The following is a 57,671-nucleotide window of genomic DNA, read 5'->3' on the forward strand; positions in this document are numbered from 1 at the left end:
CTCAAAAGAAATACAACGATGAACCCAATGAGATAGGTAATCCATACAGGCAATTGCTTATAGCTTTGTTTGCCCAACCGCTTCTCCTTATTCTCTAAATGTTCCAGTCTGTCTCTTATCTCTTGAAGGTCTTGGTTATTATCCATCCTCATTACCTCCCCTAATCAATCGCTATTAAATCAACTAACTCCAACAAGTTTCTGATTACCCCATCATGCTCAAATTCCAAATGATAATGAAGGCTTTCCTTCCAAATCCCCCTCATTCCTACAGCTCTGCTTGCGGCAATATCATGATCGGGATGATCCCCAACATACACAGCTTCTATCGGATCTATCCCTAATCGTTCCAATGCCCGAAGAAAAATTGCTGGATCAGGCTTTTTGATCCCTTCAACCTCAGAGATCAATATCGCATCGAATAGATGGTCGATCTTCAATGCTTTTATATGATTCATTTGGAGCTGGCCAGGTCCATTCGTAATTAGAGCCAGCTTATACCCCTTATTTCTCAACAGCTCAAGCAATGGTTGCATGCCTTCAAAAGCGATACAGTGATATTGGAATCTCTCCAAATAATCAGCAAGCAATGCCTCCATCAGGATCGAAAGCTTATATACATCAATGAACTGCTGATACACCTTATCCTTCCATACGTAGCCTCGCTGATCCCATTCAACGAATTGACGTATGTACTCATCCTTTGGAATAACATGCAGCTCTTGTATACGATCATGCTGCGCCGCTATGAAGGCTCGCAAAGAAGCATCCCGATTCAGCAGCGTGCCATCTAGATCAAACAGAATTCCCTTTAGCATCCTTTGGTTGCCTTCCTTGTCCGATTCTTCTTCCGATTACAGCTGCTATATATCCTAGAACGATTGCCATTATAATACCCAGACTATACGTAAATCCGTTCACGTAGGCTGTATTCGAATATTGATTCCAATGGCCCCATATTGAAGCATGCGGATCAGGTGCGAATGGCGTGTTGCTTAAAGTAAACAATACAAGATCTTTGTACAAGGCCGCCGCACCGACTTGTATCAATCCTAATACAGTAAGGAACCCTATCAATCCATAATGATAAGAACCCTTTTCCATTCGCTGTGCAAATATAGATCTTGCTGTTATCCCTATTAAACCCAAAAACACAGCATACACAGGAAGCAGGAGAAAAACAAAGAGCATGGCAGGGTTACCATTGCCGGACCAATGCCCCTCATATTTGATTCGGAAAGTGAATAAATCGACGACCACAACAAGAAACAAAGTAAGGAAGAATAGTGCAATTAAGCTTGTAATGACGATTGCCCGCTTCGCAAACACTGGCCTATTAATTACCGCTTCTGCCATAATGGGACGCTCCCCTCTGCTTATTCTACAGATGCAATAGCTTTCTCATATAGATTGGCGCGCCAATTATCCCATTCCTTCGTCTTGACATATTGATAGCCGCAGCTTCGATAATAATCGTTCAAGCGCTCGTTATCTGCCATACAGTCGAGGCGCATATAGCGCTTCCCATTATCCTTGGCATATTGTTCAGCCCACTGCAGCAGCTGCGTGCCAACTCCCCTTCCTTTGTGATCTCTGCTGACTGCAAAACGATGAATATAACTTGATTCCTTGTTATCGAGCTCCTCCCACATAAAAGGATCTGATGAGCACAGAAGGAGAGTTCCAACGATAGCCTTATTCCATCTCGCCAAATAGATTTCCGAGGTGTTAAACCATTCATAGACTTGCTCGATATTAAAAAACTCAGGCTGCCATTGATTGATCCCTTTGGCTTGCAGCCATCTCGCAGAGCCTTGCCACAGCTCCAATACAGCAGGTCCTTCCTCTAAACTCGCCAATCTTATATCCAATTCCACTCGTTCCTCTGCCTTGTTCATTGTAGTCACCTCATGGTCAATTATTTTGCAATCGTATGTTATGCCGACTTCCATACCCTCTCGATCCTGTCCAGCTGATGATCAGTGAAGACCATACGATAAATATCAGGCTTTGTAGTGCTTTTCCAGAACTCATAGCCATAGCTCGCATCATAATAGTTCATGATAGTTGTCATAATAATTCCATGGGTACCCACCACAATATTCTTGCCTGCATGTTCGTTCAACCACCGCTCGAATAAAGGGATAGCCCGGCTTTGTGCTTGGCGAAGGGATTCGCCGTCCTGCAGTGCATAATCAGCATCTTGGAAAGAATGTTCGATTGCTTTCTCCATTTCCTCCCATGACGCTTGATGGGCTAGCCCTTTAATTGGTCGTTCAATTAATTCCTCATACCCGATAATCGGCAGACCTTCGTTCGCCGCTATATATTTCAAGGTTTGTGTAGCTCTTGTATATGAACTTGAAGCAATGTAATGAATGTCCACAAATTCGAACAGCTCAGCAGCCCTCTTCGCGGCTGCATCTCCCTCTGCCGAAAGTCCACGTGTCGATTCTTCACCGAACACATAGGGAGACTCTGCATGCCTAACCATGTAAAACGTCGTTATCAATGAAGCTCCCCCTTCCTATCATTAGATTCTAGCAAACAATAAAGTTATAAGAGATTATAGCATAAAGTAAACAATTCCGCTTCCTTATATTGGATTAGTTTAGGAGACATCTCCCACATCACTTTTAACCAAATAAAACAGCAGGAACCCAAGAGCTTCTTGGGTTCCTGCTGTTTATAAATCTTTCGATCTTGAAGCCAAATCGATGATCATTACGATAAGCACGAGTAATTGAATGAGCAGTTCTGCACTCATTGCCATACCTCCTTGCTGCCTGTAATGCTCCAATCGTTCCGGCCTCACCCCATGAATGAAGGGACTTACGTTTCCCACTATTATGCTTATGAGCAGAATGCTTGCGTTATGAATATACAGATCAAAATCCTATACATTTAAAATGTTCAGTTATTCAGCAAATATATGATTGCCGATCTGAACGATTTGCTTGCGTGTCCAAATCCATTTGGAGGTTGCAGTCTTAGGATTAAAGTAATACAGCGCACCCTGTGAAGGATCGAATCCGCGAATAGCTTCTATTGCCGCCTCATAAGCCTGTGAGTTCGGCTGCATATAGTATTGGCCGTCATCTACTGCGGTGAATGCACCAGATTGCTCGATAACACCTTCAATCGTATTCGGAAATTCAGGAGAAGCTACGCGATTCAGGACAACTGCAGCAATCGCTATCTGCCCTGTCTTGGATTCGCCTCTCGCTTCTGCATATATAATGCGAGCAAGCAGATTAAGCTCACGTTCATTCGCAGATACCTTCTTCAATGTTGACCACGTTTGCTTTCCACTCACGCCATCTGCAGCGAGACCATAATCACGTTGGAATTTCTCCACAGCGTCCCTCGTCAGTTTGCCATAGAAGGTTGTAACCGCATCATTGGTGAAGTAGCCTAATGTATTAAGCCTGAACTGTAAGTCCGGCACATCAACGCCATTGCTGCCATACTGCAAGGTAGAAGGTGCAGCAGCTTGTGCCGTTCCAAGCGGCAAACCTATTGCCATTATAATAGCAAATAAAAATATCAAAACTTTATGATATAAACGATTATTTATCATTAATATGTTCCTCCTTCGTTATTGATAATTAGAAATTATCATATATTAACATTAATTCGATTGTGGTCTGCGATTTTATGATGGTAACATACTATATTCAATTAAGTAACCCTAATACATAAATTGCATTTATTTGCTAGAAAGTATTTCGCATAGCTCGGTGGATGATATTGGATTGTCCGCCAACTATGGAATTGGTACAATGTAGGAAGTTAAGGAATGAGGTGACTGCCGTGAATGTAATCAAAGTTAAAGACCGTCAAGAGCTGGATAAACGAGTTCCAACGATGCCTTGGTATGTTGAGAAATTCATTAATTATAAGCTGCCGGACCTATCCCCCTCGTCTTTACTCGAATATATTAGGGACTATGATGCTTTCATGTCCTGGCTAATTGCAGAAGGGCTGTCAGAAGCATCCTCTGTTAAGGATGTTACGCTCATTGAGCTGGAGAAGCTACATATGGACAGCATCGATGGCTTCCGAATGTTTCTCGCTACTCATCCGAGCCATAACAATACACGAACGACCATTTCGCGCAAGCTGTCTTCTCTCCGATCTCTGTTTCATTATTTAAGCCAAATTGCGGAGGACGAGGAATTTTACCCGCTGTTGAAAAGAAATGTGATGGCGAAGGTAGCCATCAAGCGAACGCATAAGCCTAAGGATACCGCAGCCAAGCTAGAAGGAAAGCTGCTGCAGGAGGAAGAAATCGCAGAGTTTCTCGCCTATATTCACCATGACTATGAGAAAGACATCGCTACGAACAAACAAGCACTTTATAGCTACCACTTGAATCGAACACGGGATGCTTCAATTATTAGCTTGATCCTGCATTCCGGCCTTCGTGTGTCCGAGCTCGTGAACTTGAATACAGACGATATTGATGTGAAGAAGAAGCTGGCGTATGTGTATCGTAAAGGTAAGAATGATGATACCTTCAAAACCCCGGTCTACTTCCGGCAGGAAGCCGTTGATGATTTAAGCGATTATCTGAGGGTTCGAGACCAGCACTACAAAGCGCCAAAACGCGAAAAAGCCCTCTTCCTCGCCATAGCCAATGGCAAGAATGAAGGCTCAAGAATGACAAAGCGCGCCATTCAGGAAATGGTAATTAAATATGCCAAACGATTCGGCAAACCTTTTCTATCCGTACATAAACTCCGTCATTCGTTCGCTACGGACTACTATTTGCGCAACGATATTTATATGACGCAAGAGCAACTCGGTCATGCTTCTCCAGAAACTACTCAAATCTATGCTCACTTAACGGACAAAACTATGGCCGAAGCGATTGACCGTATCAAACGTGCAAGCGAGGAGACCTCTTAATAATTAGCCGATATTCATCCATGTCCAGCAGATTGAAACCTCAGTCGCTGGACATCCCCAAGGATATGCCCTCCTCGACCGCAAATTCAAAGTCTTCTATATCATACACCTGAACAGGAACCTCTGCTTCGATTAGCTTATCTTGAAACTCGAATTGATCGGACAGTAATGGAACGCTCAGCTTAGAGCCGGTAAGCAGCAGTTCTGTTTCAATGGGATCAAAAAACTCGCCATAGTTCGCATTATCTACGGCATGAACAACAGTAAATTGAATCGTATCATTCAATAACAGCGGTGAACTTTCCCGCCATGGCACCTGCATCGTTTTTTCGATTTTTTTTCTATTCAGCGGATCTTCAAAAAAACGAATCAGTTCGTTTATTTTGTTCTTCACATGCAAATCATCGTCAGGATCATCCATTACTTTGTCTGACCCGTCACGCATATCATAAAGCTCCAAAATAGATGAATAAGGGATGACATAATCAATCGGACGGCTCGGAACGAGAAGATGTCCATACGTTGCCACCATGACTGCCTCTATTACAAATCGCCGTCGCATGCTACTCCTCCTTCGGTAAAGAACGGTACCCCATTATTATACAATATTCCAATTGGTGTACAAGATAGCCAAACGCCAAATTTGTAATAATCCTCACTCCGCTGTACAATTATCGGTACACTTATCAGGAGGTCCAAATCATGAATAAAGAAGAAGCTATCATAATAGGAGCAGGCCCATGCGGTTTGGCTGCTGCGATTGAGCTGCAGCGGGCAGGGCTTCGTCCACTCCTTATAGAAAAAAGCAATTTGGTGCATTCTATCTCCATGTACCCTACATACATGCATTTTTTCAGTTCGCCAGAGCTGCTTGAGATTGGCGACATACCCTTCACAACCCCTAATGAAAAACCATCGCGCCTTGAAGCCATCAACTATTACCGTACGGCTGCCCTGCGACACAAGCTGCGAATTAATGCCTATGAAACGGTTACCAAAATAACGCAGGAAAACGGTTTGTTCACGCTGTCCAGCACAGATCGTTTCGGAGAGCAGCAACAATATACTGCACGGTATGTGGTAATCGCGACCGGCTATTTTGATCATCCCAACTATCTGGGCATACCAGGCGAGCATATGGACAAGGTCAGTCATTTTTTCCGGGAAGCCCATCCTTATACAGGCATGGAAGTAGCGATTATCGGCGGCTCCAACTCGGCAATTGATGCTGCTCTGGAGCTAGAAAGAGTAGGTGCTCATGTTACTGTCATCTATAGGGGAGAACATTATTCAAAAAGTATCAAGCCATGGGTAAGGCCAGGGTTCGAGAGCAAAGTCGCCAAAGGTCAAATAAAGATGCTCTTTCAATCACAGGTTGTTGCCGTTGATAATCGAAGCATTACAATCGCGGGACCGGAAGGTGAGCATTCTCTAAAAAATGATTTTGTACTTGCCTTGACTGGCTTCCATCCAGATCGTGATTTTCTAACCGATGTCGGCGTAACGATTGAAGAAGAAGGCTTCCCGAGCTTCAATGAAACGACAATGGAGACGAACGTGCCGAACCTATTTCTCGCTGGCGTCGTCGCCTCCAAACATGAAGCGAATGAAATATTTATTGAATCCGGCCGCTTTCACGGCAACAAAATTGCCCAGTATATTGTACAGACACGAGGCAGATCTGACTAATTTTTGTCAAAATAATTTTTAAGAGCAATTACTTCCTTCTCTTCCGGCTGTCTGTCTCCGTAGCGCACCTCTTCATAAGAGTGAATAAGCTGCTGCACTTCGGCAGTCGGATTTCCCTTCTTATTCCACGCAGACAAATCTGCAGCTGTTTCATGAGGCGTCATATGGGATTTAAACACATATCCTTTATTAATGTCATTAATTATTAATGAACTGTATAAATAGCGAATTTTCTCCGCATTAGTGGAAAGCTCGCTCCATTGCTCTCTTTTAAGCCGATTCTTCCGCTTCAGCTTGTCTATTAACTTCGTTAATAAACGATCCGGCATTTTACTTAATGACATTAAACTTTCAACTTCATCCACGTAGCCACCATTATTGTCAAGCTGCTCATTGGAACGATTCAATAATAGATTATAGAGCGTACGAACCAAGCTTGCGCCTTTGCGATAGATCAGATATACCAATACAACTGTAATGGCGACTGCCAGGACAATCCCAATCCCTCTTAGCAACACATCTAACCATGTCCACCACCAGCCTGGTTCCCCCTTCTCCAGTATCAAAGGCCCTTGTTCATCTACTTGCTCCGGCTCGATCAATTTCTCTGTCAAAGGCGTGTTTGACCACTTGAGAAACGCAGACAGCAGTGACAATGCAGTCGCACCTAATATCTTTTGCAAAGAAAGAATAAGAGCTATTACTGCAACAAGCACGATCACAATGCCTGTCATAAAGCGATTCTGGCGTTTGAAGGCGGACACCGTCTTGCTCTTAACGACCTTCCGATTCGAATCCGTCTCCGTATGAATTAATCGTTCATTCACCACAAAAAAGACAATGATAACTCCTGCAATTCCGCAGCCTGACAATAAAGCAATATAATTAGCTTGGAGCGACAACAGCTTCTGGAGGACCAAAACGAGCATATAGCCCCCAAGACCAACGAACATATATGTACTAGAGAAGGAGGCCGCCCACCCTACTGTCCATTGCCGCATTCCTCTTGAAAAAAGAATAGCGCTCAGCAAAAGCAGCAAGCTACCAGACAAATTATCACTTTCTCCCGCCATAATGGTTAATGCATAAATAAGACCGGCATGCACAGCGCCACCAGCAAGTGAAAGCAGCAAGCGCCATATGCTTCTTTTTGCTGCCACTTTGCTGATGGTATATGATCCTGCAGCGTAACAAAGCGGCAGCGTCAACACCCATACGACAAGGGGCAGTGTAGGCATTAACAAATAGATTGGAAGCAGTAGCAGAAGCGGCAAGAAGAACAGCACCTCAATTCCGCCTTTTAATATCGAAGAACGTAAGAAGGAAACATTCATCCTGCCTCACCCTCCTGTCTTTCCTGCCGATTAGAATCAGACAGCTGCCAGAATACGACCGCATTGCCATTCGCGCGTAGCCTTGCTGCTTGCAGCTCCATTTGCTCATTCCAGAAAGTCGATAGAATAAGGACATCACGATTGGAATACCCGCTATCCGCTTCGCGTTCAATCATATGGCTAAAAAGCTCGGACCGTGAAATTTCCATTCTGGCCATTGTCTCCAAAATATCCATCAAATGCGAGCTGCCCCCGCGAGGCTGAATGACGATACTATCCGTTTCGTTACGGCTAAATGTATTAACAGCAAAGCCTGCCTCCAGCCCTTCTAGAATGACGGCCTGAGCTGCACCGGCTGCTACCTCAATTCCATTCTCAATGGGAGCCGTCTCGCTCACCGTTCGCCACATCCCATCCTTGTCCTCTACATTCAAATAAATCATCAGCTTCCTGTCTGCTGTATAATCATTCTGATGGACCTGCAGCCTGCCTGCTCTTGCCGTTGCTTTCCAATTCACTTGTTTATAGGAATCATTCGGCCTATAATCCCTCGTTCCGGTTACAACGAACGGGTCCTCTACAATCCACCGTTGGACCGAGGTATTCCCTTGCCAGCTGTGAGAAGGCAGCGCATGAATAGGGACTTCCGCAGGCAAAGGGTAGACGATCAGCTCTTCATTCATAGCGATCCGGTTTTGTTCCCGACCCAGATTAAATAAGTCTCCGCTTGTAAGCGAGACCGATTGAAGCTTGTAGCAACCTCGGCTCAAACAGACAATCCGATGCTTGCGCGTAACTCTCGTATAAGGCATTAATGTAAAAATGCTTGTATGATTCTGATATAGCTTGCCGCTGCTTACATCCAGGTTATCTTGATGCTGGAATGCTAATTGGGCAGACAATTGCGATTCAATTCGCAGCCACGGCACTGGCAGCCACTTTTCATTAGACAATGTTTCTATCAATTCAATTGTATCTCCGCGAAAGGCAGCGCGTTTTTGGAATCGCCTGTTGTAACTGATTTTACGCAATCCATAGGTGCTGAATATTTTTTTTTGGAAGAATAATAGAATAAAAGCAGACAATACAAACCAGAACAGAATCATCTTCTGCACCTAACGATTCGCGATGCCTGCTTCAGCAGGCACAGTCGTCTGATGGAGAATATCTCCAATGATATCTTCTGCATTTCCCTGTGTTCTCTGCATCCCGCGCAGCGAGAGCCTGTGCGCTAGCACTGGCCTAGCCATCGCCTTTACATCATCTGGGGTAACAAAATCACGGCCTCTTAGAATGGCATGTACCTGTGTGGCTCTTAGCAAGGCCTGGCTTCCACGAGGACTCACCCCGACCAACACCTCTTCACGCTGTCTAGTCCGCTCTACAATCTGAAGCATGTATAGCAATAGCTCGTCCGATACTTTAACGGAGGTATACAGGCGCTGAGCTTCCGCGATCATATCTGCATCCGCTACAGGCAGCAGCTGCTCCAGTGGATCGTTTTCTTTAAATCGTTTTAGAATTTGCACCGATTCTTCGGTCGTCGGATAGCCCATTTTGATTTTAAAAAGAAAGCGGTCCAGCTGCGCTTCAGGCAGCGGAAAGGTTCCCTGATGCTCTACAGGATTTTGCGTAGCGATCACCAGGAATGGCTTGTCTAATCGCTTCGTTTCACCATCCAAGCTGATTTGTCTCTCCTCCATACATTCGAGAAGGCTGGACTGGGTCCGCGGAGTGGCCCGATTAATCTCATCTGCAAGCAACAAATTCGTGAACAGCGGTCCGGGGCGGAATTCGAAATTGCCCTCCTTCTGATTATAGAAGTGAATACCGCTCAGATCAGAGGGCAGCAGATCCGGCGTGAATTGTACACGCCGGAATTCCAACTGGAGTGATCGAGCCAATGATTTCGCCAGCATCGTCTTACCTGTCCCCGGCACATCCTCTAGCAATACGTGACCAGAGGTGACCAGCGCAATGAATAGCTGTTCTACAATCTTTTCCTTGCCGATAATGACCTGGCCAATGTTCGTTTGCAAGCGTTCAGCCAGATGTGTGATAGCTTGATAACTCATTCAAGTTCCGCTCCTTATACTCTTTAGTGTCCTAATCTATCCAACCGCTTTGCTGTCTTTGCAGCTTTTGCAAATCACGCCAATGAATCAGACGAATACCTTCATCTTTAATCGTTTTACGAATGTCCGCGTCACGGAACAATTGAAATTCCATACCGCGTTTCTCCGGCTGCCCATGGAAGGCGAGCAGTTCATCCGTTACTAATGAAGGATGAATAATAAGCTCTGTAACCCCAGGCTCTAATTCCTTCAATAATTGCTTCATCTCTAATTTCAAAGAATCGTAGGTCTCTCCAGCCTGCAGATGGAATGGCAGTCCGACCAAATAATCTAAGACTACAACCCCCTTAGCATCTGCAAGAAGGCCCATCTGCTTCGCATGTTCAGCCAATTCCGGCGGTGCTACTTGCTTGTTAGTCGCAGACAGCGACCGCGGCAGCCTATAGGGCAAACCGTATAACGCGCACACCTCTAACACGACTTGATTGAAATGGCGTCCCGTCTCAAGCCCGAATAAGCTGCCCATGTGATTGTCAGCATGTGTGGGGTTCATTCCCAGTTCCATCGCCATTTCAATCTGAGCAATCATTTCATTCCTTACTTGCTCAGGTTCAGCCTGCAGCTCAAAGGTTTTGCAGTCTTTCGGGAAATAACCGTCGCTGTTAATAAGGGATTGTACCGATTTCCCCTGAGTAATCGGTCCCCAGCGGTAACCCTCCCATTCACTCGTGAACGTGAAATGGATGCCTACATCATATTCTGGATGCTGTGCGCTCCACTTCGCAGCCTCTCGTGAGGCTCTGCATGGCAGCATTAACGTCGTCGAGCTGATAGCCTTCTCCTGAAGCAGCTGCTGAATGCCGGAATTGAAGGATTGGCATAAGCCATAATCATCTGCATTCACAATTAATAATCGTTCGTTGCTTCCATAACCGAGTGCTGTTGCGACATTCATACTTTTTTCCTCCTTCGTTGTGTTAAGATCCTCGCTTGACCGCCTGATCCACCAAGTACAGAAGATGAGAGCATAGGCTTGTATGCTTGCTCGTCTGATGCCGCAGAAGCTCTCCAGTCTATTCTCTGGTAGCTATAGCGCTTTCAACATTCATAACTTTCTGTTGTCTATATTTCTCTATTATAATGGTAATAGGCATAAGTTGGCAAAACTTCATTAGTTCTTAATTATTTACCACCTTAACTATTACGCTAAGCCCTTCCTTTTCGACACCCTTTGTAACATTCGAGCGTTGCTGTCGAAATGATTTTTATCATGTTGGATTATGCGCTTCCCCGGGAAATATACAGCTTCATTTCCTTTATTATTTCCTGAAGATGTTCATGAATTAGTGTAGATGGAATTTTCGCTCAATTCGGATGATTTCACCTTTTGGCCGTTTCAATCTGCCTTGCAGCTTTGCCAAATGGCGTTTCCTATATTTGAAATCAGCTAAGAAGACAAAGAGGAGCAGCAGCCCTGCAGCAGCAGCCACCCCGTAGCCAAATACGATAACCGCCGTTATTCCACTTCCAACAAGCCAGCTAAGTGCTACAGCATTAATGGTCCGGCTCCATCCCCCCATGTGCCATGGGGCATCTTCAAGCAGGTGGTGCTTCCCTTTATGTCTTAATTTTAGAGCAATCGGTATCGCATAGGCGCCATGAAGGCAGAATAACACAAATCCGAATGCGGCAAAAGTAGAGTGGCTGCTGTTAGCAATCTGTACCGCTATGCCAGCAAGAATCGAAAGAGCAGCAACTGACCATAGCGCCCCCTTAGGTATTTGTGCTTGTTCATTGATCCTCGACCATTTATGGCTATAAGGCAAAGCATTGTCTCTTGCCATGCTGAAAACCATTCTGGAGCATACCGTTATAGCACTCGCCCCACTCCCCCACAAAGCAGCAACTACTACAGCGATTACGAGCAGAGAGCCTTCAAATGCGGTGAACACAGCTGTAATAGCCCCAGTTCCCTGTGTCGCTTCCGCTCCCCCAAATGTGGCTAATAGCAAGCCTGCCATTGCAAACAAGACGAAAGCAATGATAAAGCTATATACAGCAGACAGATAAATAGCCCAAGGCACCCTTACACGCGGGTCCTTCGTCTCTTCCGCTCCATGAGCAGCGCCGTCCATGCCGAGGAACAGCTTCTGAATAATGAGCAGCCCTCCGATAAAAGTCCACAACGTCGGATGACCATCCATGAACATATCCTGTAACGCAAATAAACGCATTGGAGAATAGCCTCCCGGCCACAGCCAAGCCGTTATTCCTCCAATCAATACTGCCGCGGCTCCAATCTGCAGCGCTGCTCCTAATTGCATAAACCGTGCTAGTGCGCCGACGCCCCAATGGTGAAAAGCTGCCTGAGAGCAGCTAATCCCTATAGTCAGACCCGTTAGAGTCATTAATGATGCTTCATAGCCTAGCCTAGCAGCCAGCACATCGTCCAGAACAGCCGCGCAGGAGCCATTCACAAGAATAATTAATCCTATGTAGCCGGCGATGTGCAGCCATCCTGCATACCAGCCCCATTTTCTTGCTCCAATAGCCGAGGACCAGTGATATACGCCTCCGGAAGTCGGCACAGCTGAAGACAGCTCAGCAAGTGCTGCGCTCACTGTTAGTCCCAGCAAGGCAATGATCGGCAGCCCAATCCCAATTACAGCCAGCCCCCCCTGCTCTATTGCTGGACCAATACAAAGAACGGCTGCCCCTATTATTCCGATGGTTTGAAAAGAAATCCCGAAGGAAGCCATCGCTCCAAATCGACGTTTCATTTGCTGCGGCAGGCCGAATAGATTGAGATCATGCTTATCCTGCTGCGCTTGAACATAGGCAGCATAATCGGTCATGCTTTGATGTCTCGATGCTCGAATGCTTTGCTGTGCCTTGAGCGCTCCTGCCATCGCAGCCATACACACCAGAGCCAGCAGCATTAGTCCTAGCCATGCAGCGAACATGCAACCACCTCCATACCCCTAATGTATGAAGCACCGCGACTGGTCATGTCAATCGAAAAAAGCCTCGCATCCCTAAGGATACGAAGCTGAAACAGAAACGAAAAATACGATTATTCGGCTTGTACGATCAATTATTTTGACCCATAGCGCCCAACGGACCGTTATCATTGATTATATCTTCAATATCGTAGATGGAGATTGGGAAATAAGGAAATCCGAACGCATAAGGCGTCAGTTCATAAAGAGCAAAATAGATCACAAGCGCACGATCTGCAATATAAAAGTCCTGATCCGGCCTAATTGCCTTGAATGGCTCCAACGTACTAATGTCTCGTTCCTTTATTTGAGCATTAATCAGATCCGATAGCCGTCCTACATAGTTGCTCCCTGTCTTGAAAAGATATGGGAGCGTATAAGCTTCACCAGTAGATACACGGAAGGTCAACGACTTCTGGAGCGTTAAGCCATGTGCCCCTCCCGTATAAGCATAGTTGAACAAAGATAAGCTCAAAATATCCTTCTCGTTCGTCTTGAGCTCGTAGAAGCCCTGCATCTCGGATCGGGGATCATCAAGAGAACCCTGATCAGCAACTAGCTGCTGAACGCTGTGCTGGATAGATTCATTGATTTTTTGTATGGCAGCCTCGCTTGATCCGCCACTTACGTAAGGAATCCACAGCTCAGCCTTCGGGAAAGCAGCTCGGGAGGATTGTACAATTACAGGAGATCGAAACGCCATATGGAAGACACCTGCCTATTCGGTAAGATTCTCCATTGTATGCATAGTACGTCTCATCTCATGCCATTCTATTCCGCCGTGGGTAGAAGAAGCTATGCCAACATAGCCAAAGCCCGCTCTTTCATAAAAGGAAATAAGATGCCTCTCGCACATCAGAATAATCGCCTGATGCTGCTTCTCATCACATTCAGATACTATCCTTCTCAGTAATTTACTGCCGATGCCATAGCGTCTTGCATCCGCATCTACTGCGACTGTCAGAATGCAAAAGTTACTGCCGATGGATAAATCGGAATGATCGCCTTTCAGCTCATCGTCACATGCAATAGATGCTGTTCGGACCCCATTCGCAATACCAAGAAGTCTGTCCCCTGACCACGCAGACCAGAAGTAAGACCGATAATGACGGTAACGATAGCGGAAACCCTCCTCCGTAGCAGCTGCTTCCGCACTGTAGCAGCGCTGCTCCAAGAGAAGAGCCTGCTCCAGCTCATGCTCTTCAATTAGCCTCAGCTTAATTTCACTCACAATAGCATTTTCTCCCGTTCAGTCAATCGTCTGCCTCTTACATCGACGACCAATTCACCATTATTAAGCCCCATAATTCGATCTGCGAAGCGCTCTGCCCAATCTCCTTGATGCAAAACAGCAAAGACAATGATGCCTTGCTCTTGACAGGAGCGCTTCAAATCGGAGAGTACCTTGTCCGCGGTATGCGGATCGAGTCCCGCCACAGGCTCATCGGCAACGATGACCTTAGCGCCGTGAACGAGAGCACGAGCGATCGCAATCCGTTGGCGTTCTCCTCCGCTCATTTTGGAAGCCTCCAAATGTGCTTTATCGAGAAGGCCCATCTTCTCGATCATATCCATTGCGCCCATGTAATCGTCATTTCTAAGCTTGCCTGTCCATCTCCGCCATGCAGGCGTCTGTGACACCGAACCGATGATGACATTTTTGAGACCTGATTTATTAAGGAATAATTGTGGCTTCTCCTCTAGGTAGGCTACTTCACGGCGAATTTTCATCTTCCCTGACAGGCCCTGCTTAAATATATCAACACCATCAAAACGATAGCTGCCTCTTGTCCATTTCTCTTGTAAGGAAAGGCATTTCAGCAGCGTCGATTTGCCGCTTCCGCTAGCCCCTTTTATCGCAATAAAATCGCCTGGATAAGCCTCGAAGCTTATATCATTCAACAGCTTCGGTCCTCCGGGCACCTGTTTGGTCAATTCTTTTATTCTAATCATCATTCGCGCCCCTTTGTCTATCGCATCGCTGTTCTATTAATCTAGTTTACGGGAAACAAAAAACAGTTTCCACACGAACAAATGTTTGATATAATAAAAACAAGAACAAACGTTCTAAATTAAGTTGGACTTCATCCATTAAGGGAGGCTGAATCACCATGAATAATAGCTGCGAGAACTTTCGTTATGAAGAGAAGGGATGGCCATGCAGAGACTTAACTTTTAAGTTTTATGCCGACGGTACATTAACGATCATCGATAACCGCGCAGAGGAGGTGATCTCACCCAATGACCTAAGGGGTGACAGTCTGGACTTCTATATTCGCCGCCGGATTTCATTTATTAAGAATAAGCTGTATGCTTCACAGTTGAAATATGCTTAATCCAGATAGATAGACCGATGAGCTGCTGGCCTTGCAACTGCCAGCAGCTCATCTGTTCTTACTCTGTTATTTATGGCAGGTGCTTATTAATACCGTTCATGCTCGGTGGGCGCTTCGCAAACTTAGACATATTTACAGTTATCGCTTCCTGCTTAAACCTGGAGAAATTCTGTTGGTTTTTTGTTTTATCGCTTTTATTGATCGGCATATTTATCACCTCCATCCTCATTATGAGGAGGATGGGCATAAAATATGTGGATTTGCTTTTTTTATCAATGCCATGGTGTTTGACGAAATGGTTCCGATGCGGTAGATTGGTCATACAACGTACTCTCATCAAAGGAGCCGAGCTTTATATGAAGCAACATTTGTTTTTTGATTTGGACGACACTCTTATTCACTGTAATAAGTACTTCTATTTCGTCATTGAGCAGTTTGTAGACGCAATGACGACTTGGTTCTCTGGGTATGAGGGAGTAACGACTGAGAACATCCGCAGTAAGCAGACCGAGATTGATATTGCTGGCATTGCTGTGCTTGGCTTTAAGAGCGAGCATTTCCCTCAGTCGTTCATAGATACCTATCGCTACTTTAGCGAGCTGACTGGACGCAAGCCCTCCTCCAAAGAACAGGACTTGCTATGGAAGCTTGGTCTAAGTGTATATGAACATGAGACAGAGCCTTATCCAAATATGGAAGAAACGCTTGATGCTCTTGCCTCTAGCGGTCATGAGCTTCATCTGTATACGGGCGGGGAGATTACAATTCAGCGTCGCAAGATTGAACAGCTTCACTTAGAGCGCTACTTCGATTCTCGCATCTACATCCGCAGACATAAGAACAATGAAGCATTGGAAAGCATTTTATTCGAAGGCGGCTTCGACCGCTCCCATACTTGGATGATTGGCAACTCCATTCGTACAGATGTCGTCCCGGCATTAACAGCCGGTATTCACGCCATCCATATGAAGACCCAGACGACGGAATGGCATTATAATGTGATTCAGATCGAAGTGCTGCCCAAAGGCGCCTTCTTCACATTAGATCATTTAGTTGAAGTCCCGACTACTATTCACAATTATTTGAACCGTTAGAATATACTTAGAGAAGGGCTGTACAATTGCGTCTAATGACGGAATTTGTACAGCCCTTCTGCTTATTTACTAGTTCACATCCAGCCTTTGCGCTCCTTTAACGAATCAATCTGGGCAATATGATGCCGACCATGCCAAGCATATCTTTGCATCGCAATGTCAAGAGACATAGCTCCGTGTGTAGGACTAATAAAAGTACGTTGAAATTGCTCTGGTGACAGCGTACGAAGTAAGATGACAAATCGTTGATGCAGGGACTCAAGAAGAGCTAACGAGACTTGTATAGGCGTAATATGATAATCGCTTAATTCAGCCCACAAGTCTTCCCGATAGGAGCCTGAGATTGGTGCCTCTTCTGTTAATGCTCTTTTAAAGCGAATATAAGCATTCATATCATTATCGGCCAAATGATGAACAACCTGCTGTACGCACCAACCACCACTACGATATGGAGTAAGCATCTGCTCTTCATTCAAGTTCCTAACGCTCAATGATAGTGCCCCTGGAATGTCAGCGATCGCCGTTATCCACTTCTCACGTTGCTGTGCTGTCGACTGCTCCACCGGTACAAATTTACCTAATGGGAATGAGTACTTGTCCTCCTCCATCATCTCACCTCCTTAATTCATTGGTCTTCTGCAGTCTTATGCTATTCTGGTCATCTCTTTCATTGCTTTCTCAGCATATAATAGCTTAAATGAATGATTTATATCATTAATTATTAATAGAAGAAACTAAATAAGATATATCCTCTTCTTTTTGCTACTGAACCACCGAGAGCGGATTGTCGACTGGAATCTCCTCACCAAAAAATACGATAGATGCGATTTCTTTATCATTTATTACCTGTTCAAAGGTTTTAATCGTAAGCATTTGATTCCCCTCCGTCAAATGCAAGCCATTAAAAATGCTTGTCGTTTCTGAGGTGCCATCTTTATAATTGATCGTAATGGGATAATCATCCGAATGTTTATTTTCACCGATTTCCTTTAACCCTTCGACCGCTTCATTAATTTCTTTGAATGATTTGCTTTCAAGCTTTAAAGAAATTGAAATGGGCGAGACCGACAGTGTTTTTACTACTGCCTGATAGCCAAACATGGTGATGCTTTGTCCCGGCTGATAGACGGCAGAATAATTTTTGAAATCCAGCTTAAAGGAGGTTTCCCAAGTGCCCGATAAAACGGTTGTGAAAATTCCCGGAAATGGTTCTGCTGCTTCTAGATTGTTGAATTTAATTTGAACCGTGTCACCCGCTAGTGCATGTTTGGTCATAATGTTCATGACCATGCTAATTTTATTGTCCTTAGGGTTCTCGTCGTCCACTAGCATGAACCCTGTACCGTGATAATCTTGACTAGTAGTAATCATTGGATATTGAAAACGATATCGGGCAGAATCTAATACAGTACCCTCAGGAGCTGTAAAATCCATTAAGACATAGGTCAGATTGCTGTCACCAATTACTTGCTTTATGGTAAGTGTCCCCTGCTCGTTGGTCACTTGTTCATTCACGACATAAGCACCGTTGGATAAATATGCGGCCTGCTCCTGATTAGCTGGATTAAGAAATTTTAGAAAGGTATTATCTAATCCCCGATAGGCTGCAAATGCTGTTGTCGTTAAGCAAACGATCAGCACAGCTGCCAACACTACAGCCCTTACGCGTTTTATGGAGGCACGCCTGCTGCGACTTGTATTTACATTCTCTCTTTGCGGTAGAATATTCTGCAGCATTTTTTCTTTCTGTTCAGCTGTAGGAGTAAAGACTTCGAACAGCCGCTTCATATTATCATTACTCATCCAATTCCCCTCCCATATCCAGCTTAAGGCGTTTGCGGCCTCTCGCAAGCTGCGTCTGGATCGTGCTTTCCTTGTGTCCGAGCATCTCTGACAATTCTTTTACCGAATAATCCTCGAAATAATAAAGATATAAGACCGTTTTGTATTTTTCGGGAAGTGACAGCAGTCGGGCTAGCACCTTCCCTGACGGCTCAGCACCATTCCAGGAAGGAATCTCTGGCAAGGTATCGAGAGCCACACGACGAGTTGTCCACCAATTTTTAAGAATGTCTTTACAGTAATTCCGGGTCGTTACGATTAACCATGCTTTTTCATGCTCGTGATTATTGAAGACCATTTGCATCTTAATCAGCTTTAGAAATACAGATTGAACAGCGTCTTCTGCATCAACGGGATGTTTCAAATAGATATAACACAGCCTGTACACATGATCGACATGTCGTTGATAGAGTTCAGCCAACTCTTTATCCGTACGCAATAAAGAATTGTTTTCCATTTATTCGCCTCCTACTTACAACACGATTGATCCTGTGAAAATATCTCATTATTCGGATTTTTTTCTTAACGTACTCTTCTTCCATGCAAAAAAACACCTCTAAGCTGTGCGAGTTTTTATGATACTCGCTTTGTCAACTTAGAGATGCTTATGGTTTCTCACGCTATAGAGCAATCTTGTACATGTTCAAATCGTTCCTCTATGTTGATGAATTACTCCAATCTTAATGATACCGTACCGCGCTCGCGGTCCGTTAAGACCAGCCTGCCCTTCCTGCTGCTGCCATCCTCTTGCTTGAAGGTGAGCTGATTAGTTGCTCCTTTGGCAAGAAGCGATTTCACCATCGGCAATGAAATCTGCTTGCCTTGCTGTTCCTTCCAAATAACAAACGTACAGCCTTCACGGAAGGCACTGCAGCCATATCCACGTTTTCCTTCGATAATTGTTCCGCGACAGCCCGATCTTGGACAACTCGAAATCGGCTCACGCTCCATAACGGACTTATTCGAAGAAGAAGTTGACTGCCCAGTACTCTTAGAAGTGGTTATCTTGTCAGTACGTGTGGTGCTGGCTTTACTGCGTGGACTTGTACTTTTGGCTGAAGCTCCGCCTCGCTTGTTTTCCTCGCGTTCCTCAAAGGTTCCCGGAGCAGCAGGACGTTGCAAACGCACTTTATCCACGATCATAGTCGCAAACTGCTTCACCTTCGCAATGAATTGATCATCGGAGGCTTCGCCCTTGGAGATTTGATGCAGCCGCTGCTCCCAGCGCCCTGTCATCTCAGGAGAAGCCAACAGTTCAACGCCAGCTCCCCGAATAAGCTCAATTGCAGCACAGCCCTTAGAAGAGATTTCAAGTCGCTTCCCCGTCAACTGTACATACCCGACATGCTTGAGCCTCTCAATCGTGGCTGCCCGGGTGGCTGGCGTCCCAAGACCTGTATCCTTCATGGCCTCCCGCAGCTCATCATCTTCCATTGATTTGCCTGCGCTCTCCATCGCTTTGAGGAGCGTACCCTCGGTAAAAGGCTTAGGGGCCTGTGTTGTTTTCTCAAGTGCCTCCGTGCTCACACAATGAACGCCATTATTAGGCTCAAGACGAAATGGCTGATCCATGACCATCTCTTCCTCATCAGCCGCCGAATCGTCATTGCCCTTGCGTTTACTGGTTTTGCGGGAGCTGGATGACGTATCTTGCTGCTGTACAACCTTCCAGCCGGGCTCCAGCTCCTCCTTGGCCTTGGTACGGAAGATCTCACTTTCTACCTCAGTCAGCACCGTATGGTTTTTGTAGACAGCAGGAGGATAGTAGTGAGAGAGGAATCTTCTGACGATCATATCATAAATATTTTGCTCTTCCTGCCCTAGCCCTGACGCTCGCTTAGGTGTTGGCATTATAGCATGGTGATCCTCTACCTTAGATGGATTGCATACCGATTTATTGCCTTTATGCACACGGCTTCTATCCGCTCCTCCAGCCAGCTCTCTGTACGAATCGGTTCCTTGCAGCATCGTCAATACCTTTTGCATGACGGGCAGGTTCTCCTCTGTTACATAGTTGGAATTCGTCCGCGGATACGTAATGACCTTGTGCTTCTCGTATAGGCCTTGCGCGATATCCAATGTTTTTTTGGCGGAGTAACCGTACTTGCCATTCGCTTCCCTTTGCAACAAGGTCAGATCATATAACCGAAAAGGATACTCTTTGCTCTCAGTAACTTGATAATCCTTGATAACGGCAGGCTTGTCGGTTGTCTTAGCCGCCAAAGCATCGGCCTTTTCTTTGTCAGTGATGCGGTCACCCTGCCAAATCCCTGCATACGTGAACCCTTCTTGCTTGAACGCCGCTTTAACGACAAAATAGACATCAGATTCAAATGCCGTTATTTCTTTGTACCGATCATAGAGCAGTGCAAGCACAGGTGTCTGCACTCTTCCGACTGACAGCAGCGCTTTATGCCTGATTGTGAAGGCTCTGGAAGCATTCATGCCTATCAGCCAGTCAGCTTCACTCCGAGCTCTTGCAGCCCGTGTGAGAGGCTCGTAATCATCATCACTGCGCAGCGTATCAAAGCCTTTACGGATTGTTTCCGGCGTTAGATCAGATATCCATAGCCGATCTGTCGGCTGGGCAAGCTTCAAATAACGACGGATCAAGTGAAAAATAAGCTGGCCTTCTCGCCCGGCATCGCAGGCGTTGACCAGTTTGCCGCATCGTTTGGCAAGCTCGCCAATCGTCTTCAGCTGATCCTTCGTCCGTGGATTCGGCCACAGCTTGAAGGAATCCGGAATGATCGGCAAATCTTGCGCATTCCATTTCTTATATCGTGCATCATACTGATCTGGCTCGGCCAATGAGACAAGATGTCCGATTGCCCATGTAATAATGTAGCGGTCACCCTCCAGATAGGTTCGACGGTTGACTGCTTTTGGTTCAACCACTGCAGCTATTGTACGGCCCATATCCGGTTTCTCCGCAATAATTAACGTCTTCAATAAATCGCCTCTTTACTTCTCGCCTGGCGTCTCTAAATAACGCAACATCGCGTTAAATATTGTGCGCACGCCATCCGACCACTTCGGGTCTTCTGCGTATTCTCGGTTGATCCATGTAAAAGGGTCTATATTATCAGGACGCTTCTTACTCAAGCGAACGATCGTCCGTGAAGCAATCTCTGCTGAGTCCTGCAAAGTCGTATTATAATCCTTCCAACTGTGAAACACATTGAACGGATTATTCACAATCTGCTTCCATTGCTTGTTCGTCTTCGGAACAAAAGCTTGTTCTTGCCCCGTTATTGCAAATAGAATGACAGGATGAATGTCGAAGTCCTTTGCTGCCCCGATAATAGCATCCATATTGGGCTGTCCTGCGAGTGCCGATTGCTTGGACGTCAAATACGCAGCAAGCTTCGATCTATCAATCTCAACATATCTCAGCTCAGGTGGCAGCCCATCGAGTGGAGGAGCTTCAGCAAGAGGTCGATCAGGCTTCACTGAGCCCTGCTCTACCACCTTGTTCGAAGAGTCCTGCAGCAAGGACCAGCCATACAGCAATGACGATCCGATTAATAATAAACATAACATACTGTAAACAAATGTTCGCCGCCCAATTCTTCTCTTTATTAATGGGTGTGCTTGTCCGCTTGCGTGTACTGGCAGAGGAATGACTTCGGCTAGAACAGACTCATTCCCCTCCGCTCGGGAGCGGGAGGTTCCCCCTTCTTCTCGTACAATCCTCTTGAACTGCTGCCAGCTTAAGCCCTCTGAAGAATGCCTTGTGAACGTATCAGCTACTTCATGATCAACGGCCAACTTCTCCAGTTTCGCTGCGAACCGCTCATAACTAACGTTCTCATTCAACTGTTCTTCTACCCAACGATGAAAAGGCTCCATAAAACTGGCATCATGTCGATCCAACACCAGACATGCCTCGAAAATATCACCTGCTCTAACAGGTTTCTGGCGGTCCAGGACAGTAGAGCGGATGAGGCTGGCTGTCAATTGGCGCTTCATCAATTCATCGAAATCTGGCAGTTGCTTATGTATAATACGATTGACAGCGTCGGCTACAATCTCCGCTCGTTTATCCTGCGGCAAAGCGGCATATTTATGCTGTACATAGGTTCGAATATTTCGAACATCCGCCTCAGACAAAACGAAAGCTTCCTCTGCTGGCATGCGAATCGCCCCTTTGGGTTATCTCATACCGATTTTACCACAACTTTCCTTACGTTGGGGAGGATAGATTCTGAATTCGCTGTTGGATCTCGTCACCTTCTATGAAAGCTATGATCTGTTCTTTTTCAAAGGCTGTAAATTGATATTCACAATCTGTATCTTCATCCTGCGGTACGATTTGAGCAATGCTCCCGCCTAATGTGCAGATCACAAGGCCGCTGAAATCGATCAAATCATCGGGAATTGGCGTATCGGAATGAAGCTCGAATTGAAGCGTAATATCGACCCATTGATCATCTCTGCGTTCAATGCCTGCGTGGAAAGCAATGAAGTTCAATTCCGTAACTGTATCCAGTCCGTATTTAATCATTTGTGTTATCCTCCCTGAACGTTATGAAGCAATACGCAGCCACGACAAGAAAAGCGCCCTAGGGCGCTTTTCAGTTCAAATCATTGGGAGATTAGCTCTAAGCCTTATGGCAGCAGCGTTGATCCCGTCAAATATTTATCTACTTCGCGTGCCGCTTCACGACCCTCGTTAATCGCCCATACAACCAAGCTTTGTCCCCGGCGCATGTCGCCTGCTGCGAATACTTTATCTACATTCGTCGTGTATTTGCCATAAGCAGCTTTTACATTCGTACGACGGTCTTGTTCCAGTCCCAACTGATTAATTAGCGTATTCTCTGGACCCTCGAAGCCTACCGCAATAAATACGAGATCTGCCGGCCATACTTTCTCAGTGCCTGGCAATTCATTATAAATTTTGCGGCCATTCTCGTCAACTGTCCGTTCAATCTGAACCGTATGAAGCTCTTTCAAATTCCCGTTCTCGTCACCTACGAATTTCTTCGTCAATACCGAGAATGCACGAGGATCTTCGCCGAACAATGCCTTTGCTTCCTCTTGTGCATAATCTAATGTGTAGACGTTAGGAAATTGCGGCCATGGATTGTGAATATTATCTCTCTCCAGCGGCGCCTTCGCATGGGTACCGAATTGAGTAACCGATTTGCAACCATGGCGCAAGGCTGTCGCAACGCAGTCCGTACCTGTATCTCCACCGCCAATGACGATGACATCTTTATCTTTGGCGGACAAGTATTTCCCGTCCTCCAGATTAGAATCCAAATAGCTTTTGATCGTTCCGTTCAAATAATCCATCGCAAGATGTACGCCATTCAATTGACGTCCTTCCATCTCTACATCACGTGCTTTCGTTGAGCCTCCACATAATACAACCGCATCGAAATTCTCAACGAGCTCTTGTGCTGTTATATCTTTCCCAATCTCCGTGTTCACAATGAATTCAATGCCCTCTTCGACCATAATATCTACACGTCGTTGAACGACATGCTTCTCCAGCTTCATCGTCGGAATACCATAAGTCAGAAGGCCGCCGATACGATCCGCACGCTCATACACGGTAACGGTATGACCTGCTTTATTCAGCTGCGCAGCTGTTGCCATTCCGGCAGGACCAGAGCCTACGACAGCAACTCGTTTGCCTGTGCGCACCTTCGGAGGCTGCGGAACAACCCAGCCCTCTTCAAAGCCGCGGTCAATGATCGCCTGCTCGATTGACTTGATCGTTACCGCATCACCGATAAGTCCCACTGTACAAGAGCCTTCACAAGGCGCTGGACATACACGGCCAGTAAACTCGGGGAAGTTATTCGTCTTGTGCAAGCGATCCAGCGCTTCACGCCACATTCCGCGATAAATTAAATTATTCCACTCCGGAATCAGGTTGTTAACCGGGCAGCCCGATACCGATCCTGCAAGCTCTATTCCTGTATGACAATACGGGGTTCCGCAATCCATGCAGCGCGCGCCCTGTGTCTTAAGCTGTTCATTAGACAAATGTTTATGAAACTCTTTCCAATCATGAATCCGCTCAAGCGGATCGCGATCGGCTGGAAGCTCACGTTGAAATTCCATAAATCCAGTAGGTGTAGACATGATCGCATTTCCCCCATCCGATTATTCCCGTTTAGCCATGCTTCTCTTTCAAACTATATCGGGAATCTGACTATTATTCAATATCAAAGATTTCATAGAATAAACACCATTTTAAGAAATCCTATCATGTTCGTCAGCTCTCGTTAATGGACTATCCGTACAATGATTTGCACTATATGACATATTGTTCGTAAATTGATATAAAAATGCGATTTAAGCTCGATTTCTCCGCTCAAATGTCTGGAAAGTAAAGTCATAAATGTTCCGTTCATCCTTCAATACTGGCTGGACATGGGTGCGTTCCCATTGTTCTTCAGCTAGCTCAGGGAAGTAAGCATCACCCTCAGCCACTTCGACATCAACCTCAGTCAATAATAGCTTGTCGGCAAAAGGAAGAAATTGCGCATAAATATCCGCCCCGCCAATAACCATCATTTCATTGTCTCCATAGCGGTCTATTGCTTCTTGAACAGAATGGACAACCTCACAGCCTTCATAAGCCGCATCACTTTGGCGGGTTAGAATAACGTTTCGTCTATCCTTCAACGGTTTAGGGAGCGACTCGAATGTCTTGCGCCCCATTACCACCGTCTTGCCAATCGTTTCGCGTGTAAAATAAGCCATCTCCGCAGGCAGGCGCCAAGGCAGCCTATTGCCTATTCCAATTGTACGGTTGCGATCCATAGCAGCAATCATTGTAATCGACATAAGCTTCTCCTGTCTCTACACCGCTACGGGTGCTTTTATTGTAGGGTGAGGATCATACCCTTCGAGCACTATATCCTCAACATTCACATCAAATATAGAATGCACATCCGGATTGAGCCTAAGTGTCGGAAGCGGCCTTGTATCGCGTTCCAGCTGCGTCTTGATTTGCTCCGTATGATTGGAATAGATATGGGCATCCCCAAGCGTATGCACGAAATCACCGACCTCAAGGCCACACTCATGAGCTACCAGATGGGTCAGCAAGGCATAGCTGGCGATATTGAATGGAATACCGAGGAAAATATCACCGCTGCGTTGATAAAGCTGGCATGATAGCTTCCCTTCCAATACATAGAACTGGAACATCGTATGGCATGGCGGCAGCGCCATATTAGTCGGAACATCCTCAGGATTCCACGCAGACACGATCAGCCTTCTGGAATCCGGATTCTTTTTGATTGTCGCAATAACATCCTGCAATTGATCCATCGTATCACCCTGCGAGGTTTTCCACTCTCTCCATTGCTTGCCATAGACATTGCCTAGTTCGCCATACTGCTTGGCAAATGCGTCATCCTGCAAGATCCGCTCTTTAAAAGAATCCATTTGCTCTTGATATTGCTGCTGGAATGTCTCATCAGTATGAATGCGCAGCCCAAAATCGTTCATATCCGGTCCCGTGTAATCGGAACTCTCAACCCACTTTTTAAAGGCCCATTCATTCCATATATTATTATTATTTTGCAACAAATAACGGATGTTGGTGTCCCCTTTTATGAACCACAGCAACTCACTCACAACTAGGCGGAACGGTACCCGCTTGGTTGTAATCAAAGGAAAGCCTTTGCTCAGATCAAACCGCATTTGATAACCAAAGGTTGAGATCGTGCCTGTTCCTGTGCGATCTTCTTTCTTCGTTCCATGCTCCTGCACATGTCGCAGAAGATCCAAATATTCATTCTCGCTTGTTTGTCTATTCATTTATTTCGATCCTCCCAGTACCATAAGCATAAACGTTATACGGATCTATTTTATCACAGCACGTTCTGTCTGTCCTGCTTTCGCTGCTTACGCAGCAGCCAACGTACTGGAGCTGTCTGATAAAACTGAATTTCTTCTTCAGACTCTGGATGAACAGGAGGAATTGGTATTGGCTTGCCGCTGGAATCAACAGCTACAAAAGTAAAGAACCCCGTCACCGTAATCTTTCGTTCACCTGAGAATAAATTCTCAGACTGAACCTTAACATAGACCTCCATAGATGTTTTTCTCGTCCAGGTTACGTAAGCTTCTACTTCTATCACTTCACCGACCTTGATAGGGGCTAGAAAATCCAGACTGTCTGTAGAGGCGGTTACAACCTGCATGCGGGAATGACGCATTGCCGCAATTGCTGCTACTTTATCCATGTATTCCATTACCTTGCCGCCAAACATCGTGTCGTGATGATTCGTGTCGAGAGGAAAAATGATCTGTGTCATAATGGTTCTTGATTCTTGCGCCGGCTTTCCAATCTGCTCCATTCATCCAGCTCCCCTTCGCTGATTATATAGGATATGCAAAAAGAGGCCCGCTAGCTGTGAAGCAGCTGCGTGACCTCTAATTCTATTTCATTAGCAAATGTTGCTAATTATTTGGACACAGTATGAATCGGGTGACCTAGCGCTACTTCAGCAGCGTCCAGCACGATTTCACCTAGTGTAGGGTGAGCATGAATAGTCAGGGCGATATCTTCAAGCGTAGCGCCCATCTCGATTGCAAGTCCAAGCTCTGCAATCATATTGGAAGCTTCTGTACCGATGATTTGCGCGCCTAGTACAAGACCGGAATCAGCATCAGCAACCACTTTTACGAAGCCATCTGTTGCATTAAGGGACAGCGCACGACCATTGATTCCGAATGGGAATTTGCCAACCTTCGTGTTATGTCCTTTTTCTTTCGCTTCCTTCTCGCTGTATCCAACGCTTGCGCATTCTGGATCGGAGAAGCATACAGCAGGAACACATTTGTAATCAATAACGCTAGGCAAGCCAGAGATAGCTTCTGCAGCAACGCGGCCTTCGTACATTGCTTTGTGAGCAAGTGCTGGACCAGCGATAATGTCGCCTATTGCATATACGTTAGGATTGCTTGTACGACATTGGCTATCTACTTCAACCAGGCCACGGTCGCTTACTTTAACGCCAGCCAGCTCAAGGCCGAGATCACCATCTGTATTTGGACGGCGGCCAACGGTTACAAGCAGATAATCTGCTGTTACTTTCTCTTCTTTGTCGCCTACTTTATAAGTAAGGGTAACATCTTTATCCGTTTGCTCAGCGCTTTGCGCCAGGGCACCTGTTACGATATCAACCTTCGTGCCTTTAAGCTTCTTCGCTACGATCGAAGACATATCTTTATCGAAGCCTGGCAGAATAGTATCTCCGCCCTCGATTACCGTCACCTTCGTGCCGAATTTCGAGTACATTTGACCAAGCTCAATACCGATATAGCCGCCACCAATTACGATTACGCTCTTCGGAATTTCAGGCAGCGACAAAGCGCCTGTGGAAGAAACGATGCGGTTGCCGAATGGGAATGCCTTCAGCTCAATCGGACGGGAGCCTGTTGCGATAATACAGTTTTTGAAACGGTAGCGCGGCGCTTCTTGATCGTTGAAGACGCGTGCTTCGTTCTCATTAATGAACATCACTTCGCCGCTGAAAAATTGCACTTTATTCGCTTTCAGCAACGATGCTACACCGCCAGTTAATTTCTTAACGACGCCGTTCTTGAATTCTTGCACTTTGTTCCAATCAACCTTCACGTCGCTCGCTGTAATACCGAACGCCGACGCATGGTTGATGGACTCATATTGATGAGAAGCCGAGATAAGTGCTTTGGAAGGAATACATCCAACATTCAAGCACACGCCGCCAACATATTCTTTATCTACAACAAGAACGCTGTGTCCAAGCTGGGAAGCACGAATCGCCGCAACATAACCGCCGGGACCCGCACCAATGACTAGAGTATCGATATCTAGTGAAGCATCTCCTACTACCATACCTTACACCTCCATGATAAATAGCTCTGGCTGACCCAGTAGCTTTTTGATGTAGTTCATAAAGTTTTGCGCTGTTGCGCCGTCGATCAGACGGTGGTCGAAGCTTAGGGACAATGCCATTACTGGTGCAACTACGATCTCGCCATTGCGAACAACTGGCTTCTCCGAAATACGGCCCGTACCAAGAATTGCAACCTCTGGGAAGTTGATAACTGGTGTGAAGAACATGCCGCCAGCAGAGCCGATGTTGGAGATTGTTATTGTACTGCCTTTGAGTTCACTTCCGCTTAGCTTGCCATCACGGCCGCGAACCGCAAGGTCACGAATCGAATCAGCGATCATGAACAGATTTTTACGATCTGCATCGTCAATAACTGGAACGATCAAGCCGTTATCCGTATCTGTAGCGATACCGATATTGTAATATTTGCGCAGAACGATTTCTTGGTTAGCTTCATCCAGCGTAGCGTTCATGATAGGGAACTCGCGGCATGCAGCCACCAGGGCCTTCACGATGAACGGCAGGTAAGTAAGCTTGGAGCCTTTTTGCTCAGCATAAGGCTTATATTTTGTACGCAATGCAACGAGCTCAGTAACATCCACTTCATCCATAATTGTAACGTGTGGAGCTGTGTATACCGATTTGGACATTGCGTTAGCAATAACTTTACGGATGCCTTTGAATGGAACCCGCTCTTCTGGACGGTAGACTGATCCGCTTGCTACTGCAGCAGGCTTAGCCTCGCCAGCACCTTGAGCTGCAACCGCAGCTGCATCTTGCTGAGCAGGAGCCGCCTCTGTTGCTGCTGGAGCTGCAGCGCCGCCGCTATTCACATCATCGCGTGTAATACGGCCATTCTTGCCAGTGCCGTTCACTTGAGTCAGATCCACGCCTTGCTCACGCGCATATTTACGCACGCTTGGTGTAGCTAGTACAAGACCACCAGTCGCTTTTGGTGCCTCAGAAGCTTCTGCTGCCGGAGCAGGCGCAGCTTCCGCTTTTGGCGCTGCAGGCGCTTCTGCTTTTGGTGCTTCCGCTTTTGGCGCTTCTGTAGCTGGAGCTGCTTGCTCCGGCACTTCGCCTTCTGCGTCGATTAGAGCAACCACTTCGCCTACATGGCATACTTGACCGTCCTTCACAAGCACTTCAAGTATAGTACCGTTAACTGGACAAGGGACTTCGACAATCGCCTTATCGTTCTGTACTTCCAATATAATGTCATCATCCGTTACTTTATCGCCTGGTTTGATATGCACTTTAATGATCTCGCCTTCGTGCAGACCTTCACCCAGCTCTGGAAACCGATATTCAAATTTTGCCACTTGGGGTACCCTCCTTTACATTTTGCGCTTATATGAATGTCATTGTTAGTTGTTAGGAATGACTAAAATTCCAGTACTTTATTAACAGCCGCAATGATGCGAGCAGGATTAGGCAACCATGCATCTTCGATTTGAGCAAATGGATATACGGTATCCGGGCCTGCCACACGAAGAACAGGTGCTTCCAAATGAAGAATTGCTTTTTCATTAATTTGAGCAATAACTTCTGCTGCTACGCCAGACGTTTTTTGTGCTTCTTGAACGACGATAGCACGGTTAGTTTTCTTAATAGAAGCAACGATCGTGTCGATATCAAGAGGCACCAATGAACGAAGGTCAATAACTTCAGCCTTAACGCCGTTTTTCTCAAGCTCTTCTGCCGCTTTGACAGCTGTATGAACCATCATGCCGTAAGCAATAATCGTTACATCGCTGCCTTCGCGCACAACATTAGCTTTGCCGATCTCAACAGTGTAATCCTCCTCAGGCACTTCTGTACGGAATGCATGATACAGATTAAGATGCTCCATGAAGAATACAGGGTCATTATCGCGAATAGCAGCAATCATCAGACCTTTGGCATCATAAGGATTCGATGGAATAACAACCTTAATACCTGGAGTTTGCACAGCCAATCCTTCCAAGGAGTCTGTATGAAGCTCTGCCGCTTTTACGCCGCCGCCGAATGGCGTACGGAATACGATTGGTGAGTTGTAGCGACCGCCGGAACGATAACGCATACGTGCTGCTTGGATGAACATTTGATCCATCGCTTCAAAAATAAAGCCTACAAATTGAATCTCAGCAATTGGACGGAAGCCTTGAATACCCATCCCTACTGCCAAACCGCCAATAGCGGATTCCGCAAGCGGAGTATCAAATACACGTTCCTCACCGAACTCAGCCTGAAGCCCTTCTGTCGCACGGAACACGCCGCCAACTTTACCGACATCTTCACCGAACAACACTACGCTTGGATCACGTTTAAGCTCCACGCGCATTGCATCACGGATCGCTTCTTTCATATTCATTTGAGCCATGTCTCATTCTCCTCCTTCACTTTATGCTTATTAAAAATCTGCTTTTTGCTCTTCCAGATGCTGTGGGGTCGTTTCAAACATGGAGTCAATCAATCCGGCAACTGTCATTTTCTCAACAGATTCTGCTTTTTTGATTTGCTCGTTAACAGTAGCTTTCGCTTCATCCTTCACGCGCGCTGTTTCTTCATCTGACCATAGGCCTTTGCTCTCCAAATATTTACCGAAACGAACGAGCGGATCTTTCGGAGCCCATTCAGCTTCCTCATCCTTCGTTCTATATTTGGAAGTGTCATCTGCCATGGAGTGAGGGCGGTAACGGTAAGTAATCATCTCGATAAGAGTTGCTCCTTCACCATTACGGCCTCTCTCTGCTGCATCACGTACAGCTTTGATTACAGCAAGTACGTCCATGCCGTCAACCTGAACACCTTTAATTCCAGCTGCAATAGCTTTGTGAGCAACCGACAAGGCAGCCGTTTGCTTCGCATAAGGCGTTGTGATTGCATAGCCGTTGTTCTGAACGACATAAATAACCGGAAGTTTGAATGCACCCGCGAAGTTCATGCCTTCGTAGAAGTCACCCTCAGACGAACCGCCATCACCTGTATATGTAATGGCTACACGTTTCTCATTCTTCTTCTTGAACGCCATTGCAACGCCTGTTGCATGCAGTACTTGCGCACCGATAATGATCTGCGGCATAAGCACGTGAACGTCTTCTGGAATCTGTCCGCCAGTTTGATGACCGCGGGAATATAGGAATGCCTGATACAACGGCAAGCCGTGCCAAACCAGCTGCGGCATATCGCGGTAGCCAGGGCAAATGAAATCATCTTTATTCAAAGCGTATTCGCTACCAACCATCGAAGCTTCTTGACCGGATACCGGCGCATAGAAACCAAGACGACCTTGACGGCCAAGGTTAACAGCACGCTCGTCCCAAGTACGAGTAAATACCATACGGTACATAATTTCTTTTAATTGCTCGTCAGTCAGTTCCGGCATGTATTCCGGGTTAACGACTTCACCATCGAGCGACAACACGGTTAGCGGTTTTACGGGTTCTGTTTGAACTTCATATGGCAGTTTGCTCATTTTGAACGCTCACCTCAATCTTTAATATTTGAAAATCGTAGCTCTCTGTTATAGAATTATTATAAACCTGTTTACCGAAAATGGTCAAAGCAAAAAACAAAAAAACCGTTGCTTTTTCGCTCATTTAACCGATTTACTCACAAAATTGTATATGTAACAGACCTGATTTTACAGTATAACAGCATAGTACAATCTCATGTTCTCCTCAAGATAGGAGCTAAGACCTGTACAATTCCGACTTTTGTCGGAATCCCTTACTATTGTTTACCCACATGCCCCCTATTCCATTCAGACACGGAGGATTATCGAATGACAGATGAACGATATTTAAAACGTACGATATTGAAAGAAAACGTTTCCAGCAAATACTTGCCAGAGGGAGAACGCAGCCTGCGAGTCTACCTCCCCCCCGGCTATAATGAGATCCTTAGCTACCCCGTTGTATATTGCCAGGATGGTGAAGACATATTCAACTTTGGCCGGATTGCAACGATTGCCAATCAAATCATTCTCGATGACGGCGTCGAGCCTTTTATCATTGTAGGAGTCGAAGTAGACAAAAAGGTCCGCACTTCCGAATACACGCCTGATGGAGAGCGTCATCATGATTATGTCCGGTTCTTTGGCGAAGAGCTCATTCCTTATATTGAAGAGAAATATCCTGTTCGAAGAGAAGCTGGCCAAAGGCTTCTGGTTGGAGACTCGCTAGGCGGAACTGTCTCCTTCCATCTTGCATTGACTTATCCGAATCTGTTCCATCGCATCCTTTCCCTCTCCGGTGCTTATTACGATGCGTCCCGCGATATTATGTCTAATCAGCCCGATCTTTCGTGGCTGGACATCTATATGATCGTTGGATTGCAAGAGACTGACTTCGAGACGGATACTGGCATCTACGACTTCGTCGCGATAAATCGGGACGCTAGATCTTTGCTGGAGAACAGGGGAGCAAGAGTTAGCTACAAAGAGAAGGACGGCAAGCATCAATGGGGCTTCTGGCAGCAAGAGCTTCCTGAGGGCCTTAAGTATTTCTTGCTATAAAAACAACAAGAGGCATGCCCGGATGTAATCATCTCGGACATGCCTCTTGTTGTGTTCCATTACTACAGAGATAAATCTGCCTTCACGCGCTCTAGCAGCTTCTTGCAGCCTTCTTGCACTAGATCAAAAACAAAATCGAAGTCACCTGTATAATAAGGATCAGGAACATCTGTAATCCCTTTATCAGGAAGAAGGTCCATAAACTTAAATACACGGCCGTGGTTGTTAACGCCAGATGCTTCGATGATGGCCTGTACATCAGCTTCATTCTTCGTATCCATACAGACGATATAGTCAAAGGAATGGCTGTCATCACCTGTGAATTGTCTAGCTTGCATTCCCTCACAGGAAATCCCCCTGCTGTCCAGTTGCTTGCGGGTTCCTTCATGCGGCGGATGTCCAAGATGCCAATCCCCTGTTCCTGCCGAATCGATCTCTATCACCGAGGTCAAGTCGGCTTGCTCCACAATGCTGCGGAACACAGCTTCTGCCATTGGCGAGCGGCAAATGTTGCCCAGACAAACAAAAATTACACGTGCTTTCATGATAATCCTCCCTGCTTCTCAATTCCCTTATCATCCATTACCTTGAACTTTAACGATCTCCGCGGCAGCTTCCATTTGTAATAGACCGAGAGCATCCGTAAAGTAATAATAATAACAAATAAAATTAATAATTCCATGTTGGATTGAAACTTTTCTTGACCGATCACAAGTCCTGCAAGCATGGCCCAAACGGCATAGATCTCATCTCTGAGCACTAGAGGCTTCCTTCCGGCAAGCACATCTCGTATAATGCCGCCGCCGATTCCAGTCAGCATAGCAGCAACCATTACTGCGCTGACGGGATGGTTCATTGAACTCGCATATAGGGCCCCCTGTATCGCAAAAGCGGATAACCCAATCGCATCGAAGAAAGCCTCGCTTTTACGCCACCTAAATATCCATGAAGCCGGAAGGAAAAAGGCAATGAGCATCGCAATAATAGCAATCTTCAGTAAACTCCCTTGACTCCATATCGTTGTCACAGGGATACCAATCAACACATTCCGCAGTACGCCGCCTCCGAATGCTGTGACCAATCCAAGCACAAAAACGCCTAGAATGTCATATTCCTCTTCCATCGCCACAATGGCTCCGCTTACTGCGAATGCAACTGTACCGATGATACTGAATAGGCCAAAAATGTCCCAATCCAACGTTTATTCCTCCGCTTCATATTTCCCGCTTCTCCATCCGAGTCGGCAATATCCCTCCTCATTTTAGCTTTGCTTATACGGTTTCGCAACGAATAATTTTGCTAATAAACGGCTGGTTTCGACAAAAAGACTGGTTTTGCGAATAGAGTTCGCTATATACTGACATCAATAAGTATGGATATAGAGAGGACAGAATCCCAATGAACGAACGAATTATTATTTGCAGCGGTGGCCATTTGGGCGACTGGGCCCTTACGCATATACACCCTGGGGATGTACTGATTGGTGCAGACAAGGGTGCTTTATTCCTGATTGAACGCGGCTACACTCCTGATCTGGCTATCGGAGACTTTGATTCCGTAACAGCAGAGGAAATGCAGGTGATTGAACGCATAAGCCGTGAGACGGCAGCTTGTGATTCTATTAACAAAAATTACACAGATACAGAAATGGCTTTCCGCAGCGCGCTTGATCGAGAGCCTGCCGAAATCCATCTGCTGGGTGCACTCGGAAGCCGATTCGATCACTCCCTTGCCAATGTCCACCTTCTTGCTCTTGCTATAGAACGAGGAATTACAGCTTCAATAATAGATGAGCATAATGCCATTCGTCTTGCAACTGATCAACTTCAACTCCAGCGAAGCGATTACAGCAACGTCTCATTGCTTCCACTGACAGAGAAGGCCGCAGGCGTAACTCTTCAGGGCTTTCAATATCCACTGCAAGAGGCGACGCTTACGATCGGACAATCCCTTGGGATCAGTAACGTTCTCATTGAGCCTGTTGGCAGCATAACGATAAGAGAAGGTGTGTTAATCGTTATTCAGAGCCGAGATTAAGCAAGACAAGGTGCAGCTTCTTCAAGACCCTCACACTTCAAATGAGCCTCGGCAATACTGCCGAGGCTCATTTGTTTTTTTGCTTATTGCTGGGCTATAGTCAACTATCCATTGTCGTCAGGTGTCAGCTAACGGCATTTATCTTCAATTGACACTAGCAGATTTTCATAGCAAGCAGGACATTGACCAGTACGAACAATATAACCCGTACGTATATATATATTATATTCTAATATAGCTGATCGTTTTGAGAGGAGGAAAGAAATGTGCATTTAGTAGAATAGTGAATGTTGGCAGCTCCGCATACCTGAATAAAGGAGAGTTGATTATTTGAGGCAGACAATTTTCATTTTGAAAAGAGGATGACCTATGCACGATTTAACGGTTATTATAACCATCTGCTCGTTCTTGCTAACCCTTGGATTTATTTTTTGGCGCCCCCATGTTAATGAAGCAATTCCGGCAACTATTGGTGCCGTTCTCGTCTTACTTAGCGGCAGTGTAACCTTGTCCGATTTGGGAGAAATCACAGCAACGATAAGCGGAGCCGCCGTGACGATTATGGCAACGATCGTAATGGCTATCGTTTTGGAAAGCTTTGGTTTCTTTTATTGGGCAGCAGAGCTGCTCATGAGAAAAGCGAAGGGATCAGGCATACGCTTGTTTTGGTTAACTAACCTATTCTGCTTTCTGATGACCCTATTCGTGAATAACGATGGTAGCATCCTGATAACAACGCCGATATTATTACTCTTGCTGCAAAATATGGGATTGAAAAATCATCAAAAAATACCGTACCTCATCTCAGGAGCTTTAATTGCAACCGCATCAAGCGCTCCTATTGGCGTAAGCAATATCGTGAATCTTATCGCACTCAAAATTGTAAATATGGACCTCTATATGCACTCCGCAATGATGTTCGTTCCTGCCTCGCTTGGGCTCCTTCTTCTTACCAGTCTATTATTTCTAACCTTCTACCGCAGCCTGCCAAAGAAGCTCCCCCGGATGAAGCAATGGAAGCTTATGCCCGGCCATCATCCTTTACAAGATTCTTTAACCCCCGGCAATAACACGAGGTTTATGCGCAATATACTCATCTTCGTATTCTGTGTTAGGGTAAGCTTATTCCTCGCCTCCTATCTCCACTTTCCCGTTTCGTTAATGGCTGTTATTGGCTCCTCTTGCTTGCTTATATGGCGATGGTATTATTTAAAAATCTCTCCTGCCGATATGTTGAAAAAAACGCCGTGGTATATTCTTATATTCGCTTTTAGCATGTATGTCATTATCTACGGGTTGAACAATATCGGATTAACAGAATGGCTTATCCAGATCCTTCAGCCTGTCGTTTCCGGCAGCTTGCTGAATGCAAGTGTTCTAATGGGGGCGCTTCTAAGCGTGCTCTCCAATATATTTAACAACCATCCTGCTTTAATGATCGGAACCCTTACATTGATGAATATGGGACTCGATCCCCTCACCTTGAAAATCTCTTATTTGGCGAGTGTCATTGGCAGCGATATGGGTTCACTTCTCCTTCCGATCGGAACGCTTGCGACCTTGATGTGGATGCATATCGTTCGAAAGGGCGGTGTCAAAATAAGCTGGGGACAATATTTCAAAGTAACGGTCGTCGTTATTCCCGTGACTGTTCTGTTCACTTTAGTTATACTGTCCTACTGGGTTACTTGGTTATTTTAATTGCAGGAGGATATTCTCAAACTCATAAAAGAGAACACAAGTAAAAAGGGACCTTCCAAAGAGAAGGTCCAGAAAAACGGTCTGCACATCTAGTCTATGCAATAAGAAACAGAAAAGTATGGGTCATCCTTTGCCATTGAACAAAAACAATAGTTCGATAAGTTTCCTATGCCGTTCCTAAAATGATTAATTTCTTCACTTGACCTCCTCCTCTTGATTTGTTTTTCCGTTTTAGCCATGTTTGGCGCAGCGGAGGGGCTATCCGCGCGTTGCTATCAATTTTTAACTTAGTACGGATTAGTTGCAAATATAGGTGACTGTAATTAGATCCGTATTAAGATTAAACACATAAAACAGTTGGATTTTTATGGATATTCCAAAGTGCGAGGACTGCTCGAAAGTCGAAGGATCTCCAATCGGAGCAATATAAGGGAAGGAGAAGAGGACGTAGTAGCGAGGCTTAGTAAAGAGTATGTTAACAAACAGTTTGCAATTAATTTATAATATGTTACAATTCCATAAAACCCCATACAAACCTATTCAGACCCGATGGGCTCCCTATTGCGTTAGGAGATGAATTACTATGAACCCGAAGAAACTAATTGAAAAAGACGAGACTCTGGGCAACGTCGTTAAAGTGTTCGAAATCCTTGAATACATTGTGCTCGCAGAACTCATGACTCACGGTCCAACCTATCAGCAGAAACTAGAGCAGCGTATTATTGAAATTCTGGATGGTGTAGGCGTAAATAAAGGCTTCTTGTCACAAAGAACCACAGCAATGATTGAATCTGGAAAAATAGAGAAGATTGGTATAGACCCTGCCCATCGTTCAAGGCACATCCTTAGAATAACCGCAGATGGCCAAATATATTTACAAAAGATTATGAAGGATGTGCCTGATAAGGTAGCAATCGCGATGAAAACTTACTCTTCTTTTGAAAAATATATGAACCACTATTCTAGATGAAATAACTGTGTAAGAAGCTAGCCGCATATAGCGACTAGCTTCTTCACTGTCTCAATACCTGTCATAACTTTAATTTAAAGAGGACTAGAGTTTTATTTTCTCTAGCGTATTCCTTGTCACCTACTCCTCTTCCTGCCTTGTCTCAATCGTTAAGCCCTCGATATGCTTTCGTCCCATAAGCTTCCTTACTTTACGGTTCTCTTTGGAATCAAATACAATATCCATGTCATAATCGTTTCCTGGGTAGAGCTTTTCTTTCGTAATATAGAGCCGTAGTCGCTTATGATTGAATTTCATTTTTTTGCCCTGCACCTGTACCGTTACTTCTCCCCGCTCATCTGCTGCTTGATATACAATCCCAATTTTCTGCAACGGATGAATCCATACGGCATCTCCCTGTTCAAAAGGCTTTATTGGCTGTTTTTTACTCAGAGCTTTTGGCTGTTCTTGTTCTTTCTTCTTGGAAGTACCCTCCTCTGCTTGCTCCAAAATGATTAATGGATGAGCCGAGCCTGCCTGTGTATCTAAATCCACCTGGCTCCGTCTCCCGTCTGCCAGCTTCTCCGCCCGCTTCAACACGCGTTCCGGCAAGCCATAACGTCTTGCAATAGCGAAAGCATGACTTTCACCTGCCTCGCCAATCTCCAAACGATACAGCGGGCGAAGCGTATCCGGGTCAAAAGCCATCCTAGCATTCATACAGCCCTGCGTTTGTGAAGCAAAGGTTTTTATTTCATTGAAATGAGTTGTTGCCGCTGTTAGAGCTCTACGGTTCAGCAGTTCCTCAAGGATGGCAATGGACAAAGCAATTCCTTCACCCGGGTCGGTTCCAGCAGCAAGCTCATCAAGCAGCAACAAGGACTGTCCGCTAGCTGCTTCGAGCATCTGCTTCAATACCGTAATGTGCGAAGAAAAGGTGCTTAGCGACTGCTCCATGCTCTGACCATCTCCTACATCAGCAATAACATGGCGGAATATGCCGAAGCGGCTGTCTTCGCCTGCCGGAACTAATAGTCCTGACTGTACCATTAAGACGAGCAGTCCCATCGTTTTGAGGGCGACCGTCTTGCCTCCTGTATTAGGCCCTGTAATAATAAGCTGCCTCCACCGAAATCCGAGCTCCACATTTAAAGGCTCTCCCTCGCTTCCGAGTAATGGATGTCTCGCTTCCACAAGCCGGATAGCCGGCTCATCGCATAGCGTCACAGGTTGACCGTTATAGGAACGGGACAGCTTCCCTCTTGCCAGAATGAAGTCAAAGACTGCCATAATGTCCCTATTGTTGCGCAGCTCCCCAATAAAGGTTTCCGCGAATTCTGACAGTCTCGACAAAATAATGGTCCGTTCTCTTTCTTCATCAGCCACCCAGCCCTGCATCTCGGATTGCAGCTCCGAGACATCATGTGGTTCAACGAATAACGTCTGTCCGCTTGCCGATTCATCCAGCACCGTGCCGGGCACCTGCTTGCGAAGCTCGCGCTTCACGGCAATGACCGATCTGCCCTGCCTCTTGCTAATGAGCGTCTCTTGCAGAGCCGATTTATATTTCGAGAGGGCCGTTTGAAGCTTCTTATTAATTTTGTCTTCCACGATCACGATCTGACGACGGATATACCCCATATCTGGACTCGCTTGATCGGTCAGCCTTCCGAAGCGTATACATAATTCCAGTTCCTGACGCAGCAGCTTGCAGTCATCCATTGAATCCGCATAACTGGCAATGGTCGGTGCAATTCCTCTCTTCGTGTCCATGTAACGCTTCATTTGTGCGACAGATACGAGCCATACCAACAATTGCTCCAATTCCAGCTCCGTATAGATTCGTCCCTTTCCAAGAAGTGCCATGAACGGATCAATCCCTTCCATTGCAGAGAGCGGGACGCTCGCTCCTGAAGCAAGAAGCGCCGCCGCCTCCTTCGTCTCGAGCAACCACGCATAGATCTGGTTGCGGCTCACACTCGGATTGAGTGCTTCTGCAAGCTTTCTTCCTGTGGGGGATACGGTATAGCTGATCAGCTTTTCCTTTATTTTGTCATATTCCAATCGCTTCAATGACGCTTCATTCATACTTGCTCATCTCTCCTTAAATGTAATGACGACAATAAAAAAACAGGAACAGAACGCGGGAGCGCTCCATTCCTGTTCTAACGACAGCTATACCTATACAAGCTTACTTAATCCAGCAGCAGTTGATCTGCGGACAAAGCAAGCTCCTTCTCACGTATTTAAACGCAAAAAAACCGTGCTGCAAGAGCACGGTGAAAGGCCGCTGTCGAATGTCATTCAGGCGGAATCCACATGTTCTTAACCCTTGGCATCGGATACCGATCCTAGACGTCACAACAGAAGCATGCATTGGACATATTTCATGCCCCTTACATACAATCTTCGTCGTCAAGAAGGTCCGATCTATCCAATTAGAAGTTAAGAACACCGGCAAACATTAAAATTTCCCCTTTTCGAATGAACAATTAAAATCTAACTATACTTTATAAGAAAGCCAACCCTTTTGTCAACTAATTACAACGAAAGGGTTAGCCCAGTCGTAGCAAACCTCGTATTGGCAGGCAGTCCATAATTTCGATGAAGATCAATATCATGAGACAAATGTGTAAATACAGTTTGCTCTGGCTCCCACTGCTTAATTAATTCAAGTGCTTCCGTTACATCGTACACAGATCTTGTCTCATACGGATAGACTTCTTTATAAAAATTCGTTCCCAGCACAAGCAGCGACAGCCCTGCGAGCGGCTCTTGCTGGGCAGGCGTAAGACCAATTGCATCCGAGCAGTACACCCATGCTTTATGGGCTGCGTTATGTTGAAAACGATAGGCATAGGAGTATCCGTTCTTGCCATGATTCACTCGCCAGCAAGAGGTGTGCCAATCACCGAATAAAATGGGATCATCAATAGGGCTAAATCGAATATGCCGTTGCAGCCAAGGAAATCTGGCTAGAATCTCCTCAATTACTTCCGCAGGTGCGTAAGCTTCCCCTTGCTTCCCTAACCAGCGGCATGCATCGGCCCATTCTACAAGTCCCCCGATATGATCAAAGTGAGCATGCGTCAGCAGAATACGATCTACTTTGCGCAATCCAGCTGCCTCCATCTGCCTGCCCCAATCCGGTCCGCAATCAATCAGCATCGTCCCGAATGTAGCATCATCAAGTTGGACCAATGACCGAAGTCTCCTATTAGCGTTCCCTATTCTGGCTTCCTCGCAAACCTTGCAATCGCAATAGACACGAGGGACACCCATAGAGTCTCCCGTACCACGAAAGGTAATGTGCATCGTCATAATGGCAGCAGCTCGACCTGTTCCATTCCGCGCAGCTCTTCAATCATATCCAACCATGCCTGCGGCTTATTGGGCAATGCTGAATAATAATCCTCTAAGAACTTCACTACAAGCTCCGATGGAATATGACTTTGATCCTCGTCTGCTGGCAAGAAGCTGAGATTGAGTCCCTCTACAGCAAGACCCTCATGATCCCAAGACGGATGAACATAACGAATATTAAGGCGCTTATACCCAATATGAGACAAGACTTCTCTTCTTACGAACGGACTCATCGGAGAAATCCCGCCGAATTCATGCTGATCGCTTTCATTAGGATCATAGATTTCTGCGAACATGCCTGTAGATATCGTACCAGATTCTGCTGCTAGACGTGCCAGATCCTTCTCACGCCCGCGAAGCAGGAATCTGCCAATGCCCTTGCCTGGCATTCCAATAATCGTAAAGTCAGTCATGGCAACCCGAAGCTCAGGATAATAGCGGTATTCTGTAGAACCGACAACGTCTCCATCCTCTATAGCCACATAGACATGAATAGCTGGATCCTTCAATGGCTCTGCCCATAGATCATAAGCAAGAACCTCCTCGGGAGGAAAAATACGCTGCAGCAGCTGATGCAGTGAAGCAAAATAAGAATCATCTATGGATGTAATGCGATGATAGATCATTGATAGTCTCCCCTTTTATAAAAACGGATTACGCCATTCCATTAGAGCCGCATAATGGCAGGATTCCTCGTCATCTAAATAATGAGACACAATGCCAACCGGTGTCCTGCCGCATTTCAACAGAAATGATAATACAGGATCCCGGTATTTTCCTCTTAATACACCTTCCAAATAAGACTCAGGACTTATAGAAGCGGCATAAAGATGATAGCCTGGCATACGGCCTGCACCAAGCAAACGATGCAGTCCAAGATGAACAACCGTCTCGTACATAGACTGCATTAGCCACTTCCCGATTCCTGTCTTACGGTAATCCGGAATGACACAAATATCAGCGACGTACAGCGTATCCCCTGTCCGATCGTGATTGCGAATATACCCGCTATCTGTAATCGTCTCCCAGCTATGTGAAGTGCCGTAGTGGTCCATATCGACGATAAGCCCTGTCATGGAACCAATGATTTTACCCTCAACCTCCGCGCATAATGCCCCCTCCGGGAATCGCTTAACCTGCTCATGAAGCTGATTATGATTCCACAGAAGCTCCTCTGGATAAGGCGGCGGGAAGCTCAATCGCTGGACTTCGATTAAGGCATCAAAGTCTTTGGAGGAATATCTTCTAATCACGGCCTCTGTTAACAGGCCTTCATTCCACAAATAGAACCGTTTGTGCACTATAAGCACTCTCCTTCACACAGAATTGCCGGAATAGCCCCTCGTATGTTATAGACAGCAGCTGCGTCGTTAGGAGTTCAGGATGCCACGATACTTCATTATTCTCTTACTTTCTTTGCTTGAACTGCAGCGAGATCGTCGTTCCCAGATCCGGCAAACTGAAGACATCAATCTTGCCTTCATGAAGATCGACAATTCGTTTGGCGATGGATAATCCTAGTCCAACACCGCCAGTAGTACGGCTTCTAGCCCCATCTACGCGATAAAATCTTTCGAACATATGTGGAATCTCATTCTCAGGAATCCCGATGCCTTTATCCTTCACTTCGATCTTCACAATATTTTTGACTAGGCTGACAGATACTTCGATGGGATCTTTACTGTACTTGATAGCATTATCGAGAAGAATGACAAGCAATTGCCTGATCTTGTCCTTGTCCCCATACATACGAACAGCTTTTGACATCGCCTTCACTCTAATTGGACGCTGGAAAGTAGTCTGAAGCATAACGGCTAGCTCCGATACAACCAGAACGACATCGAATAGCTCCTGTCGCAGCCAATCCTCTTGTTCTGCCTCCGCCAGCATGAGCATGGACTTGGTCAAATTCTGAAGTCGGCCTGCCTCCCGATCAATAGCTTCAATCGCCTCGTTGCGGATATTCTCATCATCACGCCCCCAGCGCTTCAGCATGCCCGCATAGCTGCTAATAACAGTTAGCGGTGTCTTGAGCTCATGCGACGCATCGGCTACGAACTGCTTCTGTCTAGCAAAGGTTCGGTCCAGCCGCTCGATCATTTGATTAAAAGCTCGAACAAGCTGCTGCAGCTCTGCGGATTCCTCATGGCTTGTCGTCTCAATTTTGCGCAGCTTTCCGCTTCGGTCAATCTCGCGCATCGTATTAACCATCTGCTGCATAGGCGCTGTAAGGCGTGAAGTAAACCAATAGGTACCGAAAATCGCAAATAGAATGGCGCCTCCGCTTGTCACCGTCAATGCAGCGACAAGAATTTGCAAATATTCGTCCAGCTCATTCAAAACCCGGTTTACTTCCAGCATAGCAATGACATCGGAACCCTCAAACAGCGGAACCCGCATATACAATATCCGTTTATTACCTTTGGAGATCATGCCTGTATCATGCTGCCGATGGAACTCGGCTGGCAAGTTAAGCAAGACGGGGTCCGATCCGCTAAAATTTGCGACTTTATTATCCGGCAATACTATTCGAATCATTTCATTGACATTATAATATTCACTTAACAGATCGGTATCGTGCAAATTCTGGCCTTTCTGAATCTGCGCATTCTCCAGCATGAGATTGACTCTGTTCCCGATAACCCGTTCTTCACTCTCCGTAGTAATCTTAATGACATAGAAATATACGAAGATATTGAACAGGATAAGAATAAAAATCAACCAAAAGATCGTAAAAAGCGTAAATCTTTTGCGCAGTGTCATGCGTCTGGCTCCTTCATCGTATAACCTACGCCTCTAACCGTATGAATGAGCTTATGACGATATCCCTTGTCCAGCTTCTGACGCAAATAACGAATATACACGTCGACTAAATTTGTCTCACCAATAAAGTCATAGCCCCATACTTCGGATAAAATATCTTCTCTTGATTTCTCTTCATTCTTGTTCTGCGCCAAATAGACAAGCAGCTCGAACTCGCGCGGCGTCAATTCAATCACAATATCTTTGCGGAACACTTTGCGAGTACGCAGCTCTATCGTAAGATCTGCCACTTTAATAAGATCGGAACCCTCAGATTCTTTAGGGTATTGCTGAAAAATACGTAATATATTTCGGACGCGAGCTAGAAGCTCCTCCATCGCAAACGGCTTGGTAATATAATCATTTGCGCCATGTTCGAATCCACTTACTTTATCAGGCACCGTATCTCTAGCGGTAAGCAATATAACTGGAACCGCATTGCCCGCTTGCCGAAGACGTCGAAGCACTTCAATTCCGTTCAGCTCTGGAAGCATAACATCCAGCAGAACTAATTGCCATTCGCCTGTTGAGGCCATCTCATACCCTTTTCTACCATCATCAGCGGTCCCGACCGTATAACCTTCATGTTCGAGCTCTAGCTGCAATACCCGTGATATTCCGGCTTCATCTTCCACTACTAGCACTTTTTCATTCATACTAGTTCTTCACCTGCTTCCAGCAATCCTCAACGGACGCATTATTTTTCAATCATAAATTAAGGGGGAATAGAAATGCAAGCAGGCCAGTCTACAAGAAAGTAGGCCGGCCTCTCACGTCATAAGCACCAGTTGCTAAGTCTGCCGCTTCCTCACTTGTATATTAAGTCTGGCTTTGCATGGACCATGATTCTACATCCCATGTCTTGGTTACCCAATCTTCATAGAAATCAGGCTCGTGAGATACAAGGACGACCGTTCCTTTGAATGCCTTCAGGGCACGCTTCAATTCGGCCTTTGCGACTACATCCAAATGGTTCGTCGGCTCATCGAACAAAATCCAGTTGCTCTCATGCAGCATCAGCTTGCATAGGCGTACCTTCGCTTGCTCGCCGCCGCTCAATTGATTGAGCGCACGTGTAATATGTTCATTCTTCAAGCCGCAACGAGCCAATGCTGCACGGACCTCATGCTGATTCATGTATGAGAATTCATTCCATACATCATCCAGCGGCGTCATAGTTGGTGCCTTTGCCTCCTGCTCGAAATAGGCAGGATGCAAATAATCGCCGCGATAAATAGTTCCATCCAAAGCGGGCACTACGCCTAGGATCGTCTTGAGCAATGTCGATTTGCCGACACCATTGCAGCCAACGATAGCAATCTTGTCTCCACGTTCAATTAGCATATTCATCTTCGGAAGCAGCGGCTTGTTATAGCCGATTGACAGCCCTTCCGCTTCGAATACCGTCTTGCCGCTAGTACGCGATTCTTTAAAGTTAAAGGTAGGCTTCGCTGCTTCCTCAGGCTTGTCGATTCTATCAATCTTATCGAGCTGCTTCTCACGGCTCTTGGCACGCCCAGAGGTAGAGGCACGGGCTTTATTCTTATTGATGAAATCTTCCTGCTTCTTGATATATTCCTTCTGCTTCTCGTACGCATCAATATGCTGAGCTTTGTTCATATCCGCCATTTCAAGAAACTTCTCATAATTGGCAGCGTAACGAGTTAATTTGGAAAACTCCAAATGATAAATAATATCGACGACCTGATTCATGAAGCCTGTGTCATGAGAAATCAGAACGAAGGCATAAGGATAGGACTTCAAATAGTTCGTCAGCCAATTAATATGCTCTTCATCCAAATAGTTCGTAGGCTCATCCAGAAGAAGGACCGTCGGCTTCTCTAACAGAAGCTTCGCAAGCAGCACCTTCGTCCGTTGACCGCCGCTCAAGGCGGTAACGTCGCGGTCTAGCCCTATGGCAGCAAGGCCAAGGCCATTGGCCATTTCTTCTACCTTCACATCGATCAGATAAAAATCACCAATTTCAAGCTCCTCTTGAATGACGCCCATGCGTTCAAGCAGCAATTCAAGCTTATCAGAATCTGCATCGCCCATTTGCATTGCGATGTCATTAAGCTCCTGCTCCAGCTGGAGCATTGGTAAAAAAGCATCTTTCAATACATCACGAATTGTTTTGCCCTGTGCAAGCTTCGTATGCTGGTCCAAGTAGCCATAGCGAACTTTGGGCGTCCATTCTACCTTGCCCTCGTCCTTAAGCAGCTTGCCCGTTAATATATTCATCATCGTAGATTTGCCTGTCCCGTTGGCGCCAACGAGACCAACATGCTCCCCAGCAAGGAGCCGGAAGGAAACATTTTTAAATAATACTCGATCTCCGAACGTATGGGATAATTGCTCAACTGTTAATAAACTCATGTTTTTCTGTATCTCCATTCAAGCTATGCTATAGTCCTATGTTAAATATAGATTGTCGATTTAACCCGTATTATTGTACCATAAGTTTCACTGCTTTGTATTCCTTTCTCGCTCAACCCACTCCACAACAGGATGGAATGCAGACAAAAGCATTCTGCACAACCGCTTGTCATCGGTCGCCCATTTTCCAGCCCATAACAAATGCAGCCATTCTTCAGTGGCAAGCTGCGGTATTGCAGCAATCGGGCGTTCAGGAAGCAGGCTCAGCCATTCCGCCCGCCCCTTGAACTTCACATCCTTGTTCACAGCCCACCGAAGACTCCCTCCATTTTCCTGAAGCTCTTGCGACAAGCTCAATAAGGCCGACAGACGCTCCTGCTGCCATTTGGATGGATAAGCATCTGCCACTACTAAGACGAGATTCGACTGTTTAAGCCATCTCCTTATAAACTCATCTTCTGTATGGCTGGATAGGTCCACCAGCTTGACCTGTGCTGGATGATTCGCCAGACAACCCCTCAGCTCATTCATCAGGGCCATCCCATCAGTTTTAATAGGATATCTTAATGCATGCCAGAGCACGCGGTATTGATGCCAAGTGATATAAGGCTCTTCTCTTATGGTCAATCCATTATTTGCTCTCAACAGCGTATGCCACTCTGGTCTGCTGGTACACAATTCAGCAGCTTCAACCGTAATTCCCTGCATAGCCAAGATTCTTGCGAGTGTAATTGTTACAAAGGTTGCCCCTGCCCCAGACGACAATGGAAAAACGGTTAGCATAAGGGCACTCGAAGGAGAGCCTAAACTTAGGCTGCTCGAATGTTGATGAGGATAGAGGCTAGCCGTGCTCAGCTCCAGCAAGCCTCGAAGCTCCCTTTCTACTATGTCTATGGAAGCTTGACGATGCTCTGGTCTTGCTTGCAGCATTCTAATTATAATCGGCTTGAATGCGGTGGGCACATCCCTTTGCATTCGCTTCAATGATGGATCAGGCGGATTGCCAAAGCCCGTATAGAAGCTTCCGCCGCTTAATAAATAATACATTAGGGCTCCGAGGCCGAAAATATCGGTTCGAGGCTCACTCTGCCTTGCATCCATTCCTTGTTCCGGTGCAGCGAAACCAGGCGTGCCAAGCAGAACCGTGTCTTGTTCCGATCCCCATTTGTAATGTCTTGCAATACCGAGATCTATCAGCCGCACATGTCCGTTGTCCTCTAGCATAACATTGGAGGGTTTAATATCACGATGTATGATTTGGGGCAATTGGCGATGCAAATAAGATAAGGCTGCACATAATTGAAGAGCAATGCCCAATACTTGCTGGAACGGCATGAAGCAATCAAGCTTTTTATACCGAGCGCCCAAAGACTCCCCATGGATGAAATCCATAACGAGAGCATCGAAACCTTCCATACAAAAATAATCAATAATAAGGGGAAGATTGGCATGCTGGAGTCTCATGAGCATTCTGGCTTCCTCCGTTGCTGCCCCGCCCATAGGCTTGGGATTCAGTGCTGAAGTTAACTTGATTGCACGAAGCTTCCCCTGCAGCCTCATATCCTCCGCAGCAAAGACCATCCCCATTCCACCACTCCCAAGCTTGCCTATAATCCGATATCGTCCGCCTAATAGAGCGCCTTCCTTTATCCTCATCACCTCGAACTACGCAAAAAATCCCGGCCTGATAGACGAATAGTATTCGCCTTCATGCCGGGATGCTTTCCCGTAACCTTATTTCCTTCTAGCCTATCATATAATGATATTAGCTTCAACTATACGGTTACGAAAAGGCTGGAATTAAGCCCTCCTGATTTGATTTAATTTTTTACAGCAGCAATCATCAAGAAAATCGGACGCCGGAGCTCATCTTGCATATCCACATTGCTAGCAAGCATTTCTTGGGATGGCTGGGGCTCCGATAGCTTCACGATACGAAAACCCGACTCAATTAAACCATTAATATGGGTAGCTACGGTGCGATGGTATTTAACAACATCATTATCTAGAAACCGTGCTTGTCGTGAACCTTCACTGTAATAATGGTCCACTGGCCAATGTAATTTCTCGCCATGCGGACCGTAATGCCAATCTTGCTCGGCACGCGCAGTGAAGACTGGATGCTCAACCGACATTACGAACATGCCTCCAGACACCAGACTACTATGAACCTTTTGGCAAATAACATCGAATTGCTCGACATAATGAAGTGCCAGTGAGCTTATAACGACATCGAATTCCTCCGAATAGTCAATATCCTCGATTGGAAGACGAACGTATTCGATCATGGAGTCATCCGTCATTGCTCTGGCACGATCCAGCATATTCTCTGATAGATCTACTCCAACCACTGAACGGGCTTGCTGCTCACGAGCATAACGACAATGCCAGCCAAAGCCGCAGCCTAGATCAAGCACCCTCTTATCCTGTAGATTTGGAAGCATTGCACGCAATTCTTGCCATTCTCCAGCAGCATCAAGTCCTCCTGTTGAGCGAGGCATCAGACTGTAATTCGCAAAAAATCCAGCATCATCATATTTGTTCTGTTTCATATTAACCGAAGCCTCCACATTCATTATTCAAGTTTCCGCAGCCATGAGTAATTAACGGAACACAGCTCCGAAAGATTTATTTAATCGTACATTCAGCACCGAAACAAAAAAATCAGGTCAAGAATACACCTGATCCGGATTTTTTTATTTCTTATGAAGAAATAACGTAATCTCTTCTCTGTTATGGAAAAGCTGTTTGGCTCCGCCAATATTAAATGATGTTGATAGTCTCTCGGTGACTTCACGGATCGTTTGCATCGGTTTGCGATGCATCAGCTTGACCGTAATGATAGCAGATGCCTGCGGAGCGAGGGCTGCCTCTAGATCAAGAACCAGTCGGCACATTTGCATCGGACTCCAGCTCATATCACAGACGAGAAGATCGAAGCTGCCTTGCTGAAGCTTAACATCTGCCGCATTGCGCTTCAGGTAAGTTAAGGAAGGATGTCCAATTAAGGATGGATGCATCTCCCCAGGATCAACCGCTGTCACGCGCAAGCCCCGCTCCAGCAGCAAGGAGGTCCACCCGCCAGGTGCGGCTCCAATGTCGAGTGCGCTGCGAAAGGTGGAATAATCAAGTCCAAATTCGCGCTCTGCCTCTAGAAGCTTAAATTTCGCACGCGAAATTTGCCCTTCCTCACGCTGAAATCTGACGGCCCCACCTGGCCAATCAGACAGCATGTCGAGTGGGTTCCCGAAGCCTATGTACAATTCATTAACTCCGGCATAGATCGCAATGATACGGTCAGGCTGCTGCACAACCGGCTCCGCATCTAGCTCTTCAAGCACGGCATCCAATAAAGATTTCGTGTCAGAAGCAGAGTAAATATAAGGCGTCTTAGATACTTTACGCAGATGAATCGATACTCGTCTGCCTTCGAACAACAGCTTTGCACGGCGAACCGTCTCGGACAGCTCCTCCAAATCCTCTGCAGTACCTTTTATTGCAATGATTCGATCCACTGGCTGCATATGCCGCAGAAACACCGGAGGATTCTGGCGCACCGTTCTCGCCGTATCTTCTGCTGACAGCGGACTTTCAAACATAAATACTTCCCCTGCAGCTAGCTGGGTTACTTTAATTCCGGCGATTAATCGCCTAAGTTCCTCTATAGCATACGGAGAGTACCCTTGATTTGTCGTTCCAATCCATGTACTCAATTCCTAACCTCCAGTTGCTATATTCAATTACAATGAAGCAATTGCATCCAATAAAGACGCTGGCATTGGGCCGTTCACCAGCTTGATATTCATAGGTGCATGAGAACACAACAGATGGTACATCTGTATCCTGCCCTCTGCACTCGAAGTATGCAAAAACGTTTGCTCGGGATAACGTCCTGTCTCAACAATATGACGAACGACCTCATAGCCAGTAGGCTCACCCCAGCCCAAGTCATAATCAAGCGATAAGATTCCAATGGCTTCAGAATCAATTAACAGCTTACATTCTTCCGCATTTCGCGCGAGAACGAAACCTTTGGGGCATGGCCGATAATCATCCAAATAAACATGAATCATCAATGCTTCCCCCATTCGCGCATGAGTTCCAGTTGCTCTTTATAACTGCCGTCTTCATCTGGCGGCGTTTCCAATACGAACGGTACCTGACGCAATTCTGGGAGTGACATGAACCACTGTAACCCTTCTAATCCAATATGTCCATGTCCAAGAGACGCATGACGGTCTCTGCGAGCACCAGAAGGGAACTTAGAATCATTGAAATGCACCACTTCCACAGCTTGCAGAATACTAAGCTCAATTGCCTTTTTTGCCCATGCTGCATTTGTATCCCCTGCCCATAGACCACTAGCGAACATATGGCAAGTATCCAAGCAAAACGCCAATTTCTCCGGATTCGCACAGAGCTTGCGTATTTGTGCAAGCTCTTCCAGCGTCGTCCCCATAAACGCATGCTCACCCGATTGAATTTCAATTAACAGCTTGGCTTCCCCGCTCCATATGGCGGTTACCTCATCCAGACAACGTATGATAGATTGGTAGCCCAGAAGCATGTCAGTTCCTTTATATATGCCAAAATGGACCACTACCCCTACTGAACCGCAAGCTTCAGCAATAGTCAGATCATTAATCAGAGATGCTGCAATTCGATGCCTAGCTTCATCTGTATCAACCGCCAAATTAGTCGGGTACGGTGTATGTGCAACAGACACCATTCCGTTCTCCCTACATAAAGCTGCGCATTTGGATGCATCTCGATGATCGAGTGATTTGAGGGTCAAGCTCCTTGGATTCTTCGGGAAATATTGATAGGCCAGCAAGCCCTCTGAATAAGCAGTTCTAGCTGCAGCGGCAAAACCGTTCCTAATGCTTAAATGCCTGCCTATTCGCATTCGTTACATATCCTTCTGACAAGCAGGGCAGAAAAATGCTTTCCGCGAAGATACCTCAATCTGTTCAATGGGAGTACCGCAGCGATGGCAAGGCTCCCCTGCACGATCATAGACTTGGCAATGATCATTAAAGCCGCCAGTCAACGTATCTGTAATCGTTAATGGCATTTCCATATAGCCCCCGCGTGCAGTTGCCTCTCGAAGAACACTTTGCATCGCCACATATAGACGTTCCCATGAAGCGTCTGTAATAGCTGGAATCTTGGCATCTGGACGAATCGAAGCAGCGAACGCAATCTCGTCTGCATAGCAATTCCCAATACCAGCAATTACCTGTTGATCAACTAGAGCCGTTTTGATTGCACTGCGTTTTTTGGCAAACAGCGCTTTGAATCGCTCCCATGTTAATCTTTTGTCGAACGGGTCCGGACCTAGGCTGCTCAGCTTCTGATCAACCTCCTTAACGGACATCAAATGCAGGAAACCGAGCCGCAGCCCGATAAAATATAAATTACCGCTCGCGAAGCGAATCGTCACTTGCACCGTACGATCAGGACGTTCCTCATCGCTGCCCCAAAAAATAGTGCCGCCCAGCATCAAATGAAGCAGCAAGCGCTTGCCGTTATCCAAATGAAATAATAAATGCTTGCCTCGGCGCTCCACGAACCAGACTGTCCGTCCAACAAGCGCTTTGCTCCATTCCTCTACGCTCACATTGATTGACTGCTCGCGTGTTACTTCGGTACCAATGATTTGTGCTCCTGCTATACGCTCTGTCAGCATCGTTCGATAGGTTTCCATTTCCGGTAATTCCGGCATTGTGGCTCGCTTCCTTCCTATACATTCATCACTCTTGGTTATAGCTTTGCATGTTCTGAAATATAAATCCGCAATTCATCTAAATTATTGCATATGATGTCTGGTTTGCATCCCGCAAGCTCTGCATAATGATCGTAATTCTCCTCAGTTGTCAGGCCAGTCAGCACCAGCAAGGTACCGCAGCCCGATGCCTTCCCTGCCGCAATATCCGTTGCCAGATTATCCCCAATAACCCAAGTGTCACTTGCCGGCAGCCCTAGCTGACCAAGTGCATAGTCCATTAGAATTGGAGAAGGCTTGCCAATGAGAACAGGCTCTTTACCGCCAGCGGCCTTCAACAAGGCGCCAATTGATCCTGCACCGGGAAATAAGCCTCCCTCTCCAGGAAGCAGGAGATCCGGATTTGTCAGTACAAACTCAGCACCGCTATGAATATGCCGTACAGCTTGTGTCAACCGGTTATAGCTCAAATCTCGATCTATTCCCTGAAGCACGAAATCAGGGGTATCCTCCGTAATTTGAAGGCCCGCCTCTTGAACGGCCTTATGAAGCCCTGACTCTCCCACAATAAATACGGAAGCGCCGGGCTTCTTGCTCGCGATGTATCCTGCAGCTGCTTGAGCGGATGTGCATACATCACATTGATCAGCCGGAATCCCCATCTTGTTCAGCCTTTGTGCAACATCTTGGGGGGACGCAGATGAATTATTCGTAACGAATCGATACGGAAGCTTCAGCTCCCGCAATTGCTGCAATAAGCGGTCTGCCCCTTCAATTGGCTCTGACCCATGATAGAGTGTGCCATCCAAGTCGAGAAGCAATCCCATCATTTGAGGTAATCGTTCTGTCATCTAACCAAGCTTCCTTCCTGACTTGCGTTGCAGCCGTTCTTTCCTCTTGCGAATGCTATCAATTTCGGCTCGGCGCTTGGCATCACGCCGCCCAAGCAAGGAGTGGCCTATCGCCTGCTCCAACGCTTCTGCCGCATATAATAAAGCTGAATCATAATCCTTCAGCTTATGTTCATAATACATCGCTAGTTCAATATATGCTGGTGTTGCAGCTGTGCCAAATTTTGTCGAATGAAGTACAGTCTTCTGCCACAATAACACAGCTCGCTCCCAATTTCCAGCCTTCTTATCCCTTGAAGCAAGTAACATTAAAGTTCCTCCAGTTACTTGCTCACAGGAAGCCGCAAGAGCGAATAAACGTTCGGCTGACGCAGAATCCCCCATTTTTTCCAGCCATAGCCCGGTTCTTACCAACTCTTCCGTTTCTGAAGGAAACGGCAGTGTCGCATATGGACCTATATCGCCTTTTAACAAGTGTCCGAATCGTATCGCCAAGCATGCCAAAGATAACATATCGATTTCGTTGTGACGAAAAACGCCCTCTAGCGGTTCCGGCTCTCCACTCGCCAAATAATGAAAATAAAGCTGCGGCGCCAATGAGCCTGGCACATCATCTATTCGTTCAATGCCAAGGCGTTCCTCCTCTACATGGCTCAAGCGACAGGAGGTAAGGGTATTGCGCCATATACTGCGTGAAGGATGAAGAAAGTCCAGATGTAGCGGCTCCCATATACGGCTTCCATAGCCGTTGAGAATAAAGCGATTCTGCATAAGGGGCCAATCAAATGTGCGTCCATTATAGGTAACCAAGTAACGGTATTGCCGCAGCTTATGGTCCAAATGGGCTAGCATGGCGCGTTCCTCAGCTGGATGACGAATCAATGCCTGCTCCACTGTAAATACGCCATCTCTCCAAAAAGCAAGCCCAACCATAAATGGAACATTGCCCGCCCCGACTCCCAGTCCCGTCGTCTCCAGATCAAGGAACAGCAGCTCCTCCGGCTGAAGCGGCTGATGGTGAAAAGCCGCTAAGCCTGCGGCTGCGGCTTCCAGCTCTTGCAAGCGATGAATGCCATGACGGTAATCTGGTGGATACTGCACCTCGCGGAGCAGGAAGGTTCCTACTTCATTGCGCTTAAGCTGCACGCCGAGCTTAGTCCAGCCTTCAGACAAACGTTCTTCTTCCTCCAGTTCAGCCTGCTTCTCTTCCTCTGCTTGGGCTGACACTGCTTCTATTGCATGCTCTGATTTGCTGCCGCGCAGCCGATTCATTCTATCCCTTAATCCGCTCATCGGTCACCTCCCGCTTCTTCAAGTAGCTGCAGTGCCTGCTGCTTTCCGAGCAGACCTACCTCTTCAATGGGACCTACGCAGGCAGGACAACCGCTTAGACAGCTACAGCTTCGAATCAAAGACTGCGCCTGTCTAAGCAGCTCATCATGGACCTCGAACAAGCGCTCGCTTAGCCCAACCCCGCCGGGGTAACGATCATAGAAGTAGATTGTCGGACGCTGTGTATGGACCGCCTTCACCTGTGGAACAACCCGAATATCGAACGGATCACACATCAGGTACAGCGGAGCGATATGTACAAGCACATTAGCGATGCCAAGCAGCGCGTATTGCATCTCATTCTTGCTCTTGCGGGCTGCCGCCTCCTCACTAAAGGAGAACCAGTAGCCGCTTGTATGCAGCTCCTCCTCCGGGAGATGAATCGGCCCTGAACCGATATTTTCATGCGTGCGCAGCCTGATTTTTTTGAAGATCGTAGGCTTCGCATTCACCGTCACTTCACCGTATTGGCGCTCCAGATCCCCGGAGAATTTCTCCTTATCGACATGCAGAACCTTCAGCTCTACCGCAAGATTGGCATCCGTGTAATAATCGACATTCACCTCGCGTACATAGGCTTTTTTCTCCGGATAGTCGAGCTTCTCTACTTGGTATTGAACACCCTCATGGATGTAGATAGCCTCTTCATGAATAAGTGTAGGGGCGCCGAATCGATCTACTTCCCCAAGTACGCGGCTGCCATTAGACATATCAATTATGATAAAATTCTCCTGCGCCGCCGAACGAAGCGATATATTATGAGCCGGAAAAGACTGCTCCATCCAGAACCAGCGATTGCCTGCCTTGTGAAGCACCTTTTCCTCGACTAGAAATTCCATCATGTCTTCCAAAGATTCTGAACCAAACTTCTCTCCTGCTTCGAATGGCAGCTCATATGCTGCGCATTTCACATGATCAATCAGCACCAGCAAATTGTCGGGATGGATCAATGCTCTCTCAGCCGGGCGATTAAAAAAGAAATCCGGATTCTGAATCATATATTGATCAAGCGGATTGCTGCTGGCAACGAGAAACGTAACCGAGCTTTCTTGCCGTCTCCCCGCACGTCCGGACTGCTGCCATGTACTTGCTACTGTACCTGGGTAGCCATTCAGCACGCATGCTTGAAGCTGCCCAATATCAATGCCCAGCTCAAGTGCATTCGTGCTGACAACGCCGCGTATCTCCCCGCTGCGCAGTCCTCGCTCTATCTCACGGCGAAGCTTCGGCAAATAGCCACCGCGATAGCCACGGATCGTCTTAGCATCCAGCTTGTCTTTAATTAATTCCTGCAAGTAGGTAAGCAGTAATTCTACGCGAACACGGCTGCGAGCAAATACAATCGTCTGGATTCCCTGCTTCAGAAGCAGGCCCGCAAGCTTTCTTGTCTCCAGCACACTGCTTCTTCGAATGCCAAGCTGGCGATTAACGACTGGGGGATTGTAAAATACAAAATGCTTTTCTCCCATAGGCGCACCATTATTATCCACTAGCGTAACAGGCTCGCCAATTAATCTCTCCGCATGCTCTCCCGGATTATCAATAGTAGCAGAAGCGCAGATGAACTGAGGCTCTGAACCATAGAAACGGCAAATTCGCTTCAAGCGCCGAATCACATTCGCAACATGGCTGCCAAAAATACCGCGATATGCATGCACTTCGTCTATGACGATATATTTAATATTCTCAAATAGCTTAACCCATTTGGTATGATGTGGAAGTATAGCGGAATGCAGCATATCTGGATTCGTCACAACAATATGCCCCGCATTACGGACAACCTGTCTCACTGTAGGCGGCGTGTCTCCGTCATAGGTATTGCTCTTTAATCCGACATCCATAATTTCCGCAATCGCTTGCAGCTCTGCCACCTGATCCTGGGCTAACGCCTTGGTCGGAAACAAATATAATGCTCTGCCTTCTTCATTCTCCAGCAGCGACTGCAGCACCGGCAAATTATAGCATAGCGTCTTCCCCGATGCTGTTGGCGTAACCGCAACGACATGGTTGCCTGCACGCACAGCCCGATATGCCGCCTCTTGATGCGTATAGACCTCCTCAATTCCCTTAGAACGCAAGGCATCCCTTAGCTTCGGATGCAGGTCCTCAGGTAGAGGCGCAGTCTGTGCAGGGCGAGGCGGTACAGTACGCCAATGCGTTACATTGTCCATAAGTTCTTTGTCGAGCTTTATATGCTGCAGCCACTCCTCCAAACCAGAGGCTTTCCCCGTCCAGCGATTCATGACCGTTCATCTCCCTGCTTTCATTTACGTTGTTTTTACTGCTCTAATTGTACAAGAATACATGTTCGCCCGGCAATTTTATTTTTTCCCATTGTATTTGTCTCGGCTGATACGAAATACAAAAGGAGCCATATAGGCTCCTTTTGTATTTAAATGACGACTTCTAGGGTGCTGGACTGCAGCAATCCTATATTCATTTCGGACCATCATCGCCGGCCCTCGGTCTAGGTATATGAAGATGGAACAGATCATAGGCAGCATTCGAATTCTCGAATATCGCCCTAGCCTCTTGCTCAAGTGCCGGGAGATCATCATGTGTAAACCTCGTACTGAAATGGGTCATAATCAATCTTTTCGCCCCAGCTGTCTTAGCTGTCGCCGCTGCTTCTGTTGTCGTAGAATGACCGTACAACTGTGCCTTCTCTTCTTGTCCAGCCGCAAAGGTCGCTTCATGAACGAGCACATCCGCATCCTTCGCCAGCGTAATAGCGTTGCTGCAAGCCCGAGTGTCACCCGCGACGGCAATAATACGGCCTTGCAGCGGAACGCCTGCCACATCAGCCGCCCGAACTAACGTCCCATCTGAGAGAGTAACATCCTGTCCCTTTTTCAGCATGCCATACAAGGGCCCCTTAGGGACGCCAAGCTGCTCCAGCAGCATCGTGTTAAGTTTGCCAGGACGCTCACGCTCCGTTACCCGATAGCCATAGCATGGCACTCGATGATCCATCAGCATGGCTTCTACGACGAAGCGATCATCCTCAAAAATAACGCCTTCCGATATTTCCGTATACGTAATCTCGTAATCAAGATGTGTAGAGCTCAACCGCAGCATGGTATCGATCATTTCTTCTATGCCCGCGGGTCCAAAAACTTGCAGAGGACCATTGCCCCCTACATAAGAGCGTGTGCTAAGCAAGCCTGGAATGCCATAAGTGTGATCGCCATGCAAATGGGTGACGAACAGCACTTCCAATTTATTAAGCTTAAGCGGCGTGTGCATAAGCTGCTGCTGTGTTCCTTCCCCCGCGTCAAACATCCACAGAGCGCAATCAGGCTCCGGCAATCGAAGCGCGATTGAAGAGACGTTGCGCTCTTTCATCGGACGGCCTGCACCTGTTCCAAGAAACCACATTTCCATCATATTTCCGCCTTCCGGGTCATATAACCGCAAAATAGGATGAAAGCCCCCGCTAACGATAGATTCTTGTGAAATCATCCGTTGCGGAGGCTTTAAGCTGCTTATTGCAAAATTATCTTTCTACTTTCTCCACGTTGAAGTATTGCGCTTCTGGATGCGCAAATACCATCGCTGATACGGAAGCTTCTGGCTCCATCATGCAGCCCTCTGTCAATTCCACACCAATATCCTCTGGCTTCATCAGATCGAATAATGGCTCTTGATCCTCCAGATTCGGGCAAGCCGGATAACCGAAGGACACACGGATACCCTGATAACGGGCACCAAGCCGCTGCTTCATTGTCATCGTGCTCGGATCAGGATAGCCCCACACGTCACGCATCATATGATGGACACGTTCGGCAAGACCTTCTGCTAATTCAAGCGCTACTGACTGCAGGGCATGGGACCGTAAATAGTCACCACGATCTTTCCACTCATTTGCCAAATCTCTTACCCCATGCCCTGCCGTTACAACAAG

The 57,671-nt window shown here is 46.4% G+C and carries 59 protein-coding genes (2 of these 59 running past the window's edge); 9 read left to right on the forward strand and 50 right to left on the reverse strand.

The window, feature by feature from the left end:
• The 7 genes from AC50YO_RS03075 to AC50YO_RS03105 form a co-directional block, all read right to left on the reverse strand.
• Positions 1-146 carry the 5' portion of a hypothetical protein gene (locus AC50YO_RS03075; RefSeq protein WP_494843015.1) on the reverse strand. 49 nt of this gene lie to the left of the window's left edge, so only the first 146 of its 195 coding nucleotides appear in the window; it begins with the start codon at positions 144-146; the stop codon falls past the left edge of the window.
• A 14-nt stretch (positions 147-160) separates the two neighbouring features.
• Complete coding sequence (locus tag AC50YO_RS03080; RefSeq protein ID WP_494843017.1) at positions 161-817, reverse strand: HAD family hydrolase; 657 nt, start codon at positions 815-817, stop codon at positions 161-163.
• Positions 795-1,355, reverse strand: a complete 561-nt coding sequence (locus AC50YO_RS03085) for a hypothetical protein (protein WP_494843019.1) — start codon at positions 1,353-1,355, stop codon at positions 795-797. The genes AC50YO_RS03080 and AC50YO_RS03085 overlap by 23 nt, the downstream gene beginning before the upstream one ends.
• A 20-nt stretch (positions 1,356-1,375) precedes the next feature.
• Positions 1,376-1,897 (reverse strand): GNAT family N-acetyltransferase, encoded by a 522-nt coding sequence (locus AC50YO_RS03090; RefSeq protein WP_494843021.1) that lies wholly within the window; start codon positions 1,895-1,897, stop codon positions 1,376-1,378.
• 38 nt (positions 1,898-1,935) lie between these two features.
• Positions 1,936-2,511, reverse strand: coding sequence for a histidine phosphatase family protein (locus AC50YO_RS03095; protein WP_494843023.1), 576 nt, complete (start codon positions 2,509-2,511; stop codon positions 1,936-1,938).
• A 174-nt stretch (positions 2,512-2,685) separates the two neighbouring features.
• Positions 2,686-2,844, reverse strand: coding sequence for a hypothetical protein (locus AC50YO_RS03100; RefSeq protein ID WP_494843025.1), 159 nt, complete (start codon positions 2,842-2,844; stop codon positions 2,686-2,688).
• A 72-nt stretch (positions 2,845-2,916) separates the two neighbouring features.
• Positions 2,917-3,579: a cell wall hydrolase gene (locus AC50YO_RS03105; protein ID WP_494843027.1), complete on the reverse strand. Its 663-nt coding sequence runs from the start codon at positions 3,577-3,579 to the stop codon at positions 2,917-2,919.
• A gap of 233 nt (positions 3,580-3,812) precedes the next feature.
• Between AC50YO_RS03105 and xerS the strand changes: the two genes are divergently transcribed.
• Complete coding sequence (gene xerS / locus AC50YO_RS03110) at positions 3,813-4,910, forward strand: tyrosine recombinase XerS (protein WP_494843029.1); 1,098 nt, start codon at positions 3,813-3,815, stop codon at positions 4,908-4,910.
• A gap of 40 nt (positions 4,911-4,950) precedes the next feature.
• Here xerS and AC50YO_RS03115 read toward each other — a convergent pair whose 3' ends face one another.
• Positions 4,951-5,472: an ADP-heptose synthase gene (locus AC50YO_RS03115; RefSeq protein ID WP_494843034.1), complete on the reverse strand. Its 522-nt coding sequence runs from the start codon at positions 5,470-5,472 to the stop codon at positions 4,951-4,953.
• Positions 5,473-5,612: 140 nt separating this feature from the next.
• Here AC50YO_RS03115 and AC50YO_RS03120 point away from each other — a divergent pair, with 140 nt between their 5' ends.
• The gene (locus AC50YO_RS03120) at positions 5,613-6,599 is read left to right on the forward strand and encodes a YpdA family putative bacillithiol disulfide reductase (RefSeq protein ID WP_494843039.1); all 987 of its coding nucleotides are present in this window, start codon (positions 5,613-5,615) and stop codon (positions 6,597-6,599) included.
• Here AC50YO_RS03120 and AC50YO_RS03125 read toward each other — a convergent pair.
• The 8 genes from AC50YO_RS03125 to AC50YO_RS03160 all read right to left on the reverse strand — a co-directional run bounded on the left by AC50YO_RS03125 (position 6,596) and on the right by AC50YO_RS03160 (position 14,960).
• Positions 6,596-7,933: a DUF4129 domain-containing protein gene (locus AC50YO_RS03125; protein ID WP_494843041.1), complete on the reverse strand. Its 1,338-nt coding sequence runs from the start codon at positions 7,931-7,933 to the stop codon at positions 6,596-6,598. The genes AC50YO_RS03120 and AC50YO_RS03125 overlap by 4 nt on opposite strands.
• Positions 7,930-9,039 (reverse strand): DUF58 domain-containing protein, encoded by a 1,110-nt coding sequence (locus AC50YO_RS03130; RefSeq protein ID WP_494843253.1) that lies wholly within the window; start codon positions 9,037-9,039, stop codon positions 7,930-7,932. Before AC50YO_RS03130 ends, AC50YO_RS03125 begins: the two co-directional genes overlap by 4 nt.
• A gap of 9 nt (positions 9,040-9,048) precedes the next feature.
• Positions 9,049-10,008, reverse strand: a complete 960-nt coding sequence (locus AC50YO_RS03135; RefSeq protein ID WP_494843043.1) for an AAA family ATPase — start codon at positions 10,006-10,008, stop codon at positions 9,049-9,051.
• 31 nt (positions 10,009-10,039) lie between these two features.
• Positions 10,040-10,963, reverse strand: coding sequence for a polysaccharide deacetylase family protein (locus AC50YO_RS03140; protein ID WP_494843045.1), 924 nt, complete (start codon positions 10,961-10,963; stop codon positions 10,040-10,042).
• Between the two features lie 388 nt (positions 10,964-11,351).
• Complete coding sequence (locus AC50YO_RS03145; protein ID WP_494843047.1) at positions 11,352-12,971, reverse strand: amino acid permease; 1,620 nt, start codon at positions 12,969-12,971, stop codon at positions 11,352-11,354.
• Between the two features lie 127 nt (positions 12,972-13,098).
• Positions 13,099-13,710 (reverse strand): DUF3298 and DUF4163 domain-containing protein, encoded by a 612-nt coding sequence (locus AC50YO_RS03150; protein ID WP_494843049.1) that lies wholly within the window; start codon positions 13,708-13,710, stop codon positions 13,099-13,101.
• Between the two features lie 15 nt (positions 13,711-13,725).
• Positions 13,726-14,238, reverse strand: a complete 513-nt coding sequence (locus AC50YO_RS03155; protein WP_494843051.1) for a GNAT family N-acetyltransferase — start codon at positions 14,236-14,238, stop codon at positions 13,726-13,728.
• A complete protein-coding gene (locus tag AC50YO_RS03160) occupies positions 14,235-14,960 on the reverse strand; it encodes a phosphonate ABC transporter ATP-binding protein (protein ID WP_494843053.1) in 726 nt (241 codons plus the stop codon). The genes AC50YO_RS03155 and AC50YO_RS03160 overlap by 4 nt, the downstream gene beginning before the upstream one ends.
• A 158-nt stretch (positions 14,961-15,118) precedes the next feature.
• On the opposite strand from AC50YO_RS03160, the gene AC50YO_RS03165 reads away from it, so the two are divergent.
• Positions 15,119-15,343, forward strand: a complete 225-nt coding sequence (locus tag AC50YO_RS03165) for a hypothetical protein (protein WP_494843055.1) — start codon at positions 15,119-15,121, stop codon at positions 15,341-15,343.
• A 356-nt stretch (positions 15,344-15,699) separates the two neighbouring features.
• Complete coding sequence (locus AC50YO_RS03170) at positions 15,700-16,437, forward strand: HAD family hydrolase (RefSeq protein WP_494843057.1); 738 nt, start codon at positions 15,700-15,702, stop codon at positions 16,435-16,437.
• A gap of 74 nt (positions 16,438-16,511) precedes the next feature.
• Here the strand turns inward: AC50YO_RS03170 and AC50YO_RS03175 are convergent, their stop codons facing one another.
• The 14 genes from AC50YO_RS03175 to pdhA all read right to left on the reverse strand — a co-directional run bounded on the left by AC50YO_RS03175 (position 16,512) and on the right by pdhA (position 31,590).
• Positions 16,512-17,045, reverse strand: a complete 534-nt coding sequence (locus tag AC50YO_RS03175; RefSeq protein ID WP_494843059.1) for a YfiT family bacillithiol transferase — start codon at positions 17,043-17,045, stop codon at positions 16,512-16,514.
• Between the two features lie 154 nt (positions 17,046-17,199).
• Positions 17,200-18,240 (reverse strand): DUF4179 domain-containing protein, encoded by a 1,041-nt coding sequence (locus AC50YO_RS03180; RefSeq protein ID WP_494843061.1) that lies wholly within the window; start codon positions 18,238-18,240, stop codon positions 17,200-17,202.
• The gene (locus tag AC50YO_RS03185) at positions 18,233-18,736 is read right to left on the reverse strand and encodes an RNA polymerase sigma factor (protein WP_494843063.1); all 504 of its coding nucleotides are present in this window, start codon (positions 18,734-18,736) and stop codon (positions 18,233-18,235) included. The genes AC50YO_RS03180 and AC50YO_RS03185 overlap by 8 nt, the downstream gene beginning before the upstream one ends.
• 212 nt (positions 18,737-18,948) lie before the next feature.
• Positions 18,949-21,231: a type IA DNA topoisomerase gene (locus AC50YO_RS03190; protein WP_494843065.1), complete on the reverse strand. Its 2,283-nt coding sequence runs from the start codon at positions 21,229-21,231 to the stop codon at positions 18,949-18,951.
• A 12-nt stretch (positions 21,232-21,243) separates the two neighbouring features.
• Positions 21,244-22,416, reverse strand: a complete 1,173-nt coding sequence (locus AC50YO_RS03195) for a hypothetical protein (RefSeq protein WP_494843067.1) — start codon at positions 22,414-22,416, stop codon at positions 21,244-21,246.
• Positions 22,417-22,465: 49 nt separating this feature from the next.
• The gene (locus AC50YO_RS03200) at positions 22,466-22,786 is read right to left on the reverse strand and encodes a hypothetical protein (RefSeq protein ID WP_494843069.1); all 321 of its coding nucleotides are present in this window, start codon (positions 22,784-22,786) and stop codon (positions 22,466-22,468) included.
• 104 nt (positions 22,787-22,890) lie between these two features.
• Positions 22,891-24,378, reverse strand: coding sequence for a glutamate synthase subunit beta (locus AC50YO_RS03205; protein WP_494843071.1), 1,488 nt, complete (start codon positions 24,376-24,378; stop codon positions 22,891-22,893).
• A gap of 213 nt (positions 24,379-24,591) precedes the next feature.
• Entirely contained in the window at positions 24,592-25,086 is a 495-nt protein-coding gene (locus AC50YO_RS03210; RefSeq protein ID WP_494843073.1) for a dihydrofolate reductase, read from the reverse strand.
• A 15-nt stretch (positions 25,087-25,101) separates the two neighbouring features.
• The gene (locus AC50YO_RS03215) at positions 25,102-26,067 is read right to left on the reverse strand and encodes a thymidylate synthase (protein WP_494843075.1); all 966 of its coding nucleotides are present in this window, start codon (positions 26,065-26,067) and stop codon (positions 25,102-25,104) included.
• 53 nt (positions 26,068-26,120) lie between these two features.
• Positions 26,121-26,609 (reverse strand): acyl-CoA thioesterase, encoded by a 489-nt coding sequence (locus AC50YO_RS03220; RefSeq protein WP_494843080.1) that lies wholly within the window; start codon positions 26,607-26,609, stop codon positions 26,121-26,123.
• Positions 26,610-26,716: 107 nt separating this feature from the next.
• The gene (lpdA, locus tag AC50YO_RS03225) at positions 26,717-28,132 is read right to left on the reverse strand and encodes a dihydrolipoyl dehydrogenase (RefSeq protein WP_494843085.1); all 1,416 of its coding nucleotides are present in this window, start codon (positions 28,130-28,132) and stop codon (positions 26,717-26,719) included.
• A gap of 3 nt (positions 28,133-28,135) precedes the next feature.
• Entirely contained in the window at positions 28,136-29,455 is a 1,320-nt protein-coding gene (locus AC50YO_RS03230; RefSeq protein WP_494843087.1) for a dihydrolipoamide acetyltransferase family protein, read from the reverse strand.
• A 62-nt stretch (positions 29,456-29,517) separates the two neighbouring features.
• Positions 29,518-30,495 (reverse strand): alpha-ketoacid dehydrogenase subunit beta, encoded by a 978-nt coding sequence (locus AC50YO_RS03235; protein ID WP_494843089.1) that lies wholly within the window; start codon positions 30,493-30,495, stop codon positions 29,518-29,520.
• Positions 30,496-30,525: 30 nt separating this feature from the next.
• Entirely contained in the window at positions 30,526-31,590 is a 1,065-nt protein-coding gene (gene pdhA, locus AC50YO_RS03240) for a pyruvate dehydrogenase (acetyl-transferring) E1 component subunit alpha (RefSeq protein WP_494843091.1), read from the reverse strand.
• Between the two features lie 309 nt (positions 31,591-31,899).
• Between pdhA and AC50YO_RS03245 the strand changes: the two genes are divergently transcribed.
• Positions 31,900-32,631, forward strand: coding sequence for an alpha/beta hydrolase (locus AC50YO_RS03245; protein WP_494843093.1), 732 nt, complete (start codon positions 31,900-31,902; stop codon positions 32,629-32,631).
• Between the two features lie 62 nt (positions 32,632-32,693).
• Here AC50YO_RS03245 and AC50YO_RS03250 read toward each other — a convergent pair whose 3' ends face one another.
• Both AC50YO_RS03250 and AC50YO_RS03255 read right to left on the reverse strand, forming a co-directional pair.
• Positions 32,694-33,176 carry a low molecular weight protein-tyrosine-phosphatase gene (locus AC50YO_RS03250; protein WP_494843095.1) on the reverse strand — a complete coding sequence of 161 codons (483 nt, stop codon included), beginning with the start codon at positions 33,174-33,176 and terminating at the stop codon, positions 32,694-32,696.
• Complete coding sequence (locus AC50YO_RS03255; RefSeq protein WP_494843099.1) at positions 33,173-33,829, reverse strand: trimeric intracellular cation channel family protein; 657 nt, start codon at positions 33,827-33,829, stop codon at positions 33,173-33,175. The genes AC50YO_RS03250 and AC50YO_RS03255 overlap by 4 nt, the downstream gene beginning before the upstream one ends.
• Positions 33,830-34,029: 200 nt before the next feature.
• On the opposite strand from AC50YO_RS03255, the gene AC50YO_RS03260 reads away from it, so the two are divergent.
• The 3 genes from AC50YO_RS03260 to AC50YO_RS03270 all read left to right on the forward strand — a co-directional run bounded on the left by AC50YO_RS03260 (position 34,030) and on the right by AC50YO_RS03270 (position 37,339).
• Entirely contained in the window at positions 34,030-34,668 is a 639-nt protein-coding gene (locus AC50YO_RS03260; RefSeq protein ID WP_494843102.1) for a thiamine diphosphokinase, read from the forward strand.
• 369 nt (positions 34,669-35,037) lie between these two features.
• Complete coding sequence (locus AC50YO_RS03265; protein ID WP_494843105.1) at positions 35,038-36,369, forward strand: ArsB/NhaD family transporter; 1,332 nt, start codon at positions 35,038-35,040, stop codon at positions 36,367-36,369.
• Positions 36,370-36,952: 583 nt separating this feature from the next.
• Positions 36,953-37,339, forward strand: coding sequence for a winged helix DNA-binding protein (locus tag AC50YO_RS03270; protein ID WP_494843107.1), 387 nt, complete (start codon positions 36,953-36,955; stop codon positions 37,337-37,339).
• A 120-nt stretch (positions 37,340-37,459) separates the two neighbouring features.
• Here the strand turns inward: AC50YO_RS03270 and AC50YO_RS03275 are convergent, their stop codons facing one another.
• Complete coding sequence (locus tag AC50YO_RS03275) at positions 37,460-39,406, reverse strand: endonuclease MutS2 (protein ID WP_494843109.1); 1,947 nt, start codon at positions 39,404-39,406, stop codon at positions 37,460-37,462.
• Between the two features lie 25 nt (positions 39,407-39,431).
• On the opposite strand from AC50YO_RS03275, the gene AC50YO_RS03280 reads away from it, so the two are divergent.
• Entirely contained in the window at positions 39,432-39,647 is a 216-nt protein-coding gene (locus tag AC50YO_RS03280) for a hypothetical protein (RefSeq protein WP_494843111.1), read from the forward strand.
• A 212-nt stretch (positions 39,648-39,859) separates the two neighbouring features.
• Here the strand turns inward: AC50YO_RS03280 and AC50YO_RS03285 are convergent, their stop codons facing one another.
• From AC50YO_RS03285 to metH, 17 genes are all read right to left on the reverse strand, one after another.
• Positions 39,860-40,639 (reverse strand): MBL fold metallo-hydrolase, encoded by a 780-nt coding sequence (locus AC50YO_RS03285; protein ID WP_494843113.1) that lies wholly within the window; start codon positions 40,637-40,639, stop codon positions 39,860-39,862.
• Positions 40,636-41,307 carry a GNAT family N-acetyltransferase gene (locus AC50YO_RS03290; protein WP_494843115.1) on the reverse strand — a complete coding sequence of 224 codons (672 nt, stop codon included), beginning with the start codon at positions 41,305-41,307 and terminating at the stop codon, positions 40,636-40,638. The genes AC50YO_RS03285 and AC50YO_RS03290 overlap by 4 nt, the downstream gene beginning before the upstream one ends.
• 15 nt (positions 41,308-41,322) lie before the next feature.
• Entirely contained in the window at positions 41,323-41,985 is a 663-nt protein-coding gene (locus AC50YO_RS03295) for a GNAT family N-acetyltransferase (RefSeq protein ID WP_494843254.1), read from the reverse strand.
• 103 nt (positions 41,986-42,088) lie between these two features.
• Positions 42,089-43,444: a HAMP domain-containing sensor histidine kinase gene (locus AC50YO_RS03300; RefSeq protein WP_494843117.1), complete on the reverse strand. Its 1,356-nt coding sequence runs from the start codon at positions 43,442-43,444 to the stop codon at positions 42,089-42,091.
• Positions 43,441-44,139 (reverse strand): response regulator transcription factor, encoded by a 699-nt coding sequence (locus AC50YO_RS03305; RefSeq protein ID WP_494843119.1) that lies wholly within the window; start codon positions 44,137-44,139, stop codon positions 43,441-43,443. The genes AC50YO_RS03300 and AC50YO_RS03305 overlap by 4 nt, the downstream gene beginning before the upstream one ends.
• Positions 44,140-44,302: 163 nt before the next feature.
• Positions 44,303-45,859, reverse strand: a complete 1,557-nt coding sequence (locus tag AC50YO_RS03310) for an ABC-F family ATP-binding cassette domain-containing protein (protein WP_494843121.1) — start codon at positions 45,857-45,859, stop codon at positions 44,303-44,305.
• Between the two features lie 87 nt (positions 45,860-45,946).
• Positions 45,947-47,515, reverse strand: a complete 1,569-nt coding sequence (locus AC50YO_RS03315) for a serine/threonine-protein kinase (RefSeq protein ID WP_494843257.1) — start codon at positions 47,513-47,515, stop codon at positions 45,947-45,949.
• A gap of 164 nt (positions 47,516-47,679) precedes the next feature.
• Entirely contained in the window at positions 47,680-48,411 is a 732-nt protein-coding gene (locus AC50YO_RS03320) for a class I SAM-dependent methyltransferase (RefSeq protein WP_494843123.1), read from the reverse strand.
• A gap of 144 nt (positions 48,412-48,555) precedes the next feature.
• Positions 48,556-49,572 (reverse strand): SAM-dependent methyltransferase, encoded by a 1,017-nt coding sequence (locus AC50YO_RS03325; RefSeq protein WP_494843125.1) that lies wholly within the window; start codon positions 49,570-49,572, stop codon positions 48,556-48,558.
• 27 nt (positions 49,573-49,599) lie between these two features.
• Positions 49,600-49,932 carry a cyclic-phosphate processing receiver domain-containing protein gene (locus tag AC50YO_RS03330; protein WP_494843261.1) on the reverse strand — a complete coding sequence of 111 codons (333 nt, stop codon included), beginning with the start codon at positions 49,930-49,932 and terminating at the stop codon, positions 49,600-49,602.
• On the reverse strand, positions 49,932-50,765 hold the full coding sequence (locus AC50YO_RS03335) for a deoxyribonuclease IV (RefSeq protein ID WP_494843127.1): 834 nt from the start codon (positions 50,763-50,765) through the stop codon (positions 49,932-49,934). Before AC50YO_RS03335 ends, AC50YO_RS03330 begins: the two co-directional genes overlap by 1 nt.
• Before the next feature lie 3 nt (positions 50,766-50,768).
• The gene (gene mutM, locus AC50YO_RS03340; protein WP_494843129.1) at positions 50,769-51,584 is read right to left on the reverse strand and encodes a bifunctional DNA-formamidopyrimidine glycosylase/DNA-(apurinic or apyrimidinic site) lyase; all 816 of its coding nucleotides are present in this window, start codon (positions 51,582-51,584) and stop codon (positions 50,769-50,771) included.
• 38 nt (positions 51,585-51,622) lie between these two features.
• A complete protein-coding gene (locus tag AC50YO_RS03345; RefSeq protein WP_494843131.1) occupies positions 51,623-52,435 on the reverse strand; it encodes a TIGR01457 family HAD-type hydrolase in 813 nt (270 codons plus the stop codon).
• A complete protein-coding gene (locus AC50YO_RS03350) occupies positions 52,436-53,728 on the reverse strand; it encodes a ribonuclease H-like domain-containing protein (RefSeq protein ID WP_494843133.1) in 1,293 nt (430 codons plus the stop codon).
• Positions 53,725-56,010 (reverse strand): DEAD/DEAH box helicase, encoded by a 2,286-nt coding sequence (locus tag AC50YO_RS03355; protein WP_494843135.1) that lies wholly within the window; start codon positions 56,008-56,010, stop codon positions 53,725-53,727. The genes AC50YO_RS03350 and AC50YO_RS03355 overlap by 4 nt, the downstream gene beginning before the upstream one ends.
• A 193-nt stretch (positions 56,011-56,203) precedes the next feature.
• Entirely contained in the window at positions 56,204-57,151 is a 948-nt protein-coding gene (gene rnz / locus AC50YO_RS03360) for a ribonuclease Z (protein WP_494843264.1), read from the reverse strand.
• Positions 57,152-57,263: 112 nt separating this feature from the next.
• Positions 57,264-57,671: the 3' end of a methionine synthase gene (metH, locus tag AC50YO_RS03365; RefSeq protein ID WP_494843137.1), read on the reverse strand. 3,015 nt of this gene lie beyond the right edge of the window; only the last 408 of its 3,423 coding nucleotides appear in the window; its start codon lies off the right edge, out of view; the stop codon is at positions 57,264-57,266.

This window comes from Paenibacillus sp. J22P59 (assembly GCF_059383895.1).

What these genes read in the sequence shown, in the direction of transcription:
- AC50YO_RS03080 (WP_494843017.1), bottom strand. Translation starts at nt 817, where the DNA reads ATGCTAAAGGGAATTCTGTTTGATCTAGATGGCACGCTGCTGAATCGG.
- AC50YO_RS03085 (WP_494843019.1), bottom strand. Translation starts at nt 1,355, where the DNA reads ATGGCAGAAGCGGTAATTAATAGGCCAGTGTTTGCGAAGCGGGCAATC.
- AC50YO_RS03090 (WP_494843021.1), bottom strand. Translation starts at nt 1,897, where the DNA reads ATGAACAAGGCAGAGGAACGAGTGGAATTGGATATAAGATTGGCGAGT.
- AC50YO_RS03105 (WP_494843027.1), bottom strand. Translation starts at nt 3,579, where the DNA reads ATGATAAATAATCGTTTATATCATAAAGTTTTGATATTTTTATTTGCT.
- AC50YO_RS03115 (WP_494843034.1), bottom strand. Translation starts at nt 5,472, where the DNA reads ATGCGACGGCGATTTGTAATAGAGGCAGTCATGGTGGCAACGTATGGA.
- AC50YO_RS03120 (WP_494843039.1), top strand. Translation starts at nt 5,613, where the DNA reads ATGAATAAAGAAGAAGCTATCATAATAGGAGCAGGCCCATGCGGTTTG.
- AC50YO_RS03125 (WP_494843041.1), bottom strand. Translation starts at nt 7,933, where the DNA reads ATGAATGTTTCCTTCTTACGTTCTTCGATATTAAAAGGCGGAATTGAG.
- AC50YO_RS03130 (WP_494843253.1), bottom strand. Translation starts at nt 9,039, where the DNA reads ATGATTCTGTTCTGGTTTGTATTGTCTGCTTTTATTCTATTATTCTTC.
- AC50YO_RS03135 (WP_494843043.1), bottom strand. Translation starts at nt 10,008, where the DNA reads ATGAGTTATCAAGCTATCACACATCTGGCTGAACGCTTGCAAACGAAC.
- AC50YO_RS03140 (WP_494843045.1), bottom strand. Translation starts at nt 10,963, where the DNA reads ATGAATGTCGCAACAGCACTCGGTTATGGAAGCAACGAACGATTATTA.
- AC50YO_RS03145 (WP_494843047.1), bottom strand. Translation starts at nt 12,971, where the DNA reads ATGTTCGCTGCATGGCTAGGACTAATGCTGCTGGCTCTGGTGTGTATG.
- AC50YO_RS03150 (WP_494843049.1), bottom strand. Translation starts at nt 13,710, where the DNA reads ATGGCGTTTCGATCTCCTGTAATTGTACAATCCTCCCGAGCTGCTTTC.
- AC50YO_RS03160 (WP_494843053.1), bottom strand. Translation starts at nt 14,960, where the DNA reads ATGATTAGAATAAAAGAATTGACCAAACAGGTGCCCGGAGGACCGAAG.
- AC50YO_RS03165 (WP_494843055.1), top strand. Translation starts at nt 15,119, where the DNA reads ATGAATAATAGCTGCGAGAACTTTCGTTATGAAGAGAAGGGATGGCCA.
- AC50YO_RS03170 (WP_494843057.1), top strand. Translation starts at nt 15,700, where the DNA reads ATGAAGCAACATTTGTTTTTTGATTTGGACGACACTCTTATTCACTGT.
- AC50YO_RS03175 (WP_494843059.1), bottom strand. Translation starts at nt 17,045, where the DNA reads ATGGAGGAGGACAAGTACTCATTCCCATTAGGTAAATTTGTACCGGTG.
- AC50YO_RS03180 (WP_494843061.1), bottom strand. Translation starts at nt 18,240, where the DNA reads ATGAGTAATGATAATATGAAGCGGCTGTTCGAAGTCTTTACTCCTACA.
- AC50YO_RS03185 (WP_494843063.1), bottom strand. Translation starts at nt 18,736, where the DNA reads ATGGAAAACAATTCTTTATTGCGTACGGATAAAGAGTTGGCTGAACTC.
- AC50YO_RS03195 (WP_494843067.1), bottom strand. Translation starts at nt 22,416, where the DNA reads ATGCCAGCAGAGGAAGCTTTCGTTTTGTCTGAGGCGGATGTTCGAAAT.
- AC50YO_RS03200 (WP_494843069.1), bottom strand. Translation starts at nt 22,786, where the DNA reads ATGATTAAATACGGACTGGATACAGTTACGGAATTGAACTTCATTGCT.
- AC50YO_RS03205 (WP_494843071.1), bottom strand. Translation starts at nt 24,378, where the DNA reads ATGTCTACACCTACTGGATTTATGGAATTTCAACGTGAGCTTCCAGCC.
- AC50YO_RS03210 (WP_494843073.1), bottom strand. Translation starts at nt 25,086, where the DNA reads ATGTCGATTACAATGATTGCTGCTATGGATCGCAACCGTACAATTGGA.
- AC50YO_RS03215 (WP_494843075.1), bottom strand. Translation starts at nt 26,067, where the DNA reads ATGAATAGACAAACAAGCGAGAATGAATATTTGGATCTTCTGCGACAT.
- AC50YO_RS03220 (WP_494843080.1), bottom strand. Translation starts at nt 26,609, where the DNA reads ATGGAGCAGATTGGAAAGCCGGCGCAAGAATCAAGAACCATTATGACA.
- lpdA (WP_494843085.1), bottom strand. Translation starts at nt 28,132, where the DNA reads ATGGTAGTAGGAGATGCTTCACTAGATATCGATACTCTAGTCATTGGT.
- AC50YO_RS03235 (WP_494843089.1), bottom strand. Translation starts at nt 30,495, where the DNA reads ATGGCTCAAATGAATATGAAAGAAGCGATCCGTGATGCAATGCGCGTG.
- pdhA (WP_494843091.1), bottom strand. Translation starts at nt 31,590, where the DNA reads ATGAGCAAACTGCCATATGAAGTTCAAACAGAACCCGTAAAACCGCTA.
- AC50YO_RS03245 (WP_494843093.1), top strand. Translation starts at nt 31,900, where the DNA reads ATGACAGATGAACGATATTTAAAACGTACGATATTGAAAGAAAACGTT.
- AC50YO_RS03250 (WP_494843095.1), bottom strand. Translation starts at nt 33,176, where the DNA reads ATGAAAGCACGTGTAATTTTTGTTTGTCTGGGCAACATTTGCCGCTCG.
- AC50YO_RS03260 (WP_494843102.1), top strand. Translation starts at nt 34,030, where the DNA reads ATGAACGAACGAATTATTATTTGCAGCGGTGGCCATTTGGGCGACTGG.
- AC50YO_RS03265 (WP_494843105.1), top strand. Translation starts at nt 35,038, where the DNA reads ATGCACGATTTAACGGTTATTATAACCATCTGCTCGTTCTTGCTAACC.
- AC50YO_RS03270 (WP_494843107.1), top strand. Translation starts at nt 36,953, where the DNA reads ATGAACCCGAAGAAACTAATTGAAAAAGACGAGACTCTGGGCAACGTC.
- AC50YO_RS03275 (WP_494843109.1), bottom strand. Translation starts at nt 39,406, where the DNA reads ATGAATGAAGCGTCATTGAAGCGATTGGAATATGACAAAATAAAGGAA.
- AC50YO_RS03280 (WP_494843111.1), top strand. Translation starts at nt 39,432, where the DNA reads ATGACGACAATAAAAAAACAGGAACAGAACGCGGGAGCGCTCCATTCC.
- AC50YO_RS03285 (WP_494843113.1), bottom strand. Translation starts at nt 40,639, where the DNA reads ATGACGATGCACATTACCTTTCGTGGTACGGGAGACTCTATGGGTGTC.
- AC50YO_RS03290 (WP_494843115.1), bottom strand. Translation starts at nt 41,307, where the DNA reads ATGATCTATCATCGCATTACATCCATAGATGATTCTTATTTTGCTTCA.
- AC50YO_RS03300 (WP_494843117.1), bottom strand. Translation starts at nt 43,444, where the DNA reads ATGACACTGCGCAAAAGATTTACGCTTTTTACGATCTTTTGGTTGATT.
- AC50YO_RS03305 (WP_494843119.1), bottom strand. Translation starts at nt 44,139, where the DNA reads ATGAATGAAAAAGTGCTAGTAGTGGAAGATGAAGCCGGAATATCACGG.
- AC50YO_RS03310 (WP_494843121.1), bottom strand. Translation starts at nt 45,859, where the DNA reads ATGAGTTTATTAACAGTTGAGCAATTATCCCATACGTTCGGAGATCGA.
- AC50YO_RS03315 (WP_494843257.1), bottom strand. Translation starts at nt 47,515, where the DNA reads ATGAGGATAAAGGAAGGCGCTCTATTAGGCGGACGATATCGGATTATA.
- AC50YO_RS03320 (WP_494843123.1), bottom strand. Translation starts at nt 48,411, where the DNA reads ATGAAACAGAACAAATATGATGATGCTGGATTTTTTGCGAATTACAGT.
- AC50YO_RS03330 (WP_494843261.1), bottom strand. Translation starts at nt 49,932, where the DNA reads ATGATTCATGTTTATTTGGATGATTATCGGCCATGCCCCAAAGGTTTC.
- AC50YO_RS03335 (WP_494843127.1), bottom strand. Translation starts at nt 50,765, where the DNA reads ATGCGAATAGGCAGGCATTTAAGCATTAGGAACGGTTTTGCCGCTGCA.
- mutM (WP_494843129.1), bottom strand. Translation starts at nt 51,584, where the DNA reads ATGCCGGAATTACCGGAAATGGAAACCTATCGAACGATGCTGACAGAG.
- AC50YO_RS03345 (WP_494843131.1), bottom strand. Translation starts at nt 52,435, where the DNA reads ATGACAGAACGATTACCTCAAATGATGGGATTGCTTCTCGACTTGGAT.
- AC50YO_RS03350 (WP_494843133.1), bottom strand. Translation starts at nt 53,728, where the DNA reads ATGAGCGGATTAAGGGATAGAATGAATCGGCTGCGCGGCAGCAAATCA.
- AC50YO_RS03355 (WP_494843135.1), bottom strand. Translation starts at nt 56,010, where the DNA reads ATGAATCGCTGGACGGGGAAAGCCTCTGGTTTGGAGGAGTGGCTGCAG.
- rnz (WP_494843264.1), bottom strand. Translation starts at nt 57,151, where the DNA reads ATGGAAATGTGGTTTCTTGGAACAGGTGCAGGCCGTCCGATGAAAGAG.